Annotated in this window: 53 protein-coding genes (1 of these 53 cut by a window edge); 35 read left to right on the top strand and 18 right to left on the bottom strand. The window is 59.0% G+C overall.

The annotated features are described in order from the left end of the window. The first annotated feature begins 105 nt into the window (after positions 1-105). From hemJ to B8991_RS05230, 7 genes are all read left to right on the top strand, one after another. The gene (gene hemJ / locus B8991_RS05260; protein WP_084351013.1) at positions 106-555 is read left to right on the top strand and encodes a protoporphyrinogen oxidase HemJ; all 450 of its coding nucleotides are present in this window, start codon (positions 106-108) and stop codon (positions 553-555) included. Positions 556-675: 120 nt separating this feature from the next. Continuing rightward, positions 676-1,947 carry a transcription termination factor Rho gene (gene rho / locus B8991_RS05255; protein ID WP_084351011.1) on the top strand — a complete coding sequence of 424 codons (1,272 nt, stop codon included), beginning with the start codon at positions 676-678 and terminating at the stop codon, positions 1,945-1,947. Between the two features lie 23 nt (positions 1,948-1,970). After that, complete coding sequence (gene mnmE, locus B8991_RS05250; protein ID WP_084351009.1) at positions 1,971-3,248, top strand: tRNA uridine-5-carboxymethylaminomethyl(34) synthesis GTPase MnmE; 1,278 nt, start codon at positions 1,971-1,973, stop codon at positions 3,246-3,248. A 4-nt stretch (positions 3,249-3,252) separates the two neighbouring features. Beyond that, positions 3,253-5,127, top strand: a complete 1,875-nt coding sequence (gene mnmG, locus B8991_RS05245; RefSeq protein ID WP_084351007.1) for a tRNA uridine-5-carboxymethylaminomethyl(34) synthesis enzyme MnmG — start codon at positions 3,253-3,255, stop codon at positions 5,125-5,127. Between the two features lie 5 nt (positions 5,128-5,132). Next, positions 5,133-5,735: a 16S rRNA (guanine(527)-N(7))-methyltransferase RsmG gene (gene rsmG / locus B8991_RS05240; protein ID WP_084351178.1), complete on the top strand. Its 603-nt coding sequence runs from the start codon at positions 5,133-5,135 to the stop codon at positions 5,733-5,735. After that, complete coding sequence (locus tag B8991_RS05235) at positions 5,728-6,537, top strand: ParA family protein (protein WP_084351005.1); 810 nt, start codon at positions 5,728-5,730, stop codon at positions 6,535-6,537. The genes rsmG and B8991_RS05235 overlap by 8 nt, the downstream gene beginning before the upstream one ends. Positions 6,538-6,554: 17 nt before the next feature. Continuing rightward, positions 6,555-7,460: a ParB/RepB/Spo0J family partition protein gene (locus B8991_RS05230; protein WP_084351002.1), complete on the top strand. Its 906-nt coding sequence runs from the start codon at positions 6,555-6,557 to the stop codon at positions 7,458-7,460. Here the strand turns inward: B8991_RS05230 and hemW are convergent, their stop codons facing one another. Genes hemW through rph form a run of 3 tightly spaced genes read right to left on the bottom strand, consistent with a single transcriptional unit; the run spans position 7,461 to position 9,935 of the window. Beyond that, the gene (gene hemW, locus B8991_RS05225) at positions 7,461-8,621 is read right to left on the bottom strand and encodes a radical SAM family heme chaperone HemW (protein WP_235866545.1); all 1,161 of its coding nucleotides are present in this window, start codon (positions 8,619-8,621) and stop codon (positions 7,461-7,463) included. Beyond that, on the bottom strand, positions 8,614-9,225 hold the full coding sequence (gene rdgB, locus B8991_RS05220; RefSeq protein WP_084350998.1) for an RdgB/HAM1 family non-canonical purine NTP pyrophosphatase: 612 nt from the start codon (positions 9,223-9,225) through the stop codon (positions 8,614-8,616). Before rdgB ends, hemW begins: the two co-directional genes overlap by 8 nt. Beyond that, the gene (gene rph, locus B8991_RS05215; RefSeq protein ID WP_084350995.1) at positions 9,222-9,935 is read right to left on the bottom strand and encodes a ribonuclease PH; all 714 of its coding nucleotides are present in this window, start codon (positions 9,933-9,935) and stop codon (positions 9,222-9,224) included. Before rph ends, rdgB begins: the two co-directional genes overlap by 4 nt. Before the next feature lie 116 nt (positions 9,936-10,051). Here rph and hrcA point away from each other — a divergent pair, with 116 nt between their 5' ends. Beyond that, entirely contained in the window at positions 10,052-11,116 is a 1,065-nt protein-coding gene (hrcA, locus tag B8991_RS05210) for a heat-inducible transcriptional repressor HrcA (protein ID WP_084350993.1), read from the top strand. Between the two features lie 9 nt (positions 11,117-11,125). Further along, positions 11,126-11,683, top strand: coding sequence for a nucleotide exchange factor GrpE (locus B8991_RS05205; RefSeq protein WP_084350991.1), 558 nt, complete (start codon positions 11,126-11,128; stop codon positions 11,681-11,683). A 73-nt stretch (positions 11,684-11,756) separates the two neighbouring features. Here the strand turns inward: B8991_RS05205 and mutS are convergent, their stop codons facing one another. Beyond that, entirely contained in the window at positions 11,757-14,393 is a 2,637-nt protein-coding gene (gene mutS / locus B8991_RS05200; RefSeq protein WP_235866544.1) for a DNA mismatch repair protein MutS, read from the bottom strand. 132 nt (positions 14,394-14,525) lie between these two features. Between mutS and B8991_RS05195 the strand changes: the two genes are divergently transcribed. Both B8991_RS05195 and B8991_RS05190 read left to right on the top strand, forming a co-directional pair. Next, positions 14,526-16,781, top strand: coding sequence for an NADP-dependent malic enzyme (locus B8991_RS05195; RefSeq protein ID WP_084350989.1), 2,256 nt, complete (start codon positions 14,526-14,528; stop codon positions 16,779-16,781). A gap of 40 nt (positions 16,782-16,821) precedes the next feature. Continuing rightward, positions 16,822-17,697, top strand: coding sequence for a ribokinase (locus tag B8991_RS05190; protein ID WP_084350987.1), 876 nt, complete (start codon positions 16,822-16,824; stop codon positions 17,695-17,697). A gap of 3 nt (positions 17,698-17,700) precedes the next feature. On the opposite strand, the gene msrA is transcribed toward B8991_RS05190, so the two are convergent. Continuing rightward, on the bottom strand, positions 17,701-18,360 hold the full coding sequence (gene msrA, locus B8991_RS05185; RefSeq protein WP_084350985.1) for a peptide-methionine (S)-S-oxide reductase MsrA: 660 nt from the start codon (positions 18,358-18,360) through the stop codon (positions 17,701-17,703). A gap of 155 nt (positions 18,361-18,515) precedes the next feature. Between msrA and B8991_RS05180 the strand changes: the two genes are divergently transcribed. After that, positions 18,516-19,229 carry a sulfotransferase-like domain-containing protein gene (locus tag B8991_RS05180; protein ID WP_084350983.1) on the top strand — a complete coding sequence of 238 codons (714 nt, stop codon included), beginning with the start codon at positions 18,516-18,518 and terminating at the stop codon, positions 19,227-19,229. A 99-nt stretch (positions 19,230-19,328) separates the two neighbouring features. Then, on the top strand, positions 19,329-19,745 hold the full coding sequence (locus B8991_RS05175) for a DUF7282 domain-containing protein (RefSeq protein ID WP_084350981.1): 417 nt from the start codon (positions 19,329-19,331) through the stop codon (positions 19,743-19,745). Between the two features lie 100 nt (positions 19,746-19,845). Here the strand turns inward: B8991_RS05175 and B8991_RS05170 are convergent, their stop codons facing one another. Beyond that, positions 19,846-21,072 carry an argininosuccinate synthase gene (locus B8991_RS05170; RefSeq protein ID WP_084350979.1) on the bottom strand — a complete coding sequence of 409 codons (1,227 nt, stop codon included), beginning with the start codon at positions 21,070-21,072 and terminating at the stop codon, positions 19,846-19,848. A gap of 125 nt (positions 21,073-21,197) precedes the next feature. On the opposite strand from B8991_RS05170, the gene B8991_RS05165 reads away from it, so the two are divergent. Next, complete coding sequence (locus tag B8991_RS05165) at positions 21,198-21,950, top strand: hypothetical protein (protein ID WP_179141426.1); 753 nt, start codon at positions 21,198-21,200, stop codon at positions 21,948-21,950. A gap of 37 nt (positions 21,951-21,987) precedes the next feature. Beyond that, the gene (gene ilvA, locus B8991_RS05160) at positions 21,988-23,214 is read left to right on the top strand and encodes a threonine ammonia-lyase IlvA (RefSeq protein WP_084350975.1); all 1,227 of its coding nucleotides are present in this window, start codon (positions 21,988-21,990) and stop codon (positions 23,212-23,214) included. Between the two features lie 62 nt (positions 23,215-23,276). On the opposite strand, the gene B8991_RS05155 is transcribed toward ilvA, so the two are convergent. Next, the gene (locus B8991_RS05155) at positions 23,277-23,594 is read right to left on the bottom strand and encodes an Hpt domain-containing protein (protein WP_084350973.1); all 318 of its coding nucleotides are present in this window, start codon (positions 23,592-23,594) and stop codon (positions 23,277-23,279) included. Between the two features lie 125 nt (positions 23,595-23,719). Between B8991_RS05155 and B8991_RS05150 the strand changes: the two genes are divergently transcribed. Then, on the top strand, positions 23,720-25,033 hold the full coding sequence (locus B8991_RS05150) for a PP2C family protein-serine/threonine phosphatase (protein WP_235866543.1): 1,314 nt from the start codon (positions 23,720-23,722) through the stop codon (positions 25,031-25,033). On the opposite strand, the gene B8991_RS05145 is transcribed toward B8991_RS05150, so the two are convergent. After that, positions 25,019-25,462 (bottom strand): NUDIX hydrolase, encoded by a 444-nt coding sequence (locus B8991_RS05145; protein WP_084350971.1) that lies wholly within the window; start codon positions 25,460-25,462, stop codon positions 25,019-25,021. The genes B8991_RS05150 and B8991_RS05145 overlap by 15 nt on opposite strands. A 78-nt stretch (positions 25,463-25,540) precedes the next feature. Between B8991_RS05145 and hslO the strand changes: the two genes are divergently transcribed. The 7 genes from hslO (at position 25,541) to B8991_RS05110 (ending at position 33,902) form a co-directional block, all read left to right on the top strand. Beyond that, positions 25,541-26,536 carry an Hsp33 family molecular chaperone HslO gene (gene hslO, locus B8991_RS05140; RefSeq protein ID WP_084350969.1) on the top strand — a complete coding sequence of 332 codons (996 nt, stop codon included), beginning with the start codon at positions 25,541-25,543 and terminating at the stop codon, positions 26,534-26,536. After that, positions 26,526-27,125, top strand: coding sequence for a CoA pyrophosphatase (locus B8991_RS05135; RefSeq protein WP_412780459.1), 600 nt, complete (start codon positions 26,526-26,528; stop codon positions 27,123-27,125). Before hslO ends, B8991_RS05135 begins: the two co-directional genes overlap by 11 nt. Then, on the top strand, positions 27,122-28,276 hold the full coding sequence (locus tag B8991_RS05130; protein WP_084350964.1) for a CCA tRNA nucleotidyltransferase: 1,155 nt from the start codon (positions 27,122-27,124) through the stop codon (positions 28,274-28,276). Before B8991_RS05135 ends, B8991_RS05130 begins: the two co-directional genes overlap by 4 nt. Positions 28,277-28,356: 80 nt before the next feature. Next, positions 28,357-30,213 carry an ABC transporter ATP-binding protein gene (locus B8991_RS05125; RefSeq protein WP_084351172.1) on the top strand — a complete coding sequence of 619 codons (1,857 nt, stop codon included), beginning with the start codon at positions 28,357-28,359 and terminating at the stop codon, positions 30,211-30,213. Beyond that, complete coding sequence (locus B8991_RS05120; RefSeq protein ID WP_084350962.1) at positions 30,210-32,042, top strand: ABC transporter ATP-binding protein; 1,833 nt, start codon at positions 30,210-30,212, stop codon at positions 32,040-32,042. The genes B8991_RS05125 and B8991_RS05120 overlap by 4 nt, the downstream gene beginning before the upstream one ends. 37 nt (positions 32,043-32,079) lie before the next feature. After that, a complete protein-coding gene (locus B8991_RS05115) occupies positions 32,080-33,300 on the top strand; it encodes a class I SAM-dependent RNA methyltransferase (RefSeq protein ID WP_084350960.1) in 1,221 nt (406 codons plus the stop codon). Positions 33,301-33,407: 107 nt separating this feature from the next. Then, the gene (locus B8991_RS05110) at positions 33,408-33,902 is read left to right on the top strand and encodes a L,D-transpeptidase family protein (protein ID WP_084350959.1); all 495 of its coding nucleotides are present in this window, start codon (positions 33,408-33,410) and stop codon (positions 33,900-33,902) included. Positions 33,903-33,957: 55 nt separating this feature from the next. Here B8991_RS05110 and dalA read toward each other — a convergent pair whose 3' ends face one another. Further along, a complete protein-coding gene (dalA, locus tag B8991_RS05105) occupies positions 33,958-34,476 on the bottom strand; it encodes a divisome-associated lipoprotein DalA (RefSeq protein WP_084350957.1) in 519 nt (172 codons plus the stop codon). A 168-nt stretch (positions 34,477-34,644) separates the two neighbouring features. Between dalA and B8991_RS05100 the strand changes: the two genes are divergently transcribed. Beyond that, entirely contained in the window at positions 34,645-35,247 is a 603-nt protein-coding gene (locus tag B8991_RS05100) for a L,D-transpeptidase (protein ID WP_084350955.1), read from the top strand. A 148-nt stretch (positions 35,248-35,395) separates the two neighbouring features. Beyond that, the gene (locus B8991_RS05095) at positions 35,396-35,587 is read left to right on the top strand and encodes a ferrochelatase (protein ID WP_084350953.1); all 192 of its coding nucleotides are present in this window, start codon (positions 35,396-35,398) and stop codon (positions 35,585-35,587) included. A gap of 80 nt (positions 35,588-35,667) precedes the next feature. Here B8991_RS05095 and hemH read toward each other — a convergent pair whose 3' ends face one another. Next, positions 35,668-36,729, bottom strand: coding sequence for a ferrochelatase (gene hemH / locus B8991_RS05090; RefSeq protein ID WP_084351170.1), 1,062 nt, complete (start codon positions 36,727-36,729; stop codon positions 35,668-35,670). 55 nt (positions 36,730-36,784) lie between these two features. Then, positions 36,785-37,603, bottom strand: a complete 819-nt coding sequence (locus B8991_RS05085; protein WP_084350951.1) for a class I SAM-dependent methyltransferase — start codon at positions 37,601-37,603, stop codon at positions 36,785-36,787. Here B8991_RS05085 and B8991_RS05080 point away from each other — a divergent pair. The 4 genes from B8991_RS05080 to B8991_RS05065 are packed head-to-tail and all read left to right on the top strand — an operon-like array spanning position 37,602 to position 39,918. Further along, positions 37,602-38,351 carry a ComF family protein gene (locus tag B8991_RS05080; RefSeq protein WP_084350949.1) on the top strand — a complete coding sequence of 250 codons (750 nt, stop codon included), beginning with the start codon at positions 37,602-37,604 and terminating at the stop codon, positions 38,349-38,351. The genes B8991_RS05085 and B8991_RS05080 overlap by 2 nt on opposite strands. A gap of 36 nt (positions 38,352-38,387) precedes the next feature. Beyond that, the gene (gene grxC, locus B8991_RS05075; RefSeq protein ID WP_084350947.1) at positions 38,388-38,645 is read left to right on the top strand and encodes a glutaredoxin 3; all 258 of its coding nucleotides are present in this window, start codon (positions 38,388-38,390) and stop codon (positions 38,643-38,645) included. Then, entirely contained in the window at positions 38,645-39,475 is an 831-nt protein-coding gene (locus B8991_RS05070; protein WP_084350945.1) for a carbon-nitrogen hydrolase family protein, read from the top strand. Before grxC ends, B8991_RS05070 begins: the two co-directional genes overlap by 1 nt. Then, positions 39,475-39,918: a MarR family winged helix-turn-helix transcriptional regulator gene (locus tag B8991_RS05065; RefSeq protein ID WP_084350943.1), complete on the top strand. Its 444-nt coding sequence runs from the start codon at positions 39,475-39,477 to the stop codon at positions 39,916-39,918. The genes B8991_RS05070 and B8991_RS05065 overlap by 1 nt, the downstream gene beginning before the upstream one ends. A 111-nt stretch (positions 39,919-40,029) precedes the next feature. Here B8991_RS05065 and B8991_RS05060 read toward each other — a convergent pair whose 3' ends face one another. Then, entirely contained in the window at positions 40,030-41,520 is a 1,491-nt protein-coding gene (locus B8991_RS05060) for an inorganic phosphate transporter (RefSeq protein ID WP_084350941.1), read from the bottom strand. Between the two features lie 267 nt (positions 41,521-41,787). Between B8991_RS05060 and B8991_RS05055 the strand changes: the two genes are divergently transcribed. Further along, entirely contained in the window at positions 41,788-42,759 is a 972-nt protein-coding gene (locus B8991_RS05055; protein ID WP_143514491.1) for an alpha/beta hydrolase family protein, read from the top strand. Positions 42,760-42,884: 125 nt separating this feature from the next. On the opposite strand, the gene ubiG is transcribed toward B8991_RS05055, so the two are convergent. After that, on the bottom strand, positions 42,885-43,640 hold the full coding sequence (gene ubiG, locus B8991_RS05050; protein WP_084350937.1) for a bifunctional 2-polyprenyl-6-hydroxyphenol methylase/3-demethylubiquinol 3-O-methyltransferase UbiG: 756 nt from the start codon (positions 43,638-43,640) through the stop codon (positions 42,885-42,887). Positions 43,641-43,688: 48 nt separating this feature from the next. Here ubiG and pip point away from each other — a divergent pair, with 48 nt between their 5' ends. From pip to B8991_RS05025, 5 genes are all read left to right on the top strand, one after another. Continuing rightward, on the top strand, positions 43,689-44,660 hold the full coding sequence (gene pip, locus B8991_RS05045; protein ID WP_084351168.1) for a prolyl aminopeptidase: 972 nt from the start codon (positions 43,689-43,691) through the stop codon (positions 44,658-44,660). A gap of 93 nt (positions 44,661-44,753) precedes the next feature. Beyond that, positions 44,754-45,752, top strand: a complete 999-nt coding sequence (locus B8991_RS05040) for an ABC transporter permease (protein WP_084350935.1) — start codon at positions 44,754-44,756, stop codon at positions 45,750-45,752. Further along, positions 45,749-46,921 (top strand): ABC transporter permease, encoded by a 1,173-nt coding sequence (locus B8991_RS05035; protein ID WP_084350933.1) that lies wholly within the window; start codon positions 45,749-45,751, stop codon positions 46,919-46,921. Before B8991_RS05040 ends, B8991_RS05035 begins: the two co-directional genes overlap by 4 nt. 4 nt (positions 46,922-46,925) lie before the next feature. Further along, complete coding sequence (locus B8991_RS05030; RefSeq protein WP_084350931.1) at positions 46,926-48,575, top strand: ABC transporter ATP-binding protein; 1,650 nt, start codon at positions 46,926-46,928, stop codon at positions 48,573-48,575. An 82-nt stretch (positions 48,576-48,657) separates the two neighbouring features. After that, positions 48,658-50,202: an ABC transporter substrate-binding protein gene (locus tag B8991_RS05025; RefSeq protein WP_084350929.1), complete on the top strand. Its 1,545-nt coding sequence runs from the start codon at positions 48,658-48,660 to the stop codon at positions 50,200-50,202. A gap of 105 nt (positions 50,203-50,307) precedes the next feature. On the opposite strand, the gene hslU is transcribed toward B8991_RS05025, so the two are convergent. From hslU to addB, 5 genes are all read right to left on the bottom strand, one after another. Next, positions 50,308-51,615, bottom strand: coding sequence for an ATP-dependent protease ATPase subunit HslU (gene hslU, locus B8991_RS05020; RefSeq protein ID WP_084350927.1), 1,308 nt, complete (start codon positions 51,613-51,615; stop codon positions 50,308-50,310). 62 nt (positions 51,616-51,677) lie between these two features. Continuing rightward, entirely contained in the window at positions 51,678-52,247 is a 570-nt protein-coding gene (hslV, locus tag B8991_RS05015; RefSeq protein ID WP_084350925.1) for an ATP-dependent protease subunit HslV, read from the bottom strand. Positions 52,248-52,390: 143 nt separating this feature from the next. Further along, positions 52,391-52,711 (bottom strand): thioredoxin, encoded by a 321-nt coding sequence (gene trxA / locus B8991_RS05010; protein WP_084350923.1) that lies wholly within the window; start codon positions 52,709-52,711, stop codon positions 52,391-52,393. A gap of 71 nt (positions 52,712-52,782) precedes the next feature. Continuing rightward, a complete protein-coding gene (addA, locus tag B8991_RS05005) occupies positions 52,783-56,172 on the bottom strand; it encodes a double-strand break repair helicase AddA (RefSeq protein ID WP_084350921.1) in 3,390 nt (1,129 codons plus the stop codon). Continuing rightward, positions 56,169-57,386: the end of a double-strand break repair protein AddB gene (gene addB / locus B8991_RS05000; protein WP_084350919.1), read on the bottom strand. It continues 1,713 nt past the right edge of the window; only the last 1,218 of its 2,931 coding nucleotides appear in the window; its start codon lies off the right edge, out of view; the stop codon is at positions 56,169-56,171. Before addB ends, addA begins: the two co-directional genes overlap by 4 nt.

Genomic DNA, 57,386 nt, shown 5'->3' with positions numbered 1-57,386 from the left:
GGCACAGATCAATGATCCACAGCAAAACGTCACCCTACTTCTTAATCATCTTTTCTATATCTCTTTATTTAATTAAGAACTCTGCACCGTCCGAAGGAGTTTGTGATGTCTGATATGCTCAGCTTGGCCTACCCATGGATCAAGGCCATTCATATCATGGCTGTGATCTCCTGGATGGCTGGTCTGTTCTACCTGCCCAGGTTGTTCGTCTATCACGCCGAGCGGACCAAGACAGGTGACGCGACAGATGCTACCTTTCAGATCATGGAAGTGAAGCTACTTCGCGCGATCATGTTGCCGTCAATGATCACGACATGGCTTTTTGGACTTGCATTGGTTCTGACGCCTGGAATCGTTGACTGGACACAGGTTTGGCCGTGGAGCAAAGCGGCTGCTGTGCTTGGGATGACGTGGTTTCATCATTGGCTGGGCGTGCGCCGCAAAAACTTTGTGCGCGGCGAGAATGTTTTGTCCGGTCGGCAATTTCGATTGATGAACGAGGTTCCGACGCTTTTGATGGTCGTGATTGTGTTCTCCGTCGTAGTGAAATTCTGACGGGAATTGACTTCGATGTATAGTCTGCCTATGTAGCGTCAAACCGCCCCGTCCGGGGTGCGTATTCTCTGACACATTGCAGGATCGGTCGCTCGTTCGGGCGCGATCAAGGATATTCCCATGACTCAAGAATCACTGAACCTCGCGGATCTTAAAGCCAAGAGCCCCAAGGATCTTCTGGCGATGGCCGAGGAACTGGAGATCGAAAACGCCTCGACCATGCGGAAAGGTGAAATGATGTTCCAGATCCTGCGCGAGCGCGCGGATGAAGGGTGGGAAATCAGCGGTGATGGCGTCCTCGAAGTACTCCAGGACGGTTTTGGCTTCTTGCGCTCGCCGGAGGCGAACTATCTGCCGGGTCCGGACGACATCTATGTATCGCCAGATATGACCCGCAAGTTTTCTTTGCGTACGGGGGATACGATTGAAGGCACGATCAAGGCGCCCGAGGATTCCGAGCGTTACTTTGCGTTGATGGACGTCTTGAAAATAAACTTTCAAGATCCGGAGAAGGCGCGACATAAAATTGCGTTCGATAACCTCACACCGTTGTATCCTGATGAACGAATGAAGATGGAAGTTGAAGATCCGACCATCAAGGATAAATCTGCACGGATCATCGACCTTGTGGCGCCGATCGGAAAAGGACAGAGATCTCTCATTGTCGCGCCGCCGCGGACGGGTAAAACGGTTCTGTTGCAGAATATTGCCCGCTCGATCGAAGTGAATCATCCCGACGCTTACTTGATTGTTCTGCTGATCGACGAACGGCCCGAGGAAGTCACCGACATGCAGCGCTCGGTGAAAGGCGAGGTTATTTCTTCGACCTTTGATGAGCCTGCAACCCGGCACGTCGCTGTATCCGAAATGGTGATTGAAAAAGCCAAGCGTCTGGTCGAACATAAACGAGATGTTGTTATTCTTCTTGATTCGATCACGAGACTTGGTAGGGCATTCAACACCGTGGTGCCGTCATCTGGTAAAGTCCTGACGGGTGGTGTGGATGCAAACGCCTTGCAACGGCCTAAGCGTTTCTTTGGCGCCGCGCGTAATATTGAAGAGGGCGGCTCCTTGACGATTATCGCCACGGCCCTGATCGACACAGGAAGTCGAATGGACGAAGTGATTTTTGAGGAATTCAAAGGAACAGGGAATTCCGAGATTGTTCTTGATCGGAAAGTTGCTGACAAACGTGTTTTCCCATCTATGGATATCCTCAAGTCCGGAACCCGGAAAGAAGAGCTTCTGGTGGACAAGATTGATCTGCAAAAGACGTTTGTTCTTCGCCGTATCTTGAACCCGATGGGGACGACAGACGCCATTGAATTCCTGATTTCGAAGTTGAAGCAAACCAAGAGTAATTCAGAGTTCTTCGACTCCATGAACACCTGACGTGCCAGCTGAGAGGGTGTATCATGGATACGATTTACGCTCTGGCCTCGGCTCAGGGAAAAGCGGGCGTCGCAGTTGTAAGAATTTCTGGTCCAGACGCATTTGATGCTGCCACAATCCTTTGCGGTAGTTTACCAGCTCCACGACAGCACGCTGTTCGACGCATAAAGACCGCGTCCGGTGAATATCTCGACGAGGCGCTGGTTCTGGTGTTTCCTGATGGTGCCAGCTTTACTGGCGAATCTGTTGTTGAGCTTCATCTACATGGTAGTATTGCCGTGGTATCAGCGGTGTTGCGGGAACTGTCCGAACTTGGTGGGCTACGTTTGGCCGAACCAGGTGAGTTCACGCGCCGAGCGTTGGAAAACGGTCGCTTGGATCTAGCTCAGGTCGAAGGACTTGCAGATCTGATCGAAGCGGAAACCGAGGCGCAACGCGTACAGGCGTTGAGGTCACTCTCGGGGGATCTCGGGCAAGTAGTTGGGAACTGGAGAACAAAGCTTATCCGAGCTTCAGCACTACTCGAAGCTGTTATTGATTTTGCTGATGAAGACGTGCCCGAAGATGTTGGACCTGAAGTTCTAAGTTTAATAGCCGATATTACGCATTCACTTCAGATACAATTGGATGGCTTCAAATCAGCAGAACGCATTAGATCCGGTTTTGAGGTTGCGATTATTGGGGCGCCAAACGTCGGAAAATCGACGCTTCTGAATGCCCTTGCCGGTCGTGACGCTGCGATTACATCGGAAGTCGCAGGTACAACGCGTGATGTTATTGAAGTTAGGATGGAGCTCGACGGTCTGCCAGTGACGCTATTGGACACAGCTGGCTTGCGCGAAACTGATGACATTGTCGAAAGCTTGGGAATTGAGCGAGCAATTCAGAGGGCGAGCGCCGCAGATCTGCGCGTTCTTCTGTTCGAGGACAGTGAGCCTTCGGACATTGCCCTGAAAGACGATGATATTTCTGTGGCTTCTAAAGCTGATCACGATGGAGTTGGCGTTTCTGGTCTCACCGGGCGTGGCGTTGACGCTCTTATCAAACGAATAACATCTGTTTTGACGTTGCGCTCTAAGAGTGCTGGACTTGCGACGCGGGAACGACATCGCGTGGCAATGCGAGAAACGCTTTCGGCTTTGAATTATGCCGAAACTCTGGTTAGCCAAAATAGTGAGCAATATGATATTGCAGCAGAAGAACTTCGTGTAGCGATTCGACATCTCGAAAAACTTATAGGTCGCGTTGATGTCGAAATGTTGTTAGACGAAATTTTCTCAAGTTTCTGCCTTGGTAAGTAGCGGAGTGTTTCACGTGAAACATCGAACCTTTGATGTTGTTGTCATCGGCGGCGGGCATGCCGGTACAGAAGCCGCGCATGCGTCAGCCCGGATGGGCGCGAAAACAGCACTCGTCACGTTGAAACGTGAGGGAATCGGGGTGATGTCCTGTAATCCTGCGATTGGAGGGCTTGGAAAAGGCCATCTTGTTCGTGAGATTGATGCCTTTGATGGCGTCATGGGGCGTGTTGCCGATAAAGCGGGGATCCAATTTAGGCTGTTGAACAAACGTAAGGGACCGGCAGTTCAAGGCCCACGCGCACAAGCTGATCGTAAAGTCTACCGCCTTGCGATGCTTCAAGAAATGGAATTAGCCGAGAATCTTCAAATTATTGAAGGAGAGGCAACGGACTTTATCATGCGTTCCGGCGAAGTTCGCGGGGTCATTCTCGAGGACGGTTCGAAACTTTCCGCGGCGGCTGTTGTGCTTACCACCGGCACGTTTTTGCGTGGCGTCATCCATATAGGGGATATTTCGCATCCCGGCGGCAGGATGGGGGACAAGCCTTCTGTACGACTTGCTGAACGCATTGATGAGTTTAATTTGCGGTTGGGGAGGTTGAAGACCGGAACCCCGCCACGGCTGGATGCGCGGAGCATAAATTGGGATATTTTGGACGCGCAGCCTGGGGATGAAGACCCGACGCTCTTTTCGTTTATGTCTAAATCCGCTTCGTTGCGGCAAGTGACATGTGGCATTACGCATACGAACGCCGAAACTCATGAGATTATTCGAAATAACCTTGATAAATCTGCAATGTATGGTGGGCGGATTGATGGCGTTGGTCCTCGCTACTGCCCTTCAATCGAAGACAAGATTGTACGGTTTGCGGATAAAGAGTCTCATCAAATATTTCTTGAGCCAGAAGGCCTTGAGTCTAATACCATATATCCAAACGGTATATCGACATCTATGCCCCAGAAGGTACAGACGAGATATGTAAACTCCATTGTCGGGCTTGAAGCTGCGGAAATCGTACAACCAGGTTACGCCATAGAATATGATTATGTAGATCCTAGATCTCTAAGCTCTACATTGCAGGTGAAAGTTGTATCTGGCTTGTATTTGGCAGGTCAGATCAATGGGACAACGGGGTATGAGGAAGCTGCTGCCCAAGGATTGGTAGCCGGACTTAACGCCGCTGCCGCTTGTCAGGGTCAAGAACCGGTACACTTCAGCCGGTCTGATAGTTATATTGGGGTAATGATTGATGATTTGACGTCGAAGGGCGTTCAAGAGCCTTATCGCATGTTCACATCACGCGCAGAGTTTCGGCTTTCTTTGCGGGCGGACAATGCGGACCAAAGATTAACACCGAAGGCGATCGATCTTGGGTGTGTTTCCGAAAAGCGAAAGCAGTTGTTTGAAGTCAAGTTAGATCGGCTAACGTCCGCCCGGACATCGCTGTCGTCAAAAACTTTTACAACGCGTGATGTTGAAGCAGTTGGCGTCACCATCAACCATGATGGTGCGCGGAGATCGGGTTATGATCTGCTCGCATTTGCGAATATAGATTTCGGAACACTGATTAAACTTGCACCTGAATTTGCGGCAATTGATAGCGAATCTCGTGAACAGTTGGCGCGCGAGGCGCTATATGTGCACTACATTGAACGACAAAATCGAGATGTGGAGATGGTTCGGCGTGATGAAGCTCAAGTTATTCCCGAAGATTTTGTGTATGTAGGCGTTGATGGGCTTTCAAATGAACTGAAATCGAAACTGTCTGCGGCGCGGCCCAAAAATCTTTCTGAAGCTGCAAAGATCGAAAGCATGACGCCCGCCGCACTTGTTCTGCTTTTGGCGAAAATCCGGCAGTTGAAGCGGAGATCAGCTTGACTATGATGCGAAGCTTGAATGTTTCACGTGAAACATATGAAAAGCTGCAACGATATGTCGATCTCTTGTTAGCATGGACAGCAAAGATTAACCTGATTTCGAAAAAATCAGCATCGGATGTATGGCATCGTCACATCATTGATTCCATTCAGGTTTTCCAATCAATTGAACACCCTAGCAAAACTTGGCTTGATCTGGGTAGCGGAGGCGGCCTTCCTGGTCTTGTCGTGGCTATTCTTGCTACTGAAGCGTCGCCTGAAATGAAGACAGTGCTTGTCGAATCTGATCTAAGAAAGGCCGCATTTCTCAGAAATGTCATTCGAAAATTAGATCTGCATGCGACTGTAATGTCGGAGCGAATTGAAAATCTCGATCCTTTGAAGGCAAATGTCGTCAGCGCGAGGGCTCTTGCCGACCTGGATACGTTGCTGTCTTTCGCAAACTTGCATCTCGCATACGACGGAACGGCCATCTTTTCAAAAGGCGAAAAATGGCAAAAAGAGGTGGATAAGGCGCGCGAGTCATGGCGATTTGATCTGGATGTGATACAAAGCAAAACAGACCCTATGGCCGCTATACTAAAAATCGGAGGCATCTCTCGTGTCTGATCTTGCCAGACCCGCTGGTCCAAAAATCATAGCCGTCGCCAATCAGAAGGGCGGGGTAGGGAAGACCACCACCACGATCAATCTGGGTGCGGCTTTGGCAGAGCTTGGCTGTCGTGTGCTTGTAGTCGATCTCGACCCTCAGGGGAATGCGTCTACGGGGCTGGGAATAGAGCCCGAAGACCGTGGTCTCACCACCTACGAATTGCTGCTGGACGATACAGAGCTTCATGCCGTCGTTCAGAAAACCAGTGTCGAACGCTTGATGATCATACCTGCGACTGTAGATCTTAGCTCTGCTGATATCGAACTTATCGCTAACGAAAAGCGTAGCTATTTGCTGCATGACGCTCTTCGGCAAGCAGCGATGGACGATTTCGCGCTGGACTTTATCCTGATTGACTGTCCTCCGTCGTTGAATCTTCTTACCGTAAACGCGATGGTCGCATCGCATTCAGTCCTGGTGCCACTCCAAAGTGAATTTTTTGCGCTCGAAGGCCTAAGCCAATTAATGCTCACAATTCGTGAGGTCCGGCAGACGGCAAATCCACATTTGCGTATCGAGGGGGTGGTGATGACCATGTATGACGCACGAAATAACCTCTCTCAGCAGGTAGAAAGTGACGCGCGGGACAATCTTGGGGAACTGGTGTTCAATGCGGTTATTCCGCGGAATGTTAGGGTCAGCGAAGCACCATCCTATGCGCTGCCGGTCCTGCAATATGACGGAAGCTCAAAAGGTGCTGCGGCCTATCGAGAGCTTGCGCGGGAACTATTACAAAAAAACGCAAAGATGGCTGCTTAAGCTACCGGAGGAATGAGATGACAGAGAGTAAAGAGCGTCGTCGCGGATTGGGCCGTGGCCTGACCGCGTTGATGGCAGATGTGGATCCAACAGGAGAGCAGAGCGCGGATACATCGCCTAGGGCGGACCGCTCTATCCCGATAGAGCGGATTGTCCCAAATCCTGACCAGCCACGGCGACATTTTACGCCGGAGCAATTGGACGAGTTGGCGGCGTCCATACGAACGCGCGGCGTTATCCAGCCTTTGATCGTTCGTCCAAAGCCCGGAGAGAGTAATCTATACGAGATCGTTGCGGGGGAGCGGCGTTGGCGGGCTGCACAAATGGCCCAACTGCACGAATTGCCGGTATTGGTGCGTGAGTTTTCCGACATCGAGGTGTTGGAAGTCGCGATTATCGAGAACATTCAACGCGCGGATCTCAATGCGATCGAAGAAGCTGCGGGATATAGGCAGCTGATGGACCGTTTTGGCCATACTCAGGAAAAGATGGCGGAGGCCCTTGGTAAAAGCCGCAGTCATATCGCCAACCTTCTCAGACTGCTGAATTTGCCCGACGATGTGCAGAAGATGGTTGTGGGTGGCGATCTTTCCGCGGGACATGCAAGAGCGCTTATTACCTCCGATAAATCACTGGAGTTGGCCAAGCAGGCTGTTTCGGCTGGATGGTCGGTTCGAGATATTGAAAAAGCCGTCAAGAAAGCTGCACAGACTGATCCTGCGGCCACTTCGGGTGCAAAGCCGAAGGGAGGTCGGGCGGAAAAGGACGCGGATACAAAAGCCCTTGAAGGTGATATTTCTGCTGCTCTGGGAATGTCGGTGAGTGTGGATCACAAGGCCGGCGGGGAATCCGGACAATTGGTTATCCGCTACACGAATCTGGAGCAGTTGGACGATTTGTGCCGGATTTTAAGCGGCAATTGATCAGCCCAGGGGCATCAGCTCTTCAATAACGGCATTCAGGACGAGGCACCCCCGCGCGGTGGCCCGCAACTTATGACCCCGGCGTTCAACCATGCCGAGGTCAACTAGCCCGTCGATTTTAGCGTGATCAACAAACGATCCACCAAATCTAGCCAACCGAGCAATATCTATGCCTTCGGATATTCGTAGACCCAACAGAAGGTATTCTTGTGCCTGTTCGAGCGCAGGCAAAACTTCCTGCTCTTTTGTTCCGTTGTCTTGTTCCGCCGCCGAGAGCCACTTGTCTGGCATTGACCACGCAACTGTTGCGCGTCGGCGACCATCCAGCGTCACGCGGCCATGGGCTCCAGGGCCGATTCCAATATAGTCCCCGTATCTCCAGTAGATCAAATTGTGCCGTGATTCAGAACCTGGTCGTGCGTGGTTTGATACTTCGTAGGCGGACATGCCGTACTCGCCACAAACATCTTGAGTAATCTGGTACATATCCGCCGACAGGTCGTCATTGGGCAGCCCGCGCAGACCCCCTGCATTGAAGCGGTCGCCAAAAGCAGTCCCATTCTCGATGGTGAGTTGATAGAGCGACAAGTGGTCCACGCTCATATCCAGCGCTTCGCGTAATTCAGTCTTCCAAGCATTCAGCCCCTGATCTTGTCTTGCGTAGATCAGGTCAAAGCTAACGCGATCAAATTGATTTCGGGCGATATCGAAGGCCGCGCGGGCCTCTTTGACCGTGTGAATGCGGCCGAGCCGGCGCAGGTCCGTATCGTTCAGCGCCTGAATGCCCATCGAGACGCGGTTCACACCAGCCTGTGCATAGGCGCGAAAGTTCCCGGCATCGACAGAGCCGGGGTTCGCCTCCAGAGTAATTTCCGGATCATTCACCATCGGCCAGGTGGCGCGTACCCGGTCAAGGATTGCTGCGACGGTGTCCGGCGCCATCAGTGACGGTGTGCCGCCACCGAAGAACACCGTATTCAGGATGCGGCCTTGCGTCTGCGCACCGGCGCGGTCAATCTCTGACAGATAGGCGCGCGTCCAGCGCGCATGGTCGATCTGGCGCGAGACATGGCTGTTGAAGTCGCAATAGGGGCATTTGGCAGTGCAGAACGGCCAATGGATATAAAGGCCGAAGCCGCCGTTCTGCCAGTCTTCAGTCAAAGCAGGCCGTGACAAACTTCCGGAAGGCATCTGCACGATGGCTTATCCTGTTCTTTTCCCAGCGATCCATCTCGCCAAATGTTATGTCATAACCATCGGGCTGAAAAATCGGGTCATACCCATGGCCCTGATCCCCGCGCATCGGCCAGACGACCTGACCTAGCATTTCGCCGGGGAATACCTCGTCATGTCCGTCGGGCCAGGCAAGGACCAATGTGCAACAAAACCGAGCGGTGCGCGGGTAGGGCGCATTACGCGCCTCAAGCGCGTCGCGGGCCTTGGTCATGGCCATAACAAAGTCCCGCCCAGTCTCTGTTTCTGCCCAATCCGCAGTATAGACGCCGGGCGCGCCATCCAGTGCGTCAATCTCAATACCGCTGTCATCTGACAGGGCAGGCAGTCCGGTCGCCTTCGCGGCTGCGTGGGCTTTGATGCGGGCATTGCCTGCGAATGTCGTCTCAGTCTCTTCGGGTTCGGGCAGATCCATTTCGGCACCACCGACAACCTTGACGCCATAAGGCTCAAGAAGATTTTTGATCTCCTCAAGCTTGCCTGAGTTGTGGGTGGCGACCAGCAAAGTGTCGCCAGAGAATTTCCGTATCATGTGGTTGCGGCTTTTTGCGCTGCCATCAACTCTGCCGTGCCCTTTTCGGCAAGATCCATAAGTTGGTTCATCTGATCGCGCGAGAACGTGGCGCCTTCGGCTGACATCTGCACCTCGATGAGCCGACCATCGCCATGGATGATAAAGTTACCGTCCACGCCGGCCTCGCTATCCTCGGGGTAGTCCAGGTCAAGAACGGCCTGACCCGCATAGACGCCACATGAAACCGCCGCCACAGGATCAACCAGCGGGTCAGAGATGACGTCACCCGCTTTCATCAGCTTGTTGACAGCCAGACGCAGCGCAACCCAACCGCCAGTGATGGATGCGCAGCGGGTGCCGCCATCGGCCTGAATGACGTCGCAATCCACGGTGATCTGTCTTTCGCCCAGTGCGACGCGGTCCACGCCGGCGCGAAGGCTGCGTCCGATCAAACGCTGAATCTCGACCGTGCGGCCACCTTGCTTACCGGCAGTTGCTTCACGACGCATCCGCGTGTTGGTGGCGCGCGGCAGCATACCGTATTCGGCAGTGACCCAGCCCAACCCCGATCCTTTGATGAACGGCGGCACGCGGTCCTCGATGGTTGCGGTACACAACACATGGGTGTTGCCCATACGGATCAGGCAAGAACCCTCCGCGTGCATTGTGACGCCGGTTTCGATTGAAACTGCGCGCATTTCGCTTAGATCTCGTCCTGACGGTCGCATTCTGTATCCTTCCCAGATTTGCAGTCGGGATACAGGGCCAAAAGGGGCATGCGCAAGTCCGATTGACCTTTCCGCCCCAGCGTCTTTAATGGCCGTCCGCAGAATGGGTTCCGATCATGAATGACGGTCAGAAAATTCTAGGTGAGATGAACGACCGCTCGCGGGAGGTGTTCCGGCGGGTTGTCGAAGGCTATCTGGACAGCGGAGAGCCTGTCGGGTCGCGCACATTGACGCGCACGCTTAGCGAAAAGGTCAGCGCCGCCACAATCCGGAATGTCATGCAGGACCTCGAATTCCTTGGTCTTCTGGACAGTCCGCATGTCAGCGCCGGAAGAATCCCGACGCAGACGGGTCTCAGGATGTTCGTCGATGGTCTTCTGGAAGTCGGCGACCTTGGAGACGATGATCGTCAAAAGCTGGACGCCACACTCACCAGTAACACCGATGATGTATCAAACGCGCTGGACCGCGTCAGCGCGGCCCTGTCTGGCGTAACGCGCGGCGCGTCGCTTGTTTTGACACCAAAACATGAAGCTCCGATCAAGCATATCGAGTTTGTCAGCCTTGGGCATGACCGCGCTTTGGTCGTTCTGGTGTTCGGCGATGGCCATGTTGAGAACCGTCTGTTCAGCCCGCCGCCGGGTCAGACACCAAGTTCGATGCGTGAGGCGGCGAATTTTCTTAACGCGCTGATCGAAGGCAGAACGCTGTCTGATTTGCAGCGTGAAATGAAAACCGAAATTGATGCCCGCAGGCAAGAGATTGATTCCCTTGCACGCGAAATGGTCGACAGTGGTATCGCCGTCTGGACCGGTGAAGGCCATCACCATGAACGCTTGATCGTCCGCGGACGATCAAACCTGTTGGGTGCCGAGGCTGACGAGGCTGAACTTGATCGCATCCGATCGCTTTTCGATGACCTGGAACGCAAGCGTGACATCGCAGAATTTCTGGAATTGACCGAAGCAGGCGACGGGGTGCGTATTTTTATTGGCTCAGAGAACAAACTTTTCTCACTTTCGGGTTCCTCTCTGGTGGTCTCTCCATATATGAACTCGGATCGAAAGATAATTGGTGCGGTTGGCGTCATTGGACCCACGCGCCTGAACTATGGACGGATTGTCCCGATTGTGGACTACACGGCACAACTGGTCGGGAAGTTGATCTCGGACCGGAGCTAGAGGTGAAGAATGGCAGACCCGAAGGAAGAAGACTTCCTGGATGACATCGATTCGACTGAAGAAGAAGAATATGCAGATGTGATGGCGGAAGATGATGACGAGGCAATAGAGCTGGACGCATTGCGGGCCGAGCGCGATGAATTGCGCGATCGGTTCATGCGCGCGTTGGCCGATGCTGAAAATTCGCGCAAACGGTCCGAAAAGGACCGGCGCGAGGCAGAGCGATATGGCGGTTCGAAACTGGCCCGCGATTTGTTGCCGGTTTACGATAACCTTCAGCGGGCCCTGGGAACATCCGAAGACGCGGCCGAGAAAAACACCGCACTGATCGAAGGTGTTGAATTGACGCTCCGAGAACTTCGGAACGTGTTCAAGAAGCACGGAATAGAGGTTGTCTCGCCAGAGGTCGGCGAGAAATTCGATCCCAAACTGCATGAGGCGATGTTTGAAGCACCTCTGCCGGGCACAAAGTCCGGCGAGATCATTCAAGTCTCCGCAGAAGGGTTCCTTCTATACGATCGGCTCTTGCGGCCGGCCCAGGTCGGCGTGTCGTCCTTCGCTGGATAAAAAGAGTCATGTGATAAAAAATGCCCCCGGATTGCCGGGGGCATTTTTCGTTCGGTTGCACGACCGATATGATCTAGTCCCCCTCCAGAAGATCTCGAAGCTCGTAGAGAGCTTGCAGCGCATCTCGTGGGCTTAACTCGTCTGGCATGATCTCCGTCAAACGTGCCTCGACCGCAGAGGTTTTGGTAACTTGTCTGGGGGCGGGCGACGCGGCGGCAAATAGCGGAAGATCGTCGATCAACGCTTTGGGGGAACTGCGTTCCCGCTCGCCTTTTTCCAACGCATCAAGAACTGTCCGCGCCCGGTCGATCACTGCGCTCGGCAAGCCCGCAAGCTGCGCAACCTGCACGCCGTAAGATCTGTCAGCGGCGCCTTTGCGCACCTCGTGCAGGAAGATCACGTCGCCCTTCCATTCCCTAACGGCAACGGTCGTGTTTCCCACGCCGGGAAGTTTACCCGCCAATGCCGTAAGCTCGTGGTAATGCGTTGCGAACAGGGCACGCACCCGGTTCACGTCATGCAGGTATTCCAGCGTCGCCCAGGCAATGGACAGCCCGTCATAGGTTGCGGTCCCGCGCCCGATCTCGTCGAGGATCACCAGCGCCCGGTCGTCAGCCTGATTAAGGATCGCGGCCGTTTCGACCATCTCGACCATAAAGGTTGACCGTCCGCGGGCCAGATCATCCGACGCGCCCACGCGGCTGAAGATCTGGCTGACGATGCCGATATGCGCCCGTTCCGCCGGAACATAGCTGCCCATCTGAGCGATAAGCGCGATCAGTGCATTTTGTCTTAGATAGGTAGATTTACCCGCCATGTTGGGGCCGGTCAGCAATTGGATCGACGGCGCCTCTGCCTCTGCCAGAAGCGCGCAATCATTGGCGACGAATGTAGCGCCCTGCCGCGCAAGGGCTGCCTCTACCACCGGATGTCGGCCGCCTTCGATTTCAAACAGTCGCGAGTTGTCCACAGTTGGACGCGCCCAGTTCTGCGCGGATGCCAGATCGGCAAGTCCACAAGCCAGGTCGAACTCTGCCAACGCCCGCGCGGTTGCGCTGATCTGTGCGGCTTGTTCAAGAATTGCCTGTTTCAGCGTTTCATAGAGCCGCTTTTCAATCTCGATCGCCTGCCCGCCAGCGTTCAGAATGCGCGTTTCCAACTCATTCAATTCGACTGTGGTGAAACGCACCTGATTTGCCGTGGTCTGACGATGGATGAACTTATCCGACAGCGGGGCGGATAGCATCTTTTCCGCATGCGTCGCGGGTGTTTCAATGAAATAGCCAAGCACGTTGTTATGCTTGATCTTCAGCGCAGTAATGCCGGTCTGGGCCGCGTATTCCTGTTGCATGGCGGCAATCACGCTGCGCCCTTCGTCGCGCAGGGTGCGGGCCTCGTCCAACTCTGGCGCATAACCTTCTGCGATGAATCCGCCGTCGCGAGACAGCAGCGGAGGCTCTGCGATCAAGGCCTCATCAAGCAGTAGCAAAAGATCCTGATGGCCACCCAGATCACGCGCAGCATCGCTTAGAAGGTCAGGTAAACCGGTGGCCAAACTGCCTGCAATTGTGTCCGCTTGCGTAAGGCCGTTCCGAATTGCGGCCAGATCTCTTGGGCCACCACGATCCAGCGCAAGTCTTGATAGTGCACGGTCCAGATCCGGAACACTGCGAAGCGTATCCCGCAGGAACAGCCTCTGTTCGTCTGCATCGACTGCCCAATCAACAGCATCCAGCCGATTGTGGATCGACGTCAGATCGCGCGAGGGGCTGGAGATCCGCCGTTCCAGCAACCGCGCCCCCGCTGCGGTCACCGTGTGGTCCATCACCGACAGCAACGACCCGGCGCGTCCGCCAGACAGGGCATGTGTCAGTTCCAGATTGCGGCGCGTGGCGGCATCAATCTGCATGAGTCCCGACAAAGTCTCGCGTTGCGGTGGCCGGAGCAGCGGCAGCCGGCCCTTCTGGGTAATATCCAGATAATCGACCAGCGCCCCCATGGCAGACAGTTCCGCACGGTCGAAATTGCCATAGGATTCAAGTGTTTTCACACCGAACAGCGCGCAAAGACGGCTCTCGGCCCCGCCGCTGTCAAAACTGGCGCGCGAAAGCTCTGTCGCGGCAATCCCAAGATCTTCGTAGACCGACAGATCAGCGCCGTCGGCCACCAATACCTCCGACGGCAGCAGTCGCGCCACTTCGGGACCGATGCGGCTCTGTTCCAGCGGCATCACGTTAAACGCACCGGTGGAAATGTCGGCCCAGGCCAACGCCGCGCTGTCGCGGATGATCGCCACGGATGCGAGGTAATTGTGCCGCCGTGCTTCCAACAGGCTTTCTTCGGTCAGCGTTCCGGGCGTCACCAATCGCACGACATCGCGTTTGACCACCGATTTATAGCCGCGCTTCTTTGCCTCTGCCGGGCTTTCCATCTGCTCGCAGACCGCAACGCGAAACCCCTTGCGGATCAGGGTCAGCAAATAGCCTTCGGCCGCATGGACCGGCACGCCGCACATGGGAATGTCTTCACCCGCGTGCTTGCCGCGTTTGGTCAACGCAATGTCCAGCGCTTCGGCCGCCTGCTTGGCGTCCTCGAAAAACATCTCGTAAAAGTCGCCCATCCTGTAGAACAGCAGCGCATCGGGATATTGCGCCTTGATCTCCAGAAACTGTGCCATCATTGGCGTGACGGTGGCTTCGGCCGCATCCATGCGAACCCCCTTGATTTGAGACCGCGACCTTACAAAGCACGCCTTGCGGGTAAAAGCCGAAAACGAGGACAGTTGAGGCATGCTGCATGCTGCGTTAAGCACGAATAATCGTCCAGCAGGAGAGACAGGCGCATGGTCAAACAGAAATACACCCGCGAAGAGGCACTTGCGTTCCATCTGGAACCCACGCCCGGCAAGTTTGAGATCACCGCGACCGTGCCGATGACCACGCAACGCGACCTCAGCCTTGCCTATTCGCCGGGCGTCGCCGTTCCCTGTCTGGAAATCGCCGCCAATCCTGAAACGGCCTATGATTACACCAACAAGGGCAATCTGGTTGCCGTGATCTCGAACGGTACGGCGGTTCTGGGGCTGGGCAATCTTGGTGCGCTTGGCTCCAAGCCGGTGATGGAAGGCAAGGCGGTGCTGTTCAAGCGCTTCGCTGATGTCAATTCCATCGACATCGAGTTGGATACCGAAGACGCAGACGCGTTTTGCAATGCTGTTCGGCTGATGGGGCCGACATTTGGCGGCATCAACCTTGAGGACATAAAGGCGCCCGAATGTTTCATCATCGAGCAGCGCCTCAAGGAAGAAATGGACATCCCCGTCTTCCATGACGACCAACACGGGACTGCTGTGATCTGTGCGGCAGGCTTGATCAACGCGCTGCATATTTCCGGCAAGAAGATCGAAAACTGCAAGATCGTGCTGAACGGTGCCGGTGCGGCGGGAATCGCCTGCCTTGAGTTGGTCAAGTCGATGGGTGCCAAGCACGAAAACTGCATCATGTGCGACACCAAGGGCGTGATCTATCAGGGCCGCACCGAAGGCATGAACCAGTGGAAATCTGCTCATGCGGTCAAGACAGAAATGCGGTCTCTGGAAGAGGCAATGAAAGGCGCGGATGTGTTTCTCGGCGTCTCCGCCAAGGGTGCTGTGACGCAGGATATGCTGGCATCGATGGCCGATGATCCGGTGATTTTCGCGATGGCCAACCCCGACCCCGAGATCACGCCCGAAGAGGCGCATGAAGTGCGCGCCGATGCCATCGTCGCAACAGGCCGGTCGGACTATCCCAATCAGGTGAACAATGTTCTGGGCTTTCCGTATCTGTTTCGCGGGGCGCTGGATATCCATGCGCGTGCGATCAATGACGAGATGAAAATCGCCTGCGCCCAGGCCCTTGCCGATCTCGCGCGCGAAGATGTGCCTGACGAGGTCGCGATGGCCTATGGGCGCAACCTGTCTTTCGGGCGGGACTATATCATTCCGACGCCCTTTGATCCCCGGTTGATTCACCGGATTCCGCCCGCGGTGGCGCGTGCCGGAATGGACACCGGTGCCGCGCGGCGCCCCATCATCGACATGGATGCCTACGAGGCGTCGTTGAAGGCGCGGATGGATCCGACCTCGAATATTCTGCGGGGCATCAACGCCCGCGCCCGTGCCGCTCAGGCCCGTATGATCTTTGCCGAAGGGGATGATCCACGGGTGCTGCGTGCTGCGGTCATGTATCAACGCAATGGGCTGGGCAAGGCGCTGGTCGTCGGTCGGCAAGATGACGTCAGGACCAAGCTGGAAGCCGCCGGAATGGGCGACGCGGTCCGCGAGTTGGAAATCGTCAACGCGGCGAACACGCGCCACCTGCCAGCCTACAAAGAGTTTCTTTACGACAGGCTGCAACGTAAAGGCCATGATCGGCAGGACATACACCGCCTTGCCACGCGCGACCGGCATGTCTTTGCCGCGCTGATGTTGGCGCATGGCCACGGTGACGGGCTGATCACCGGCGCGACCCGCAAATCCGCGCATGTGATGGAATTGATCAACCACGTTTTTGACGCGGACGCACAGCACGGTGCGGTTGGCGTGACCGCGCTGCTTCACAAGGGTCGGATCGTGATGATCTCTGACACGTTGGTGCATGAATGGCCGGATGAAGAGGATCTTGCCACGATTGCAGAGCGCAGTGCCGATGTTGCACGGCATCTGGGGCTGGAACCACGTGTGGCTTTTGTCAGCTTCTCGACCTTTGGCTATCCGGTGTCCGAGCGTGCCGAAAAGATGCATAAGGCACCCAAAGTGCTTGACCGGCGCGGCGTCAGCTTTGAATACGAAGGCGAGATGACCGTGGATGTGGCGCTTAATACCCGGTCGCAAGAGAATTACCCGTTCTCGCGGCTGACCGGCCCTGCCAATATTTTGGTTGTTCCGGCGCGGCACTCGGCGTCGATCTCGACAAAACTGATGCAGGAAATGGCGGGTGCCACCGTCATCGGGCCAATTCTGGCAGGGATCGGTGAGTCGATTCAGATCTGCTCGTCTGTTTCAACGGCCAACGATATTCTGAACATGGCCGTGCTGGCCGCTTGCAAGGTCGGGTGATCGGCGGCACTCTACATAGCAAGCGACAAGGAGCGGGCCTGTGACGATCTTCAATTTAGGCTCTATCAACGCCGATATCGTCTATCGCGTACCGCATCTGCCCAGCCCCGGAGAGACGCTTTCCTGCGGTTCGATGAGTCGGGGTTTGGGGGGAAAGGGCACAAATATGTCGGTGGCGGCGGCGCGCGCGGCGGCCCATGTCGTGCATATCGGCGCTGTCGGTCAGGACGGTGTCTGGGCACGGGACCGCTTGCTGGAATACGGCGTCGATACGCGGGGCATTTCTGTTCTGGATCAGGACGCATCGGGCCATGCGATCATCTATGTCGATGATGATGGCGAGAACACGATCATACTCTACGCGGGCACGAACCGGCTGATTTCGACGCAGATGCTGGAGGATTCGCTGGTCCAAGCCGGCCCCGACGACACGCTGTTGATGCAGAATGAAACCAATGCCCAGGTAGAGGCCGCAAAACTTGCTGCGGCCAAGGGCATGAAGGTTGCCTATGCCGCCGCACCTTTTCAGGCCGAGGCGGTCGAGGCAGTGCTAAGCTTCTGTGATTTCCTCATTCTCAACGAGGTAGAGGCCGCCCAACTGCAAGAGGCCACCGGCCTTGCCCCTGAAAGCCTGCCCGTGAGGGACGTCATCGTCACCTTGGGGGCAAAGGGCAGCCGCTGGCATCAGACAGAAACCGGTGAGTGCCGGGACTTTCCCGCGCTGCCCGTCGATGTGGTCGACACGACAGGCGCAGGCGATACCTTTACGGGCTATGTTCTGGCGGGGCTGGATCGCGGTTTGCCGATGGCGCAGGCAATTTCTCAGGCGACCCGCGCCGCCGCGCTGCAAGTCACAAGGCTTGGCGCGGCGGATGTTATTCCCGACCTGAAAGACATTCAGGACGACATATCTTAGCGGCTACCCTGCAAACAGCGCGGCATTCCCCCAAAGCTGCTTGACCCGCTGATCGCGTCCGCAGGCATCGCGGTATCGCTTGTACGCCTTGGCCTGACTCAGCGGACCAAACCGGGTCAAGACAAGACTGGACCCCTTGTAATAGCCCTGATGATAATCCTCGGCCTTGTAGAACGGCTTTGCATTCAGGATCGGTGTTACGATCTTCTTGCCAAGGGCCGCCTGTGCGTCGGATTTGGCCTTTTTGGCAGCAGCGTTTTCGGCACTGTCAGAGACGAATATTGCCGTCCGGTAGCTCTCTCCCCGGTCACAGAACTGACCGCCTGCATCTGTCGGATCGACGCTGCGGAAGAACGCGGAAAGCAGGCTCTCCAGACTTACGCGGCCCGCGTCATAGGTGATCTGCACGGCCTCGTAATGGCCGGTACCGCCGCGTGTGACCTGTTTGTATGTCGGGTTTTTGACCGTACCGCCAGTATAGCCGGACACGGCGGAAATCACGCCGGGCACTTTTTCGAAATCAGCCTCGACGCACCAGAAGCAGCCGCCGGCGAGGGTTATTGTCTTGTTCGGGCCTGCCTGCGCCTCTTGGCTTTGCAGGGTCAGTCCCGCAATGATCAGCACGGACAGCAGCAAGGGCTTGAGTTTTACAAATAGGTTCATGGTAACATACCTCCGTTGCGCATAACCGTGCCAGCGAGAGGCCCCTCACGTCCAGTCACTGTCATGGCTTGTCACGCATTGGTGACGCGACTTTACTGGCTTGGCTTTGCGCCCGCCCGCATCTAGCGTGGCCGCAAACAGCCGGTGGAGGTGCTATGAAACTCGCAATGTGGTCGGGGCCGCGCAACCTGTCGACGGCGATGATGTATGCGTTCGGAAACCGTTCGGACTTTGCGGCGGTGGACGAGCCGTTTTATGCGGCCTATCTGGCGCAGACCGGTCTGGCCCATCCGATGCGCGAGGATATCATCGCGTCGCAATCTACAGATCCGGCGAATGTCGTGCATGGCTTGCTTGGGCCGAACCCGGACAATGCCCCTCACGTCTATCATAAGCAAATGGCCCAGCACATGATTGAAGGGGTGCCGCGTGACTGGCTGGGCAAGGTCGCCAACGTCTTTCTGATCCGCCATCCGGCACGCGTTGTTGCCAGTTTTGCCGCGAAATACGAAAATCCAACTCTGGATGACATCGGTTTTGTTCAGCAGGCAGACCTGTTCGACGAAATCACTGCCATTGGACATAAGCCGCTGGTCTTGGACAGTGCCGATATTCGGGACAATCCCGAAGGCATGTTGCGCAAGCTTTGTGCCGAGCTAGGGCTGAGCTTTGACCCCGCGATGCTGGAATGGCCAGCCGGGACAAAACCCTTTGACGGCGTCTGGGCGCCCGTTTGGTACGGCGCGGTACATGAGTCAGTCGGTTTCGCGGGGCCCGAAGGGCCACTTCCAGAGGTCACAGACAGCTTGGCCGCTTTGGTCGAGGCCGCCTTGCCTGCCTATGAAAAGATGCGCCGATACGCTTTGTAGGGATTTTTCTTCAGCGGCGTGAAACTAATTGCGTGTTCTGTCCGTGTCTAGGTCATACGCCGCCGCGCTTTGCGGCGAAAACCAGATACGGAGTTAAAAATGAACAAGTTTCTGACCCTCGCCCCTGCCGCTATGCTTGCCGCCAGCACAGCCTTTGCCGCGTCGCATTCCATGGCACCAATGGTTGAAGCGTCTGACCAAAGCGTTGCCAACGGCATCGTAAGCGCCGATATGGTTCAGGCCGCCGAAAATGGATGGCTGGTTGTTCACCGCACAGATGCAGAAATGAAGCCCGGTCCGGTTGTGGGCTATGCGCCCCTGCGTGGTGGCGAGAATGTCGATGTGGCCGCGATCCTGACAGAGGAAGTCAAGTCGGGCGAGATGTTGATGCTTATGGTCCACTCCGAAGCGGGCGGCATGTCGACCGGCGTTTTTGAATACACCTTGGGCGCGACGGAAGACGGACCGATCAAGCCGGACGGAAACTTGGTAATGACGGTCGTCACGGCCGAATAAGCTAAATCGCGTTGATAACGAGTACACTTGGTAACCAGTACAAACGAAGATGGCCGGCCCCGAAAGGGCCGGCCATGCTCGTTTCAACATGCGGGATTTGTTAGCCCTTAAGTCGCTTGTTCCGCGCCGCGAGCAGTTTCAGGCGCAGCGCATTCAGTTGAATGAACCCGGCCGCGTCCTTCTGGTCGTAGGCACCTGCGTCATCCTCGAACGTCACATGTGCCTCGGAATACAGCGAGTGATCGGACCAGCGGCCAACTGTGCGCGCAAGACCTTTGTACAGCTTCAGCCGCACGGTGCCGGTGACATGTTCCTGGCTCTTGTCGATCAGCGCTTGCAGCATTTCGCGTTCGGGCGAGAACCAGAAGCCGTTATAGATGATCTCGGCATAGCGCGGCATCAGCTCGTCTTTCAGATGCGCCGCGCCCCGGTCCAGCGTGATCTGCTCGATGCCGCGATGGGCCTCCAGCAGAATGGTGCCGCCGGGGGTTTCATAGATCCCGCGCGATTTCATGCCGACGAAACGACCCTCGACCAGATCAAGCCGACCGATACCATGCTTGCCGCCATATTCGTTCAGCTTGGTCAGGATGGTGGCAGGCGACATCGCTTCGCCATTGATCGCAACGGGATCGCCCTTTTCGAAGGTGATCTCGATAAATTCGGGCGTGTTGGGCGCATCCTCTGGATTGACGGTGCGTTGGTAGACATAATCGGGCGCGTCCTGCGCCGGGTCTTCCAGCACCTTGCCTTCGGACGAGGTGTGCAGCAGGTTCGCATCGACAGAGAAGGGCGCCTCGCCGCGCTTGTCCTTGGCGATCGGGATCTGGTTTTCCTCGGCAAAGGCCAGCAGCTTGGTGCGCGAGCTGAGATCCCATTCCCGCCAGGGTGCGATCACCTTGATGTCGGGGTTCAGCGCATAGGCGCAAAGTTCAAACCGGACCTGATCGTTGCCCTTGCCGGTCGCGCCATGGGCCACGGCATCGGCGCCGGTGGCTTCTGCAATCTCTACCAGACGCTTGGAAATCAGCGGCCGCGCAATCGACGTGCCCAGCAGGTACAGACCCTCATAAACCGCGTTGGCACGGAACATCGGGAAGACGAAATCGCGCACGAATTCCTCGCGCACATCTTCAATAAAGATGTTTTCGGGCTTGATGCCCATCATCTCGGCCTTCTTGCGGGCGGGTTCCAGTTCTTCGCCCTGACCCAGATCGGCGGTGAAGGTGACAACCTCGCAGCCATATTCGGTCTGCAACCATTTCAGGATGATCGAGGTATCGAGGCCACCGGAATAGGCCAGAACAACTTTCTTGGGCGCGGACATGGGCAGCACTTCCTTGTTCAGTATCGCGGGGCGGATAGCGGGTTTTGTTGCGCAGCACAAGATGGTGGCATTGGCGGCGGCGGGCTCGCGTGCTAGCACAAGCGCACATGGTGCAGGAGTTTTCGATGTTGGGTTGGCAGATTTTCGTCCATTCGGTTCGCTTGGTGTTCAACAACCTTGGCGCAGCGTTCCGAATTTCCATCGTTCTTTACCTCGTGTCGATCGCGGCCCAGGTGTATGGCTATCTCAATGCCGATATGGCCAGCGCGATCAACGACGGCACGTTCCCGGCCGGGACGGGGCAATATGCCGTGATGACGATGGTCCTCAACATGCTCGGCCTCGTGGCAAGTCTTTGGATCGCTGTCGCCTGGCATCGTTTTGTCCTGGCAGAGGACTATCCCGAGGGGTATCTGCCCCGGATGCATGGCGGCAAGATGCTTGGCTATTTCGGGCGTTCGATATTGATCGGGATCATCGTCGCCGTCGGGGTTCTCATTGCCTCGATGCCACTTGCCATGATCGGTGCCATCGCGCCGCCATTGACGGTGCTGATCGTTCCGGTGGCCATTGGTCTTGCTTCGGTCCTGTTTTTCCGTTTCGGGTCGATCCTGCCGGCCTGCGCAATCGGCAAAAACCTGACCCTGGGCGAGGCATGGGCGGCGACACGAGATCAGGCCTCGACCTTCGTGGTTCTGGGCGTTGTCGTTAGCGTCGCAACGCTGATCGTGGTGCTGCCAAGCCTGTTGAACAGTGATCCGGGATCCATCATCAACCTGATCTATATTCTGGTGGTGAACTGGTTTGTGACAATCATCGGTATCTCGCTGCTGACCACAGTCTACGGTCATTTCATCGAAGGCCGCAGCATCGACTAGGCTTGCCTCGTTTGCCATCATGGGACACTGATCGAAGATGACTGATTTCATCAAAAAGGCGCGTGACGCCACCAGCGCAATGCGCGATGTTTTTCCGCCAACCCCGTTGCTGCTGAACGCGCATCTGTCGGAAACCTACGGATGCGAAGTCTGGTTGAAACGCGAGGATCTGTCGCCTGTGCGCAGCTACAAGCTGCGCGGGGCGTTCAACGCGATGCGCAAGCAACCCGATGCGCCGGTTTTTGTCTGCGCCAGCGCCGGCAATCACGCGCAGGGTGTCGCGTTCATGTGTCGCCACTTTGGCAAGCGCGGTGTGATCTTCATGCCGGTGACGACGCCGCAACAGAAGATCCAGAAGACACGGATGTTCGGTGGCAATAACATCGAGATCCAGCTGACCGGCGATTACTTCGACGACACGCTTCGTGCTGCGCAGACCTATTGCACGGAGACCAACGGACATTTCCTGTCGCCATTTGACGATGAGGACGTGATCGAAGGTCAGGCCTCTGTCGCGGTAGAGATCGAGGAACAGTTAGGCGGCAAGCCCGATCATCTGATGCTGCCGGTTGGCGGCGGTGGTCTATCCTCCGGCGTGCTCAGCTATTTCGGGACGGATGTGCAATATACTTTTGTGGAGCCCGCAGGCGGGGCCTGTCTTCACGCGGCCTTGCAGATGGGTCAGCCGGTCAAGCTCGACTCCGTTAACACCTTTGCCGACGGGGCTGCTGTCGGGCAGATTGGCGAACGGACATTTGCCCGCCTCAAAGGTGTCGGTCTGGCCAACTCACTGACCATTCCGGAGGACCGGCTTTGCGTCACCATGTTGGAAATGCTGAACGTCGAGGGGATCGTTCTGGAACCCGCGGGCGCTTTGGCCGTCGATGCGCTGCGTGATCTGGGCCATGCAATCCGCGGGCGGCGCGTGGTGTGCGTCACTTCCGGCGGAAATTTCGATTTCGAGCGTCTGCCCGAGGTCAAAGAGCGGGCGCAGCGTTATCAGGGGCTGAAGAAATACTTCATCCTGCGAATGCCGCAGCGGCCCGGCGCGTTGAAAGAGTTTCTGAACTTCCTTGGTCCCGAAGATGACATTGCGCGGTTCGAGTATCTCAAGAAGTCTGCGCGGAACTTCGGCTCTGTTCTGATCGGCATCGAAACCCGCGACGCGTCGAGCTTTGGGGCTTTTCTTGCGAAGCTGGACGCCGCAGGCTTCACCTATACTGACATCACCAACGACGAGACATTGGCGCAATTCGTCATTTGACCCTGCGTTGAGCGGGCCGGATGGGAGGGCGAAGGCAGCAAGCGGGCAGAGGTCACAGCAGGTCAGGCCGTGATCTGTTGCAGAAAGGCGCTGCGCGAGGCGTCATATAGCTGTCTGATCGCATCGCGGTCTATCTCTTCCGGCCTGTCGGCGCGTGCTGCGGCTTCGCCTTCAAGACACCGGTTTGCAAAGGCCTGAAATCCAAGATTCAGCGCACTGCCCTTGAGCAGATGCAACATCGGCTCAAGCTGTGAGTTTTCGGCATTTGGCAAGGCTTCAAGCGTCTCCTCCACCTCTGCCAGAAACAGGTCAACCACCTCATCGAAATCGTCCGCGCCGATTTCGTCGCGAAGCTCTGATATGCGCTGCCAATCTATCATCGCGCCCTCCTTGCAGTACGGTATCGGTCAAATGCTAAGAAATTGTTGCCGGTTTTGGGGTTCGGGATTCATCATAGCTTAATCAGCACGGGCCTACACCAGACCGCATGAAACCGAAGCTAGACATGAAGGGCGTTCCTGTGACCATGGCGGTGGACGAATCATCGAACACGATGGCGGGCAGTGCGACGCTGCGTCTGGCTTTGGTCGTTGATGACAGCAGACTCCAGCGCAAAATCATCACCAGCCTGTTGCGAAAATGGGGGCTGGAGGTGATTGAGGCCGCCTCGGGCGACGAGGCAATCGCCCTCTGCGACAGCCACCAACCGGACCTTGTATTGTCCGACTGGATGATGCCCGGCATGGATGGGTTGGAATTTTGTCGTCGGTTCAGGCAGTTGGCGCGCGACAGCTATGGCTATTTCATCCTGCTGACCTCCAAGGGCGAAAAGGATGAAATCGCGCGGGGGCTGGATGCCGGTGCCGACGACTTTCTGACCAAGCCCGTGAATGCGGCAGAGCTTCGCGCCCGGATCACCGCCGGCGCGCGTATCCTGCAGATGGAACGCGAGTTGAACCAGAAAAACCGCGTGATCTCGGAAACGCTGGGGACTTTGCAGACCCTGTATGATGCCATCGACAAGGATCTGAAACAGGCCCGCAAGATCCAGGACTCTCTGATGCCCGAAACGGTCCGCGATTTCGGCGGTTCGCGCGTAAGCCTCCTGCTCAAGCCCTGTGGACATGTGGGCGGCGATCTTGTCGGCATGTTCAGCCCCGATGACATGCAGTTGGGATTCTACAGCATCGACGTGTCCGGTCACGGCATTACGTCTGCGATGATGACGGCGCGGGTGGCGGGCTATCTCAACAGTTCCTTTCCGGACCAGAACATCGCGATGGAGCGCGATACGGACGGCCGTCTCAAGCTGCGCCCGCCCGACGTTGTCGCCCGCATGCTGAACGACCGATTGAATGCCGATGCCGGGGTCGAGGAATATCTGACGCTTCTCTACGCCGTGGTCGATCTTCGCACAGGTGTCGCGAAACTTGTTCAGGCCGGACATCCGCACCCGTTGGTCATGCGGGCTGACGGCAGTGCCGAATTCATCGGATGCGGTGGTGTACCCGTGGGGCTCGTAAACGACGTGATATATGACCAATCCGAGATCCGACTCGCCGCCGGTGATCGGTTATTGCTCTATTCTGACGGATTTCCGGAATGCGTGATGAAAAACGGGTGGATGCTGGAGGATGACGGGCTGCACCGGCTGGCAATTTCGACGCCCCACACTGGCAGCGGTGCCGACTATTTGCAGGATATGTTCTCGCGGCTTGCCGAAGATATGGCAGCGCCGGGTCAGTTGACCGACGACGTGTCAGCCGCATTGCTTGAATTCGGATGTCCGGAGGTCAATCAGATCTCAGCACAATCCTAGCATCCGGCGAACAAAATGCCGATCTCCGGCATTTGCCAGCTCGACCATTGCATCGCGTGGTTTCATCCAACAGGCCGTGTGATCCGGCTCTACAGGGTCCCCGCAACTGCGAACCGGGGCCGCGAGATAGACGGTACAAATCTTCTCTGCCCAAATATCGTAGTCAGGCATGAAGGTGAAACGCCGGAATACTCCCAGCCTGCGGGGCCGTGCAATCGTCCAGCCGGTCTCTTCCCAAACCTCGCGATGCAGCGCGCGCAAGGGCGATTCGCCCGGATCAATGCCGCCACCGGGCAGCTGAAACTCTGGTTCCGGTTGTGATTGATGGGTCAATAACAAGCCGCGCTTGCCGGGCAGGATGGCGTAGACTCCGGGCCGGGCTACATAGTTTTTGCCGGGCAGGGGGCTGTTGCCAAACCGTCTTGTCATTTGCCGCCCCCTTGGCCGATTGCTTGCCGTCCCTATATTGTCGCTGTATGCCAACACGCCACGGCCAAGGAAACCCCCATGACACTCGGTTCTAAACTCGCCTGGGACGACACCGTCCTGCCCTTTCAACTTGACCGCTCGGATATTCGCGGCCGGGTCGCGCGGCTGGACGGCGTTCTGGACGGCATCCTGAAACAGCATGACTACCCGCCCCAGGTCGAGGCGCTGGTGGCGGAGATGGCGTTGTTGACCGCGCTGATCGGGCAGACGATCAAGCTGCGCTGGAAACTGTCCTTGCAGGTTCAGTCCAAAGGCCCGGTGCGCATGATCGCGACCGATTTCTACGGCCCCACGAAAGAAGGCGAACCTGCCAAGATCCGCGCCTATGCCAGCTATGATGCCGACCGTCTGACCGACGGGCCGCCGCGTGACAACGTGGGCGAAGGCTATTTCGCGATCATGATCGACCAGGGCAAGGGCATGACGCCATATCAGGGCATCACGCCGCTGACGGGTGCCACGCTTTCCAACTGCGCAGAGACGTATTTCGCCCAGTCAGAGCAGTTGCCGACCCGCTTCGCGCTCAGCTTCGGACGGTCCACCGAACCCGGCGTGCCGGAACATTGGCGCGCTGGCGGGATCATGTTGCAGACGATGCCCAAGGCGTCTCCCGCAGCGGGTGGCGAAGGTGGATCCGGCGAGGGTGGCCTGTTGGCGGCCGACGATATTCTGGATGACGACGCCAGCGAAAACTGGAACCGGGCCAATCTTCTGCTGGACACGGTCGAGGACATTGAACTGATCGGCCCCAGCCTGCCTGCGACCGATCTGCTGGTGCGGCTGTTCCACGAAGAAAACCCGCGCGTGTTCGATACACAGCCGGTCCGGTTCGGATGCACCTGCTCGGAGGATCGCGTGCGCCAAAGCCTGTCGATCTATTCCGCCAGGGATATCGAGAAGATGACCACCGATGAGGGGACGGTCACGGCGGACTGCCAGTTCTGTGGTGCGCATTATGTGCTCGACCCGTCGACTGTTGGTTTCGAAGCAAAGGGTGACGAGGGTGACAACTGACACCCTCAAACTGCTGCGTCGCGCGGTTGAACCATCGGGAGCCGCGTCATCGGATTTTGACCTCAATCCCGGCGTCGTTCTGCCTGAGGGTCGAAGGCTGCGGGCTGCCGGCGTGCTTGTTCCGGTGCTTGAGGGGCCGGACGGGCCGGAAATCATCCTCACAAAGCGGTCCTCGGCGCTGAAGCATCATCCGGGTCAGATTTCCTTTCCCGGTGGCAAGCAGGATGACACCGATGCCGATGTTGTCGCCGCCGCCCTGCGCGAAGCGCACGAAGAGATCGGGCTGCCAACCGAATTGGTTGATGTGGTCGGCACATTGCCCACGCATGAGACGGTCACGTCCTTCACCATTACGCCGGTCATCGGGATCATTTCCCAACCCTTCGATCTGATCCCGGAACCCGGCGAGGTCGCCGAAGTCTTTCGCGTGCCGTTGCACCACCTTTTGGTGCCGGAAAACTACACTATTCAGGGACGCCGCTGGCGCGGCCAGACGCGTCATTATTATATCGTGCCATTCGGACCCTATTACATCTGGGGAGCCACCGCGCGCATCCTTCGGGGTCTGGCAGAGCGGTTGTCGCGATGACCCGCGTGACCGGCACGTGGTTTCTTGCGCCCGAAACGCAGGCAGTCATGCAGATGCTGGAGGCCGGTGGCTATCTGGCCTATTTCGTAGGCGGCTGCGTACGCAATGATCTGCTGGGCGCGGCGGTCAGTGACATGGATATTTCAACCAATGCCCTGCCGCAGCAGGTCATGGCCCTGGCCGAAGGCGCTGGGCTGAAGACCGTTCCCACCGGCATCGAGCATGGCACGGTCACGGTCATCTCGAACGGTGCCCCGCATGAGATCACCACGTTTCGGGCCGATGTAGAAACAGATGGCCGCCGCGCCGTGGTCGCCTTTTCGGGCGATATTGCCGAAGACGCCGTGCGCCGCGACCTGACGATGAACGCGCTGTATGCGGACCGGACCGGAGAAGTCATTGATCCGCTGGGCGGCCTGCCGGATCTACGCGCGCGGCGCGTCCGGTTCATCCTGAATGCGACCGATCGGATCCGCGAGGATTATCTGCGGTCGCTGCGCTTCTTCCGCTTTGCAGCATGGTATGGCGACCCCGATCAGGGCTTTGATGCCGAGGCACTTTCGGCAATCGCGTCAAATCTCGACGGTCTGCAAACACTGTCTAAAGAGCGTGTCGGGTCGGAAATGCTCAAGTTGCTGGCGGCCCCGGACCCGGCCCCGGCGATTGCGGCCATGGAACACACCGGCGTTTTGCGGGTGATCATGCCCGGCGCGGTGTCAACGGCGCTGGCACCGCTTGTGCATCACGAAGGCAGTCTGAACATTCCAACCGATCCGCTGCGCCGCCTTGCCGCTTTGGGGTTTCGCGACGGCGAGTCCCTGCGCCTGTCAAAGGCACAACACAAGCAACTTGCGTTGCTGGGGGATCTGATCGGCAACATGGATAGCCCCGAGGCGCTGGGCTACCTTTATGGCACCGACACTGCCCTTTCGGTTCTGATCCTGCGGGCGGCGCTGTTCGACTCTGCCATTGACCCGCAATGGTTGCGCACCGTGCTCGATGCAGCCTCCCAAAAATTTCCCATTAAGGCCAAGGACTTGATGCCCGAATTGACCGGCCCTGCGCTGGGCGAAAAGCTGAAATCGCTTGAAATGAAATGGATCGCATCGGGCTTCACCCTTGACCGTGATGCGCTGCTTGGCGACACCTGACCCGCCACAGAACCCAAGGCATGGCCTTCGGGCGGAAAATCGGTGAAAGTGCGCCAACCCGATCAGATCAGAGCCCGCCCGTGTTTCGTTTTTTTGAACGCCTTGTAGATCCCTATTGCGACTATCCGCGTCAGGACAGGCCGCCCACGAAGCTGTGGCCGTTCCTGCGCGGCTATTCCGTGCCGTTCAAACGCGTCTTTGCACTGACCGCGCTGGCTTCGGTCGTCGTGGCCACGGTCGAAATCGCATTGATCTGGGCGATGGGCTGGATTGTCGATGTGCTGGGTGGCGACCCCGCGCAGGTCTGGGCGGACCATGGCACAAAGTTCATCCTGCTCGCGCTGTTCATCCTGTTCCTGCGGCCCGTGTTGCAGATGCTGGATGTGTTGTTGCTGAACAACGCGATCATGCCGAATTTCGGGACGTTGATCCGCTGGCGCGCGCATGGGCATGTGTTACGCCAGTCGGTCGGCTGGTTCGAAAATGACTTTGCCGGTCGCATCGCCAACAGGATCATGCAGACACCCCCGGCGGCGGGCGAGGCGGTGTTTCAGGTCTTTGACGCGATCACCTTTGCACTTGCCTATGTGGTCGGGGCGCTGGTCATGTTGGGGCAGGGCGATGTGCGCCTGATGATCCCGCTGGTGCTGTGGCTTGCGCTATATGCCGCGTTGATGCGGTGGACGATCAAGCGCGTCGGTCCGGCGTCAAAGGCAGCATCGGATGCGCGCAGCCTTGTCACAGGGCGCGTCGTGGACAGTTATTCGAACATCCATTCGGTCAAGATGTTTGCGCATCACGACCGCGAGCTGGAGTTTGCGCGCGAAGCAATTGAAAAAGCCCGCGAGACCTTTGCCGCCGAGATGCGGATCTTCACGATCATGGATGTGACGCTTGTGGCGCTGAACGGCCTGCTGATCGTCGGGGTCGTTGGCTGGGGTCTGCTGCTCTGGACGCAAGGGCAGGCATCGGTTGGGGTCGTGGCGGCCGCGACCGCGCTGACCTTGCGGCTGAACGCGATGACCGGCTGGATCATGTGGGCGCTGACCAGCCTGTTCCGGGAACTTGGCGTCGTGGCCGAAGGGATGGAGACGATTGCCCAGCCGCTCGATCTGGTGGATGACAAGGACGCGCCACCCCTTGTGCTGACCGATGGCGCGATCACGATCCAGGATCTGTCGCATCATTACGGCCGTGACACTGGCGGGTTGGACGGTGTCACGCTGAACATCCGGCCGGGTGAAAAGATCGGGCTGCTCGGTCGCTCGGGTGCCGGCAAATCCACCTTGGTCAAGCTGCTTTTGCGGTTTTACGACGTCGAACAGGGCCGCATCCTGATCGACGGGCAGGACATCTGTGCCGTGACGCAGGACAGTTTGCGCAGTCAGATCGGGATGGTTCAGCAGGACAGTGCCTTGCTGCATCGCTCGGTGCGCGACAATATCCTGTACGGGCGGCCCGACGCGAGTGAGGCAGAGATGATCGCCGCCGCGACGAAGGCCGAGGCGCATGACTTCATCCTGACCTTGCAGGATCCGCAGGGGCGCACGGGCTATGACGTGCAGGTTGGCGAACGCGGGGTGAAGCTGTCGGGCGGCCAGCGCCAGCGCGTCACATTGGCCCGCGTCATCCTGAAAGATGCGCCCATCCTGCTGCTGGACGAGGCGACAAGCGCACTCGATTCCGAGGTCGAGGCCGCGATCCAGAAAACGCTCTACGGCATGATGGAAGGCAAAACCGTGATCGCCATTGCGCACCGCTTGTCCACCATCGCCCATATGGACCGCATTCTGGTGCTGGATCAGGGCCGGATTGTCGAGGAAGGCACCCATGACGCGCTTTTGGCGCAAGGTGGGCTATATGCCGGGTTCTGGGCGCGCCAATCCGGCGGCTTCCTGACAACCGACGATGACGACGAAACCGAGGCCACCGCATGAGATTTGCCGACTGGATCGACCATTTCGCACCTGCCGAAGGCGCGCCGCCGCGGACTCTTCTGGCGTTCTTTCGCTGGGGCCTGCGCGGGACAGAGCGGGTCTTGGCCCTTGCTGGCGCGGTGTCGATCATCGCGGGGATAACCGAAGTGATCGCCGCGCTGCTTCTGGGCCGGGTGATCGACGCGGCGCTGTCCTCGGACGCGCAATCCGTCTTTGCCGACCAAAGCGGCATTCTCATATGGTCGCTCTTGTTCTTCATCCTGCTGCGCCCGGCGATTCTGGGGGTCGCGTCGGTCACGCAATCGGTCATGGTGCAGCCCAACGTGCTGAACCTGATCCTGTCGCGCCTGCACCGCTATACCCTTGGCCACGCTGTCACCTTCTTCGACAACGATTTTGCGGGCCGTATCGCGCAAAAGGAATGGCAAACCGCCCGCGCGATGAACGATTCCGTGGTCGAGATCCTGCATACCGTCCTCTTTGCGCTCGCCTCTGTCGTCGGCGCGGTGCTGATGCTGGGTACGGTCGATCTGCGCATCGCCGCCGGGCTGGTGGTGTGGATGGTGGGCTACGGCTTTCTGATCCGCCATTTCATGCCACGCATCCGCCAGCGGTCAAAGGCGCGCGCTGGGGCGCGGGCGATGACCACTGGGCAGATTGTCGATACCGTCACCAATATCAAGACCGTCAAGCTGTTCGCCCATGCCGATTACGAAGATCGCGCGGCGCTGGGCGCGATGCAGACCTATCGCGACCGTTCGGTGGAATTCGGCTACATTTCAGTGGCCTTCCGGTTCTGGCTGATGGCGCTTGCGGGCATTCTGCCGGTGCTTCTGGTCGGCGGCGCGCTGTTTTACTGGAACCTTGGCCTTGTGACCGCTGGCGACATCGCGGCAACCGGTGCTGTGGCGCTGCGGCTGGCGCAGATGACCGGTTGGGTCAGCTTCACGCTGATGGGCCTTTACGCAAATATCGGCGAGGTCGAGGACGGGATGCGCACGCTTACGCCGCCCCATACGCTGGTGGACAAGCCCGATGCGCAAGATCTGGTGGTGACAAACGCGCAGGTCGATTTCAAGGATGTCAGCTTTGCCTATGGGCGGCGCACCGGCGGGATCGAGAACGTGTCCCTGACCATTCAGCCGGACGAAAAGCTGGGCATTGTGGGCGCGTCCGGTGCCGGGAAATCGACCCTCGTGGCGCTGCTTCTGCGGCTCTATGACACCGAAGGCGGGGCCATCCAGATCGACGGGCAGGACATTGGCGGCGTGACGCAAGAATCCTTGCGGCGGATGATCGGCATGGTCACGCAGGAAACCGCGATGTTCAACCGCTCGGCGCTGGACAACATCCGCTATGGCAGGCCAGAGGCCACAAAGGACGAGGTGATCGCCGCCGCCAAACAGGCCGAGGCGCATGAGTTCATCCTGAAGATGCAGGACCATATGGGCCGCGAAGGCTACGGCGCGCATCTGGGCGAGCGTGGCGTCAAACTGTCCGGCGGCCAGCGTCAACGGATCGCCCTGGCCCGCGCTATCCTGAAGGACGCGCCGATCCTTGTGCTGGACGAGGCGACAAGCGCGCTTGATTCCGAGGTCGAAGCCTCGATTCAGGGCGCGCTGGACCGGGTGATGCAGGGCAAGACCGTGCTGGCCATCGCGCACCGCCTGTCCACGATCTCCAGCATGGACCGGATTATCGTCATGGATGACGGTCGCATCGTCGAGAGCGGCACGCATACGCAGCTTCTGGCGCGGGGTGGGCTTTATGCGCGCTACTGGGACCGGCAGTCGGGCGGCTTTATCGGATCGCAGGATGCCGCCGAATAGGCTGGATCGCGGCGCAGACAAGCGTTAGGGCGTGCCTATGACGACAGTGACCATAGAACGGCTGGGACATCACGGCGACGGCATTGCAGCCGGCCCGATTTATGTCCCACGCACCTTGCCCGGCGAAGTGGTCGAGGGCGATGTTGTGGGCGATGCCATGCCGCAGCCCAGGATCGTGACGTCCTCGCCTGACCGGGTAAAAGCGCCTTGTCGACATGCTGCCGCCTGTGGCGGGTGCCAGTTGCAGCATGTGTCAAACAGGTTTGTCACCGATTGGAAGCTGGGCATCGTGACACACGCGCTGGCTGCGCATGGGTTGGAGGTTCAGCCGCGCCGGATCCTGACCTCACCGCCCTCGACTCGCCGTCGTGCCGGGTTTTCCGCACGCCGCACCAAGAAGGGGGCGATGGCCGGGTTTCACAAGCGCGGCGCCGATGTGATCGTCGAGGTGCCGGATTGCCTATTGGTCGATCCCGCCATTGCCGCCGCCCTGCCGATGGTCGAGGCGCTGGCGATTGCCGGCACCAGCCGCAAGGCAGAGCTTTCGGTTATGGTCACCACCTCGCTTGGCGGGCTGGATGTCGCCGTGACGGGCGGCAAAGAGGCCGATCCGCAGCTGCAAATGCAGCTTGCCGCGATCGCGGAAAAATTCGATCTGGCGCGCCTGACCTGGGACGCCGATCTTGCCCTGACCCGGCGCATGCCCGAGCAACAGTTCGGCCCTGCACGGGTGACGCCCCCCGCCGGTGCGTTCCTGCAAGCAACTCCCGAAGGCGAATCGGCGCTTTTGGCTGCCGTGACAGAAGCCGTCGGAGGTGCTGCCCGCATCGTGGACCTGTTTGCCGGATGCGGCACGTTTGCCTTGCCGCTTGCTCGGGCGGCGGCGGTGCATGCGGTCGAAGGGGATGCGGCGATGGTGCGCGCGCTGGATGCCGGGTGGCGCAAGGCACCGCTGCTGCACGCCGTCACCCATACCACGCGCGACCTGTTCCGCGCGCCGCTGGACGTCTCTGACCTGAAGGGCTTTGACGCGGCCGTGATCGACCCGCCCCGTGCCGGCTCGCAGGCGCAGATCGCCGAGCTTGCCAAAAGCGGCATTCCGGTCATCGCACATGTGTCGTGCAATCCGGTGACATTCGCGCGGGATGCGAAGATGTTGGTCGATGCCGGATACCGGATCGACTGGATTGACGTGGTCGATCAGTTCCGCTGGTCGACGCATGTCGAACTGGTCGCGGGCTTCACGTTGAACGCCTAAGGCGGATCGCCGCCACAATCCGTGGTTTGAGTTGATAATCCCCCTACCTCCGACGCCCGAAAAAATGTACCCTGTCACCCGAGGCAAATACAAAAACAGGCAGAAAAATGCGAGTATTCAGGTTTCTTGCAGTCGTCATGCTGATGATCGGCGTGTCGGGCTGCGCGAGCAAGTTCAAGACATATAATGGCCCCGAAGTGACTCAGGTGGTCGTCAACAAGGGCGAGCGGCGGATGTATCTGCTGCACAATACCGAAGTGCTGGAGGCCTACAATATCGGGCTTGGCTTTGCGCCATCCGGCGACAAGAAGATCAGCGGCGATGGCCGCACGCCCGAGGGCAACTACCTGATAGACCGGCGCAATCCGAACAGCGAGTTCCACCTGTCCATCGGAATCGATTATCCCAATGAGGCCGATCTCGCCGAGGCGATCGCACTGGGCAAACCGCCCGGTGGCGACATCTTCATTCACGGCAGACCCAAGAAATACCGTGATGGAAAACGCGACTGGACGGCAGGCTGCATCGCCGTGACGGACCGCGAGATCGAACAGATCTACGCCATGGTGAAAAACGGGACACCGATTTCAATCCAGCCCTAGGCGTGGGCGCAAGGCCCCGGATCAAGTCCGGGGCAGTTTGTGTGGCGGGTCGGGCCTAGTTGCCCATCACCATGGTCCACCAGATCTTGCCATTGTTTTCCTGGTGCCAGGAAAAGCCCATGTTGCGGGCCTCGGCGCCGACGATCACGTTGCGCGTGGCGGGTGTTTCCATCCAGGCGGCCAGGGTTTCCAGCTCTGTCTCGTAGGTTTCCGAGATATTCTCGCCCACCAATTCACCCGAATAGCCGGCGCGGCGGACTCGATCCAGCGGCGAAGATCCGTCGGATCCGAAATGCCACGGACGGTTCTGCGCCGCCATATCGCGGGAATGCGTGGCCGCCGCTGCGGTAAGCTGCGCATTCAGTTGGACCGGGGACACACCTGTGGCCTGACGCAGCGCATTGACCGAGTCGAGCATTCTGAACTGGATGCGCGACTCAGAGCCTGCGCTGATTCGGTAGACCTTTGGCGCAGGCCTGCCATCTGCCAGAACCGGGGTTGAGACCACGGGTGCAGGGGCACATGCTGCAAGCACCAGCAGGGTCGAAATGGTCAAGAATATGGCACGCATCATGTGTCTGTCATCCGTTCATTGCACTGCTTCAGCCATAGCGGTGCTTACGTTGCTATTCAAACCCACATCCGCGTGAGTAGGCCCAATGACGCCGGTTTGAATTGCGACTGAGGCATTCCGGCAATAAATATGTTACCATAATGTCTGTTTTCCTTATGGAGTTCCAAGATGACAAAGCCGATACCTCGGATTTTTGACCGCCGCGGCTTTCTGGCTGCTGGCGCTGCGTTCGCTGCGACGCCGGCCTTGGCACAGAATGTCAACGGTGCCGACACGGTCGAGATAGAGCGTGAACTGTCGCAGGTTGTCCGCCGCAATATCTCCAGCTTTCGGGCGCTGGACTGGCAACCCTATTTCAGTTCGCTGAACAATGGCGCGGTTCTCGTGGACATCACTTCGCGGGCCCTGCACTATTGGTCAGAGGATGGAGCGACCTACAAGCTGTACCCGTCCTCCGTGCCTTTGACAGAGGATCTGACGCGTCGTGGCCGCACCAGCGTGATCCGCAAGGTCGAAGGCCCCAGCTGGGCACCGACGCCTGCGATGAAAAAGCGCAATCCGGAATGGCCGGACTTTGTTGGCCCCGGCCCGGACAACCCGCTTGGCACGCATGCGCTGTATCTCAGCTGGCAGTATTACCGCATCCACGGCACCCATGACACACGCAAGATCGGCCGTCGTTCTTCCAATGGTTGCATCGGCTTGTACAACGAGCACATCCAAGAGCTGTTCAGGCTGACGAAGGTCGGAACGCAAGTGTTGCTAATTTGACGACATTGGACAGGGGCTGCTTCGAAAGCGTCAAGGTTGCGTTTGCATTAGGCGAAAATAGCTGCTTAGAAAGAGTTACGAGGTAAGTCTTGGGTGCTTGCTGTTAGCCCTGCGTGGGAAACTACAAGCGTATTACTGGAGGTATACAATGAAGAAACTCGCACTCGCCGCTGTCCTGACAGCCGCCGCTTCGACCGCAATGGCCGGTTCGTATGCAAAAGACGACGTAGTAATGGAGCCGGTTGTGGTTGTTGAAGAAGCAGCGACAAGCTCTTCTTCCGCTGGCCTGATCATTCCGCTGGTACTGCTGGCAGTTATCGCAGCAGCCGCGTCCAACTAATTCCCCTACGGGATTAGAGAATTCGAAAAGGGCGGTGCGAAAGCGCCGCCCTTTTTACATGCGCATTTGTCTGGCCGGGGTCAGACCCAGCCCTGAAGATTCTGATCAATCACGCCTGCCAGCGCTGTCACATGCGCCGGGTCGTCGTTCAGGCAGGGGATATAGGTGAACTGCTCGCCACCCGCCTCTTCAAAGCTTTCGCGGATCTCTTCGTTGATCTCTTCCAGCGTCTCGATGCAATCAGCGGAAAACGCGGGCGCGATCACCGCGATCTTCTTCTTGCCTTCTTCCTTTGCAAGCCGGGCCACCTCTTCCACCGTATAGGGTTTCAGCCATTCCTCGGGGCCAAAGACCGACTGGAACGTGGTGCGAATCTCTGTATCGGCCCAGCCCAGCCGTTCCTTCAGCAGTCGAGTCGTTTTCTGGCATTGGCAGTGATACGGATCGCCCTGCATCAGATAGCGTTGCGGCATACCGTGATAGGAACAGACCAGAATATCGGGCTTCTCGCTCAGCGCCGCATAGCCACGCTCCACCGATTGCGCCAGCGCCTCGATATACAGGGGCTGGTCGAAATAAGGGTCCGCGACGCGGGCGGTGGGCTGCCAGGTTTCCTTCATCAACGCGCGGAAGAACTGATCGTTCGCGGTGGCAGAGGTGGCACCGGCGTAATGCGGATAGAGCGGGAAAAACAGGATCTTGCGACACCCGGCCTCGACCATCGCGCGGACCTTTGATTCGGTGGACGGGTTGCCATAGCGCATGCAGAAATCGACCATCACCTGATCGCCATGCCGCGCCTGCACCTCTGCCGCGATCGCCGCGGTCTGGTCGCGTGTGATCGTCATCAGCGGGCTTTCGTCCCGTTCGGTATTCCAGATCGACCGATAGGCCGCACCGGAACTGAAGGGCCGTTTGGTCAGGATGATAAGCTGCAACAGCGGCTGCCACTTCCAGCGCGGATAGTCGATGACCCGCTTGTCGGACAGGAACTCGTTCAGATAGCGCCGCATCGACCAGTAATCATGCCCGTCAGGCGTGCCCAGATTGGCCAGCAGCACGCCGATTTTCGGTTTGGCGACAACCGGATGGTCATCAGGTGCATTTGCGGGACGGCTGGCAGAGTGAGTAGCATCAAGCATGGGCGGGCATCCGTTCAGTATGTTCAGGTCCGACATATCGTGAATGTCGCATTGGTCAATCTTTCAGCGGCGTTTCGTCGGTGCCAAGCGCGTCGGCAAGACGATGCGCCGCAGATCCGGGGCGCAAAGGCTTGGGCTGGCTGTCATGGGCCGCCCATCCGGTCAGGAAGATCATCTCGAATGTCGCGGGAATGCGGCCGTCTGGGGCACCCCAGGTTTCGACATAGATCCGCGCGGCCTCTGCGATCACGTCGCGCCGGGTGAATCCGCGCAGGCGGCCATTCAATGCGTTGCCCTCGCCCATCGCCCGCAGGTCCTGCATCAGATGCAGCGGCGTGGCATAGCTGACCGTCAGGGGCAGGCTGTCCGCGACCGGCAGCGCAAACCCCGCCCGCTGCAACAGCGCCCCCAGATCGCGGATCTCGGCCATCGGTGCGACACGCGGCGACAGCCCGCCGGTGACAGTGCTTTCCGCCTGTGCAAGCGCGCTGCGCAACTGGTGCAGGGTTTGCCCGCCAAACGCCACAGACAGGTGCAGCCCGTCCGGGCGCAACGCATGGCGACACTGGATCAACTGCCCCACCGGATCATTCGCCCAATGCAGCGCAAGCGCATGGATCACCAGATCATGCGCGCCCTCGTCCAGCGCCAGCACATCCGTATCGGCCACGATTTTCACGCCCGGCAGGACATCTTGCCAGATTTCGGGGAAAGGCGTGACAATGGCGGGATTGGTAAACTGCCTGTTAACCATCGAGAGACGATCCTCGACCTCATCCCGCGCCGACTGGTGCAGGAACAGGGCAGGCGCACGGGTCGCACGGGCGCGGTTGCGGGCAAGCGCCGCAAGATCGGTCAGGGGCACGGCAGTCATGGGGCAGAGACATAAGGTGGCTTGGGCAGGTTTGCAAACGGCACTCCAGCTGATCTATCCGCCGCGATGCCTGACCTGCGGCGGCATGGTCGAAAGCGATTTCGGCCTTTGCGGCCCTTGCTGGCGCGACACGCCGTTTATCGGCGGTCTGATCTGTGATCTCTGCGGCACACCGCTGCCGGGCGTGGATGACGGTGTGGCGGTGCATTGCGATGATTGCATGACCACCGAACGGCCGTGGCAACAGGGGCGCGCCGCGTTGCTGTATCGCGATGCCGGCCGCAGGCTGGTGCTGTCGCTCAAACATGGGGACCGGCATGATGTGGTCCGCCCCGCCGCAAAGTGGATGGCGCAGGCCGTCAGGCCCTTGCTGCGCGAGGACACGCTGATCGCTCCGGTGCCGCTGCATTGGTCGCGCATGGCGCGGCGGCGCTTCAACCAATCGGCCCTGCTGGCCACCGCCTTGGCCCGTGAAACGGGGCGCAAGACCTGCCCGGATCTGTTGCTGCGCACAACCCGGACCCGCTCGCTGGAGGGGCTGACCCGCGATGCACGCTTTGCCATGCTGACCGGCAGCATCCGCGCCCACCCCCAGCACGGCGCGTCGATCGAGGGGCGCTCGGTCCTGTTGGTCGATGACGTGATGACCTCCGGCGCGACTTTGGCGGCGGCGGCAGAGGCCTGCCACGCGTCGCGGGCGCGTGAAGTTTGTGTCATCGCACTGGCACGCGTTGCAAACCAGCCTTAAATCCCTGACAAACACGCCTGTCAGAAGGGACCAGACATGCAAGACGTTGAAATCTACACCTCGCCGCTTTGCGGCTTTTGTCACGCGGCCAAGCGGTTGCTGAACCAGAAAAATGTCAACTTCACCGAGATTGACGTGTTGGCCAACCCCGACCGCAAGCCGGAAATGATCCAGCGCGCCAGTGGCGGACGTACCGTGCCGCAGATCTTTGTCGGCGAAACCCATGTCGGCGGCTGTGACGAGCTCTATGCGTTGGAGCGTGCCGGCAAGCTGGACCCGCTTTTGGCCAGCTGATGCGCACCGCCCTGCTGCAACTGACCTCGTCGGACGATCCGGCGCAGAACCTGGGCCTTGTCCGGGGCCTTCTGCACGAGGCAGCCGCAGCAGGGGCAGGCTTCGCCCTGACGCCCGAAGTCACCAATTGCGTCTCGATGAGCAGGCCGCATCAGGCGCAGGTGCTGCGCAATGAGGCACAGGACGAAACCCTCTCGGGCCTGCGCGACACCGCGGCAAAGCTTGGCATCTGGCTGCTGATCGGCTCGCTTGCCGTCAAGTCCGATCCGCCGGAAGACCGCTTTGCCAACCGGTCCTTCCTGATCGCACCAGATGGCGAAATCCGCGCCCGCTATGACAAGATCCACATGTTCGACGTGGACGTGTCAGAGACGGAAAGTTACCGCGAATCCTCTGGCTACGCGCCCGGAACCCGCGCCGTCGTGGCGCAGACGCCCTTCGGCACGCTTGGTCTCAGCATCTGCTACGACATCCGCTTCCCGCATCTTTACCGCGCCTTGGCGCAGGCTGGCGCGCAAATCCTGACAGTGCCCTCGGCCTTTTCGCCTGTCACAGGTGCGGCGCATTGGGAAAGCCTGCTGCGCGCCCGCGCGATTGAAACCGGCGCCTGGGTCCTGGCCCCTGCGCAAACCGGCACGCATCCCGCCAGCACCGGCAAATGCCGCAGCACATACGGGCATTCGATGGTGATTTCGCCTTGGGGAGAGGTTATCGCAGATGCGGGCACCGAACCGGGGCTGACCCTTGTCGATCTTGACCTGAACGCAGTAAGCAAAGCGCGGGCGCGGATTCCGTCCCTGACCCATACGCGCAGCTTTGAAAGCCCCTGATGTCGGATTCGATCAACGCCACCGCCGCCTTGCTGTTCAGTGAATTGCTGACCGCCGATCAGCTTTTGCGCAACCGGTTGAACAAGGTGCTGCCGAACAAGATGGAGATTTCGCATTTCTCGGTGTTGAACCACCTTGCGCGATCATCTGACGAACGCACCCCGGCCCAGCTCGCCCGCGCGTTTCACCTGACACGCGGCGCGATGACGAACACGCTGACCAAGCTGGAGAATGCCGGCTACGTCCATATCCGTCCCGATTGGGAGGATGCCCGCCGCAAGATGGTTGCGATCAGCCCCGCAGGCCTCGCCGCGCGCAACGCCGCCGTTGCTGCCATCACGCCGATGATCGCCGACCTTGTTGCCGACCTCGGCGATACCCGCGTCAAATCCGTCCTGCCCGTCCTGCGCGAGTTGCGGCTGAAGCTGGAAACCGATCCTTAGCACAGGCCAAGGACGGCAGTTCGACACAAAGCAGCCATCCCGCCACGCGACACATGGCTGCTGACCCGCCCGTCGATGAAACGGACACGGCTTGGCCGGATTCGGATCGCGTCAGGACGCCCCCATGACCAGCGTGATCAGGAACAGGATCGTTCCCGACAATATCGCGGCGGCTGGAACAGTGATGACCCAGGCCGCAATGATCGTCATGAAATGGGACCTGCGCACCAGCTTTCGGCGCCGCCGTTCGGCGGCCGGGTATGTGGGGCGGTCGGGCATGGTCAGGCGTGCCTTTTTTATGCGCCTTTCCGTATCCCATTCCCTGAAAAACCCGACGCCGAACACGCCGCCCACCGCGATATGGGTAGAACTGACCGGAATCCCCAGCCAGCTTGCCAAAATGACCGTGATGGCCGCGGACAGGGCGACGCAATAGGCCCGCATCGGGTTCAGCTTCGTGATCTGGCTGCCAACCATCCGGATCAGCTTTGGCCCGAACAGAAGCAGCCCGAAGGAAATGCCGAACGCCCCCAGCACCATGACCCAGAACGGAATGCTGACGGCATCGGTGAAGTTGCCCGATTGCGAGGCTTGCACGATCGCGGCAAGGGGGCCAACGGCGTTGGCCACATCATTCGCACCATGCGCAAAACTTAGCAGCGCGGCCGACACGACCAGCGGGATGCCGAACAGGGTCTTCAGCGATTTGTTGCGGTTCTCAAGCCCTTCCGATTTTCGCCGGATCACCGGGATCATGATGATCCAGGACAGGACGCCCGCCACCGCACCGATCAGCAAGGTCGTTGTCAGATCAAACTGGATAACCTTCTTGAAGCCCTTCAATGCCAGATAGGCGGAAAAGGCACCGGCCATGATGCCCACAAGAACCGGCACCCATTTGCGCGCGGCCGCGATCTTGTCGTTCTGATAGATGATCTTGGATTTGATGAACCAGAGGAACAGCGCCGCGATTGCCCCACCGAGAATCGGGGAAATCACCCAGCTGGCCGCGATCTTGCTCATCGTGGACCAGTTCACCGCACCGAACCCGGCGGCGACGATGCCCGCGCCCATGACACCGCCCACGACCGAATGGGTCGTGGATACCGGCGCGCCGACCCATGTCGCCAGATTGACCCAAAGTGCGGCGGACAAAAGCGCGGCCATCATTGCCCAGATGAACATTTCCGCCGTGGCCATGCTTTCGGGTGCGATGATCCCCTTGGCAATGGTCGAGACGACATCCCCACCTGCAAGCAACGCGCCCGCGCTTTCGAAGACGACAGCGATGGCAATGGCACCGCCCATGCTCAGCGCGTTGGCCCCGACCGCCGGGCCCATGTTGTTGGCAACATCATTCGCGCCGATATTCAGCGCCATATAGGCCCCAAGACAGGCGGCCACGATCACGATCAGGGAGTTGTTGGTTTGTCCGAAGAAAAGCGCGGCGGTCAAACCCGCCAACACAACGAACACAAGCGAGACGGCAGGCCCCACCATGGGGCGCCCGACATAGGTGGTTGCGATCTCCAGACTGGAGAACCGCGCCAGATCGCGATCCAGAGTCTCAAGGTGGCGGGGATCGCCGTGCTCTTGTGTCATGTTGTTCCCTCGGGATATTTGTCCTTCTCTAGACTCCAACAGCGGGAAAGATCAATCGGGGCTTTGCTTTGGGTTGGGGATCACGCCCCGTCATCTGCCAGAGGGACGCCCGTCGCAATGCTGCCCGACCCGTCGCGAGGCGGACGGGGCAAAGCGATTCACAGCGATGATCACAGAAGCGAGGGGTCGGCCAAGCAGACCTTGCTGTCATTGCCATAAAGGCGTGATACAGCGGCTTACAATGCAATCCGCACATGGAACCATGAAATGAGACTCGGTCTTTCCTTAGCTTTGTTCCTGGCCGCAGCGCCCTGTCTGGCACAGCCTGCGGCGGGTGTTGCGCATCTTTCCGAAACGACGGTAGCGGAACGCCCCCTGTCCCTGTCGATCTGGTATCCCTCGGAGGGTGAAGCATCGGAAACCGTTGGCGGAAATCCAGTATTTGAAGGGGTTCCAGCCGCCCCGGATGCCCGGTTTCCGGAAGGTGCGTTCCCACTGGTGGTGGTGTCACACGGCGGCTTGCGGTCCGCTGCTGATTCCGGTGCCTGGCTCAGTTCCGCCATAACGCGAGCAGGTTATGTCGTGGTAGAGGTCAACGCACCGCGTCCGGAAAATGCAGCCGCCGCATTGGACGAGATCTGGCGCAGGCCGCAGGACATCCGCCGCGTGATTGATCTGATGCTGACGGACAAGGCCTGGGGTCAGCGGGTCGATGATCGCAGCATTTCAGTTGCAGGATTCGCGCTTGGCGCGACCGCCGCATTTTCCGTCGCCGGGGCAGAACTCGACGTTGCGCGTTACATGGGGTCCTGCGCCGCCGATAGTGAAATGGAAAATCCTGATTGTGGCTGGTATGCCAAGCAAGGCGTTGATCCGTCGCAAACCAGTCAGGAAAGCTTGGCGCAGTTGGTCAAAGATCCGCGCGTTAAGGCGGTGATCGGCGTGAACCCGGAATATCTGACCGCGCTTGGCGCGGTCCCGGCGGAGGTCAGCGCGCTGCGGATTTCTCTTGGTGATCCTGATGACGCATCCGACAACGACCAACTTGCAAAAGACGTTGTCATACCCAACGCGTCCGTGTTCGATGCGTTCGCGGTCTGCACCGACGCCGGCCCGGATATTCTCCAAGAGGAGGCGGGCGATCCATCCCTTTGCGGCGCTTCATCGGAAGCGCGCCGGGCCATCCAACAGAAAGTGTCCGACGCGCTCATATCCTTCCTCGCGGGTGTGAACGACTAAGCGCATCCAGCCATTCAGTCTTGGGGCCGGGCACCGAATGACGAACAGGAATCCCCGCAAGGTGCCCCCATCTTGGCCCCAAGGGGCTTATGTACACAATTGCAGCACAAAAGCCCCAAAAGGCCTCAAACGGACGGCCCCGGTTTCAGGCTGGCGGTGACGTAATTCACGCTCAGGTCGCGGTCGGACAGGCGCCATTGCCAGGTGATCGGGTTGAAGACGAAGCCCTTGCGATCCACCGGATCAAGCCCTGCCTTGCGCATCAGGTCGAACAGCTCTTCCGGGGTGATGAACTTGGCCCATTCATGCGTCCCTTTCGGCAGCCAGCGCATCACATATTCCGCACCGACAATCGCCATGGCAAAGCTTTTGGGGTTGCGATTGATTGTCGAGCAGATGTGTAACCCTTTGGGTTTCAACAAGTCTTTGCAGGCGGTCAGATAAGCAAGCGGGTCGGCGACGTGTTCTACCACTTCCATGTTCAGCACTACGTCGAACTGTTCTTCGGCCGCTGCCATCGCCTCGGCTGTGGTGTGGCGATAGTCGATCTCCAGTCCCGATTGCTGCGCGTGAACCTGCGCGACGGGGATGTTACCTTCTGCCGCATCGGCACCGACCACCGTTGCGCCCAGTCGTGCCATCGGTTCGCACAAAAGCCCGCCGCCACAGCCGATGTCCAGAATACGCAGGCCTTTGAAAGGCCGCAAGGCATTGAGATCACGATCAAATTCTTCCGAGATCTGGCTGGTGATGTAATCCAGCCTGCACGGATTGAGCATGTGCAGCGGCTTGAATTTGCCGTTCGGATCCCACCATTCGGCGGCCATCGCTTCGAATTTGGCAATTTCCGACGGGTCGACCGTGGTCTGAGTTGCCTGCATCGCGAAGTTCCTGTGTTTTTTGTCTGCTTGTCCATATATAGATCGGTCATGGACAAATTCTCGGGCCAAAAGCGCGCAGTGCAGCATCTTTATCCACCCCTCGATCCGTTCGACCAACGCATGATGGAGGTCGGAGGCGGACACACGATCTATGTCGAGCAATGCGGCAATCCGGACGGGATTCCGGTGATCGTGCTGCATGGCGGCCCCGGCGGCGGGTGCAGCCCGACGATGCGGCGCTATTTCGATCCCAAGGTGTATCGTGCCGTGCTTTTCGATCAGCGCGGATGTGGCCGGTCACGGCCTCATGCCAGCGTCATCAACAACACGACATGGGATCTGGTTGCCGATATTGAACAGATCCGCGAGGATTTGGGGGTCGAGAAGTTCATCGTCTTCGGCGGCAGCTGGGGCGCGACGCTGGCGCTGATCTATGCCGAGACGCATCCCGAGCATGTCAGCAATCTGGTGCTGCGCGGCGTGTTCATGATGACCCAGGCGGAATTGGACTGGTTCTATGGTGGCGGGGCCGGGCTGTTCTGGCCCGAACCTTGGGCGCGCTTCTCTGACCTGATCCCGGAAGATGAGCGGCACGACATGATCGGTGCCTATCACAAGCGGCTGTTTTCGAATGATCTGCGGATCGAGACGCAATATGCAAAGGCTTGGTCTGCTTGGGAAAATGCGCTTGCCTCGGTCTATTCAAGCGGATCGGGCGGCGATGCGCCGGGGGATTACGCGCGGGCCTTTGCGCGGTTGGAAAACCACTATTTTACCAATGCGGGCTTTCTGGATTTTGACGGTCAGATCCTCGCCCATGTTGACCGGATCGCGCATATTCCCGGCGTGATCGTGCAGGGCCGCTACGATATGATCTGCCCGCCGGAACGTGCCTGGCAACTCGCGAATGCGTGGCCAAATGCGGAACTGCGCATGATCCGGAATGCCGGGCACGCGCTGTCCGAACCCGGCATCAGCGCAGAGCTGGTCAAAATCATGGATCAACTGACCGGCCGCTAAAACCGGACGCAGCGTTCTTCGTCACAGGGGTTTACTTAGATCCGTCAGCGGTTACGCTTCACGCCATCAGCAGAAACAACTGAAAGAGGTCAGGTGTCATCAGTCTTTCGCATCATCTTGCAGCGCATTGCGCTGGGTGTGTTGACCCTGTTCATCGTATCAATTGTTATCTTCACGGCGGTAAACATGCTGCCCGGCGATTTTGCGCAGGCGATTCTGGGGCAGGCCGCCACACCAGAGGCGATCGCCGCGATCCGGCAGGACCTTGGATTGGATCAACCCCCGGTAAGCCGTTATTTCACTTGGCTTGCGGGCGCGGTGCAGGGGGATCTGGGGTCTTCGTTCGCGCAGGCAAACTTTGCCAGCTTCGTCGGCGCAGAGAGTGGCGGAACCGAAGTCACGGTCGCCACGCAGATCGCGCCACGATTTGCCAACACGATGTTCCTCGCGGGCGTCACGGCCTGCATTGCTGTGCCATTCTCGATCTTTCTGGGCGTTCTGGCAGCACTCTATCGCAATTCGGCGTTCGACAAGGCGGCAAATGTCTTCACGCTCAGTTCGATCTCCAGCCCGGAGTTTTTTCTGGCTTATGTGCTGATCCTGTTTCTTGCGGTGCTCAATCCGGTGCTGCCGTCGCTGTCGAATATCTATGACGGCATGGGCTTTGGCGAACGTCTGCAAAAGACGCTGTTGCCCGCGTTGACGCTGACGCTGGTGGTCACGGCGCATATGATGCGTATGACCCGCGCGGCAATCATCAACCTGCTCGCCTCGCCCTATATCGAGATGGCGCGGCTGAAGGGCATCTCGCCCCTGCGGGTGATCGTCAAGCACGCCCTGCCCAACGCGCTGGCGCCGATCATCAACGTGGTCGCGCTGAACCTTGCCTATCTCATCACCGGGGTGGTCGTGGTCGAGGTTGTCTTTGTCTATCCCGGCATCGGGCAGTTGTTCGTGGACGGCGTCAAGAACCGTGACATCCCGCTGGTACAGGCCTGCTGCCTGATTTTCGCGGCGGCCTATATCCTGCTGAATCTGACGGCGGATATCATGTCTTTGCTGTCCAATCCGCGCCTGAGGCATCCCAAATGAGCATGATACTCTGGATCCTGCTGATGGTGCTGGCGCTTGGTCTTGCCGGATGGGCGTTCCGTCTGGCGGGACAGAACATCACCGGCAATAGCCCGTATTTCCGCGACATGCCGTATGGTGTCGCCTTTGGATATGCTCTGGCGGCCGGGGCGTTGCTTGGCGGGCTTTGGCTGTGGTTTCAGCCCGGCGCGGTGTTCTTTCGCTGGGCGTTTCAGGGCGTCGTAATCTTCGCAATCGTCGCCTGGCTTTTCCGCCTTCTGGGCCGTGCGGTGGGGACGGCCGGCACCCGCAAGCTGTTCCGCGAGATGCCTTTGACTGCCAGCTTCGGAATCCTGATCATCCTGATTTACGCAGTCCTTGCGATTTTTGCCGGGGCCATTGCGCCGCATGGGCAGGAAGAGGTCTTCGCCCGCGTCAACATCCTGCCCGGTGGCAACCCGGAAACCGGAGGCGATCCGGCCTTTCCGCTTGGCACCGACCAGATCGGGCGCGACCTTCTGTCCCGTCTGATCTACGGCGCACAAAATACCGTGGGCATTGCGTTCGTCACGACCTGTCTGGCGTTTCTGCTTGGCGGCTCATTGGGATTTCTTGCCGCGACCTTGCAAGGCTGGCTGGATCAGGTGCTCAGCCGGGCGGTGGATGTGCTGATGGCGATCCCGTCGTTGATTTTCGCGCTTCTGTTGATGACCATCGCCAGTGCCTGGGCGGGGTCCGAGAAATGGCTGCTGACCGTCTACATGATCCTCATTATCGCGGTGATCGATTCCACCCGTGTGTTTCGTCTTGCCCGCGCCGTCGGGTTGAACATCGTGGTGATGGATTACATCGAGGCGGCGAAGCTGCGCGGCGAGGGGCTGCCCTACCTGATCTTCAAGGAGATCCTGCCAAACGCCTACGCGCCCTTGTTGGCAGAGTTCGGGCTGCGGTTCTGTTTCGTGTTCCTGACCATCGCATCGCTCAGCTTTCTGGGCGTCGGTATCCAGCCGCCTTTGGCCGATTGGGGCACGATGGTGCGTGATCTGTCGCAATTCATCAATTTCGCCGCCTTCTCGCCGCTGACCGCTGCTCTGCCGCTTTTGGCAGCGGGTGCCATCGCGCTGCTGACGGTTGCAGTGAATTTTGTGGTGGACTGGATGCTGCACCGGACCTCGGGGCTGAAGGATTGAACCGATGAGTGATCTTCTGTTGAAAATCCGGGGCCTGAAGATCGAAGGCCGGTCGGACGAGACGTGGCTGCCGATCATCAACGGTGTGGATCTGGATCTGCACAAGGGTGAGGTTTTGGGTCTGATCGGTGAAAGCGGGGCGGGTAAATCCACCATCGGGCTGGCCGGGATGGGCTTTACCCGCGACGGCGTGCGCATTTCCGATGGTTCGGTGGAGTTTGACGGCATTGATCTGGTCAACGCCTCGGCCGAGACCAAGCGCAAACTGTTGGGCACCCGCATCGCCTATGTCGCGCAATCCGCCGCCGCCAGCTTTAACCCGGCGCATAAACTGATCGACCAGCATACTGAGGCACCGGTCCAGCATGGCGTCATGTCGCGCAGCGAAAGCGCCGCCGACGCGGTGGAGCTGTATCGTCGCTTGCGTCTGCCCAACCCCGAAGAGATCGGTTTTCGCTACCCGCATCAGGTGTCCGGCGGACAGTTGCAACGCGCGATGACGGCAATGGCGATGTCCTGCCGCCCGGATCTGATCATCTTCGACGAGCCGACGACGGCGCTGGACGTGACAACTCAGATCGAGGTGCTGGCCGCGATCCGTGATATTGTCGAGCAATTCGATACCGCCGCGATCTACATCACCCATGATCTGGCGGTGGTGGCGCAGATGGCCGACCGCATCAAGGTATTGTTGAAGGGGGATGAGGTCGAAGAGGCCGAAACCCGCGAGATGCTGTCTCACCCGAAAGAAGACTATACCAAAAGCCTTTGGGCAGTGCGCGAATTCAAGCGCCCGCAAAAGCGCGTGGTGGCTTCCGGCGCGGTGCCGGTTGTTTCTGTCCGCAAGGTGACCGCCGCTTACGGGCCGGTAAAGGTGCTGCGGAACGTCAGTTTCGACATCCATGAAGGGCGTACCGTGGCAGTTGTGGGCGAAAGCGGCTCTGGCAAGTCCACGGCTGCGCGCTGCATCACCGGGCTACTGCCGCCGTTGGTCGGGTCGATCATGGTCGACGGGGTTGAGATGCCCGCCGATTACCGTAAGCGCAGCAAAGACCAGCTGCGACAGGTGCAGATGATCTACCAGATGGCGGACACCGCGCTAAATCCCCGCAAGACGATTGGCGAGATCATCGGCCGGCCCGTGCAATTCTACATGGGCCTGCGCGGGCGTGACCGCCGCCGCCGGGTTGAGCAGTTGCTGGATGAAATCGAGCTGCCCGCCGATCAGTATTTCGACCGCCTGCCGTCAGAGCTTTCGGGCGGTCAGAAGCAGCGCATTGGCATTGCCCGCGCTTTGGCAGCCGAGCCGCGTTTCATCATTTGCGACGAGGTCACCAGCGCGCTGGATCAATTGGTCGCCGAAGGTATCCTCAAACTGCTGGCGCGCCTTCAGGACGAGTTGAAACTCAGCTATATGTTCATAACCCATGATCTTGCGACGGTGCGATCCATCGCCGATGAGGTTGTTGTGATGAAAGAGGGGCAGGTGATCGAACAGGGGCCAAAGGACGAGATGTTCCGCCCGCCCCATCACGCCTATACCGATCTGCTGCTCAGTTCCGTGCCGGAAATGGATCCGGATTGGCTGACAAACCTGCTTGCGGAACGCGGAGTTGATAACATCGGCGACGCCGCAGTTGATAAGATGGGATGAGAATCGTCAACGCTTCGGTAAGGGGCGGGGTCCAGGATTTGCGGAAGATCCGCGATAAAGAAAAGTACAGGGAGACGAAAAAATGGTACAGATTAGCAGACGAAGCCTGCTGAAAACCGGTGCAGCCGCGAGCGTTCTTGCAGCGACGGGCCTGCCTTTGCGCGCCGAGGCCAAGCGTGGGGGAACGCTGCGTCTGGGACTTGCGGGTGCCAATACATCCGACACCTGGGACGGCCGGACGCATTCAGATACCTACATGATCATGTGTGCCTACGGTGCCGTGTTTGATTGCATGACTGAAGTGTCGGCCAGCGGTGAATTGATCGGCGAATTGGCCGAAAGCTGGGAAGCGTCGGCAGATGCGAAAACCTGGACGTTCAAGCTGCGTCAGGGCGTGACGTTCCACAACGGCAAGGCCTTTGGTGCAGATGACGTGATTGAATCGCTGAACATGCACACGGCAGAAGGGTCGAAATCAGCGGCCAAGCCGATTGTGTCGGCGATTTCGGAAATCAAGAAGGTCAGCGATCACGAGGTTGTCTTTACGCTTGAATCGGGCAATGCTGACTTCCCGTTCCTCTTGGCGGATTACCACCTGCTGATGTACCCGGCGGGCCAGATCGACGAAGCCATTGCCAAAGGCATCGGGACCGGCATGTATAAGGTCGAAGCGTTCGATCCCGGTGTGCGGACATTGCTGAGCCGCGTTGACAGCCATTACAAGGACGGCAAGGCGGGGTGGTTCGACCAGATCGAAGTTATTGCGATCAACGATGCGTCGGCCCGAATGAACGCGCTGATGACGGGTCAGGTCGATGCCGTCAACCGTGTCGATTACAAGACCGAAGCGCTGCTGAAGGCAAATCCCAACGTCAACATCTTCGAGGTGACGGGCAACCGGCACTTCACCTTCCCGATGCTGACGGCGCTGGATCCGTTCAGCAATCTCAAGGTGCGTCAGGCGCTGAAACACGCGATCAACCGCGACGAGATGGTCCAGAAAATCCTGTTGGGTCACGGGTCTGTTGCGAATGACCACCCAATCGGTCCCGCGAACCAGTATTATGCAGCCGATCTGCCGCAGAACAGCTATGATCCGGACAAGGCGAAGGCGCTGTTGAAAGAGGCGGGTCTTGAGGGGCTGAGCGTTGACTTGTCGGCCTCCAGCGCGGCATTTGCCGGTGCGGTTGACGCTGCACAGCTTTATCAGGCGTCAGCCAAGGCGGCGGGCGTGAACATCAACGTGGTTCAGGAACCAGCGGATGGGTACTGGTCCAATGTCTGGCTGAAAAAACCGTGGTGCGCGTCCTATTGGTCGGGTCGTGCGACTGAGGACTGGATGTTCTCGTCGGCCTATGCGTCCGGCGCGCCGTGGAACGACACCGGCTGGGAAAATGCCCGTTTTCAGGAATTGCTTCTGTCCGCACGGGCAGAGTTGGACAGCAGCAAGCGTCGCGACATGTATACCGAGATGCAGATGCTGTGTTCGACGAATGGCGGCTCGGTGATCCCGATGTATGCCAACTATGTTGACGCACATTCCACCAAGCTGGCGAATTCGGGAACGATCGGCAATTCTTTCCAGATGGACGGCAGCCGCTTTATCGAACGGTGGTGGTTCGCGTAATCCTCGTCATATCCAAACGACAGAAGCCCCGCAATTTGCGGGGCTTTTTATTGGCGGTAGCGCGGAAATGGTCGCGCCCACAGGTCAGTCAAGCTTATCCGAAGGTCACAGGACGTAGCGGCTGAGATCGGTGGATTTTGTCAACTCACCCAGATGCTTGTCCACAAACTCCGCGTCAACGGTGACATCACTTCCGGATTGATCGGGGGCGTCGAAACTCAGGTCTTCGAAAACGCGCTCCATCACGGTGTAAAGACGCCGCGCCCCGATATTTTCAACCGATTGGTTCACGTCGGCGGCGATCTTTGCCAAGGCCGCGATGCCGTCCTCGGTAAAGGTCACCTCGACCTTTTCGGTGGCCATCAGGGCGGTGTATTGCAGCGTCAGCGCATTGTCCGTCTCTGTGAGGATCCGCACGAAATCCGCCTCTGTCAGCGCGCGCAGGTTCACGCGGATCGGCAAGCGGCCCTGAAGTTCCGGCAAGAGGTCCGAAGGCTTGGCAATGTGAAACGCGCCGCTGGCGATAAACAGGATATGGTCGGTCTTCACCGGGCCATGTTTGGTGCTGACGGTGGTGCCCTCGATCAGCGGGAGCAAATCGCGCTGCACGCCTTCGCGGCTGACATCGCCGCCGCGCGCATCGCTGCGGGCACATACCTTGTCGATTTCGTCGAGGAAAACGATACCGTTCTGTTCCACCGCCTCAATCGCCGCGGCCTTTACGGTTTCGTCGTCCAAAAGCTTGTCCGCCTCTTCCGAGATCAGCGCTTCGTAGCTTTCGGCCACGGTCATGCGTTTGCGTGTCGTGCGGCCCTGAAATGCCTTTCCGAAAAGGTCGCCCAAGTTCATCATGCCCATATTGGCGCCCGGCTGTCCGGGAATATCGAATGTCGGCATCGGGTTGGAGGTGTCGGCCAGATCGAGTTCAATCTCTGTGCTGTCCAGCTCGCCTGATTTCAGCTTCTTGCGGAACATCTCGCGCGTACCTTCGCGGGCATCCTCACCGGCGATGGCAGTGATCACGCGTTCCTCTGCCGCATGATGCGCGGCGGATTTCACGTCTTCGCGCATGTATTCGCGGGTCATTGCGATGGCAGCATCGACAAGGTCACGCACGATCTGTTCTACATCGCGACCAACATAGCCGACTTCGGTGAATTTCGTGGCTTCCACCTTGATGAACGGCGCGCGGGCAAGCTTGGCCAGACGGCGGCTGATCTCGGTCTTGCCGACACCTGTCGGGCCGATCATCAGGATGTTCTTGGGGTAAACCTCGTCGCGCAGGTCATCTGCCAACTGCTTGCGGCGCCAGCGGTTGCGAAGGGCAACGGCGACAGCGCGCTTGGCATCGTTCTGGCCGATAATGAACCGGTCAAGCTCTGATACGATCTCGCGGGGGGTCAGGTCAGTCATAGCGGGTCCTTATGCAACGGTCACGTCGGGCGCACATCTTGAGGCAAAAGTTGGCAAGCCACTCAGGAAGCGTCTTTGCCGTCGATGGTTTCGACCGTGAGATTTCCATTGGTGTAGACGCAAATATCCGCAGCGATGGCCATCGCACGGCGCGCGACGCTTTCGGCGTCCAGTTCGGTATCCATCAGTGCCCGGCCGGCGGCGAGTGCGTAGTTGCCGCCAGAGCCGATCGCGGTGACGTCATGTTCGGGTTCCAGCACGTCGCCCGCGCCAGTGATCACATACAGATCCGTCCCGTCGGTGACGATCAGCATCGCTTCGAGTTTTTGCAGGTATTTGTCGGTGCGCCAGTCCTTGGCAAGTTCGACACTGGCGCGCTGAAGCTGACCGGGGGTTGCCTCAAGTTTGGTTTCCAGCCGTTCCAACAACGTAAAGGCGTCGGCGGTGGAGCCGGCAAACCCTGCAACAACATCGTAGCCGCCTGGCGAAATCCGGCGCACCTTGCGGGCGGTGCCCTTGATCACTGTCTGGCCCAGGCTGACCTGTCCGTCGCCTGCAATCACCACGCGGCCGCCTTTGCGCACACCGATAATTGTGGTGCCGTGCCAACCGGGAAAGTCGTTTTCTGCCATGTGGTGCCTCCGTTTCCTTCCCGGCGTATATGGCGGGCGGGGTGACAGGGTGCAAGGGCAGGCGCGTTTGCGCAGCTTGCAACCCCCAGCAAAAAGGGCACCGCGAGGGGTGCCCTTTCGATGTCTGTGGGTCGGACCGGCGCTTAGATCGATTCCTTGATCCAGCTTTCCAGCGCAGCTTTTGGAGCAGCCCCGGCACGGTTGGACACCACCTGACCGTCCTTGAAAATGAACAGCGCTGGAATGCCGCGCACGCCCATTGCCGCTGCGGAATTAGGGTTCTGGTCAACATCGACCTTGGCCACCTTGATCTGTCCATCCATCTCGGCGGACAGCTCTTCAAGGGCTGGGCCGATCTGCTTGCAAGGACCGCACCATTCGGCCCAGAAATCCACCACAACGGGGATGTCGGAATTTTTTACTTCGGCGTCGAACGTGTCGTCGGTCACTGCCACGGTAGCCATTGGGGTTCTCCTAAAGAGATTCGAGGGGTTTTCATCTTGGGCATGAAACCTAGGAAGCCCGGCGCATGACGTCAAGATGTGGCGGTCATGGACAGGGCAACACTCACCATATCGTTAGGTAAGGGCATGTATCGCGGCACCGCAGTCCATAAGATACCGGTTTCAATCTGGTGGTTCGGGTAGATCTCTTCAAGGGCAGCGGCATAGGCGCCCATCTGCCGCAGCAGGCCATCGGGGCAGTTTTCCGGGCTGTCGGGAACGGTGCGGTTTGATTTGAAATCCACGGCGGTGATCTTTTGCGGGGTGATAATCAGCCTGTCGATGACCCCGTGGATGCGCCGACCGCCAAGCGCGTGCAGGGTCGCGGTGATTGGCACTTCGGCCAATGTGCCCTCGCCGAAAAGATGCGCCAGTTCGGGTGCGTCCAGCAGGTATAGCGCCTCTTTCACCAACTGAGCGCGATGTTCGGGCAACAGGATTTCACCGGCGCGCGCCAGCAGCCTGTCGGCTCGGGCGGCACGAAGATCGCTGGTCACAATTGGCAAATGTTCCAGCAACAGATGCAAGGCGGACCCCAGCGTCTTGGCCGTTTCCTCGTCCAGCCCAGCCTCACCGGGCAGGGCCTTGGCACCCCCCAGATCAGATGGGCTAAGGGTTTCTGCGGGGGGGATGACAAGCGGGGCCGGCTGGGACATGAACGGAGGCAAAGCTGCCGTTTCACTGACCGAGGGCTCTGGCGAAATCTGCGGGGGGCTTTCCCAATCGCCGGTCTGCATGCGCAATCCCGGTCCGGAGCCCAGTTCGCCAAAATCGAACCCGTGTGGTTCGGCGCCTGCATTCTCCATGCCGACGCGCACCCGGTCGTGCCACGCTTCGCCGTCCTTGCCCAGCTCGCCGGCCGCGGCGACGATCAGCCACTTTTCGGCGCGGGTCATGGCGACGTAGAGCAACCGGTCGCGTTCGTTGCGTTGGGCGGCGCGCTCTGCCTCCTGCGCTTCGGACTGCACGGAGGGGCTTTGCGCCGCAGTTGCAGGCCAGATCACCGTGTCTGCGCATTTCAAAAGACCGCGGGATGCCCGCTGGATCCGCTGACCGCTATCGGGCAGCATCACGATTGGGGCCTCCAGCCCTTTTGCGCCATGCACGGTCATCACCCGGATGCGTTTTCCTGCGCTATCGGCCTGCCGCTTTATGACGAAGTCGTCGGTCTGCATCCATTGCAGGAACCCGGTGAGACTGGGGATATCCGATTGCTCATAGCCAAGCGCCTGGGACAGCAGCGCGTTGATCCCGTCCTCGGCCTCTTCCCCCAGCCGGGCCAACAGTTTGCGGCGGCCGTCATGCCGGGTGAGGATACGCTCGATAAGGTCGTAGGGCCGCAGAAAATCGGTCTTGCCCATCAGGTCGTTCAGGACGGCCCAGACATTGGGGAATTCGTCACGACGCTTGCGCAATGCAGCCCACAGAAACGGGCCGTCGCGACGATGGGCCAGATCAAAGACCTGCTGTTCCGTCCAGCCGAACAGAGGGGATTTCAACGCTTCCGCGAGCGACAGGCTGTCCTCGGGCGTTGCCAGAACCTTGAGCACGGCCGCCAGATCGCGCACCGCCAATTCCGCCCCGACCTTGAGCCTGTCGGCACCGGCAATCGGCAACCCACCGGCCTTGCAGGCGCGGATGATCTCCTGAAACAACGGCCCGCGCCGCTGCACGAGGATCAGAAAATCACCGGCATGAATCTGGCGCGTCTGATATTGCCCGGTATTGCCGATCTCTTGCGCGATGGGCTGGCCGATCTGGTCGTGGATGAACCCGGCGATGCGCCCTGCCAGCGTTACGGTGTGGTGCCGCGTGTCGGGTCGGTCCAGCGGTTCGTACCAAGGGGTTTCGTCTTTCTCACTGTTGCGTTCGACCACCGGCCACAGATCGACGCGCCCCGGCATGTCGGATTTGAAGGCCCGGTGCGCGGCCTCTTCGCCAAAGCCCGCGTCGTTGCGCCCCTCGAATGTCTTGTCCACAAGTTGCAGCACCGGCGTGGCAGAGCGGAACGAGTATTGCAGCGTCAGGCTTTGCAGCGGCGTGGGCGAGGCGGCCAGCCGTTGTTCGAACTCGTCCCGCATCCGGTCGAATTCACGCGGGTCAGCGCCCTGGAACGAATAGATGGATTGCTTGCGGTCCCCAACCACGAAAACGGTGCGGATGTGATCCGACCGCGCGCTGACGCCTGCGGTGAATTCCTGCGCCAACCGTTCAATGATCTGCCATTGCACCGGGCTGGTGTCCTGCGCCTCATCGACAAGGATATGGTCTATGCCGCCGTCCAGCTTGTACAGCACCCAAGCCGCTACTTTGGGGTCGTTCAAAAGGGCGCGGGCCTTGAAGATCAGATCATCGAAGTCGAGCCAGCCCTTGCGTTGCTTCGCGGCGTCGAATTTGGGCAGGAACAGTGCCGCGAACCGGTGCAGCGCGTGCGTTTTCTCTGCTGCGAGCAGGGCAAGACGTTCTTCGCGGGCGCTTTCGACCCGGCGCATCAAATCCTCCAGCCGGGGCATTAGGTGGGGAATGGATTTTTGCAGCCCCTTGGTCGGAAAGGTGCCGATCTTCGCCGTGAAGGGGTCTTTCGCGCCAGCGCCTGTTAAAAACACGCCTTCCATCACCGGTAATGCATCGAAATCCGGAAGGCCGATCCCGCCCAGCGGCCCGACAGCCCGAAGATCCATCGCACTGCTGGAGCGGAGCGCAGACACCAGTTCCGCCAGCAATTCCGCCTCGCCGCCAAGGAAAACCGTTTGGGCGATACTGGCGCGCGACGTGTCGGGATCAAGGCCGTAAAGCGCCTTTATCTCGGGTTCGGCAAGGGGGCGCGACAGGGCGGTGCGGTGCTGCAAAATGTCCTTTGTCAGGCTTTCCAGATCGTCATCGGAGGAAAAGTGCCAGGCGGCGGCGGTGACTTCGGCAGGATGGGAAAGCGCCAGCGCATCGACCACTTCGGCCTGAAGCAAGATGGCGGCGCGGTCCTCCATTTCCTTGAATTGCGGGCTGATGCCCGCCTCCAGCGGGAACCGGCGCAAAAGCGCCGCGCAGAAGGAATGAATGGTCTGGATGCGCAGGCCGCCCGGCGTTTCGATCGCGCGGGCAAACAGGGTGCGCGCCTGTTGCAGAAACTCTTCGTCCAGCGCGGATTCGACACCAAGCTGATCCAGTTCTGAGCTGAGCGCCGCATCATCCAGCATCGCCCATTCACCCAGCCGCCGAAACAGCCGGTTCTGCATCTCGCTTGCGGCCGCTTTGGTGTAGGTCAGGCACAGAATATGCGAGGGCGACACCTTGTTCAGCAGCAGCCGTGCCACACGGTCGGTCAGCACACGGGTCTTGCCTGACCCTGCATTGGCTGACAGCCACGTTGATTCCGAAGGGTGCGCGGCGCGTACCTGCGCCTCTGTGGCGTCGTCGCGGATCATTCCAGCACCTCTTGGGTGGCATCGTCCGCGCCGTCCCATTCGCCGAACCGCGAAAGCTGATCATAGTCGGAAACGTGCTTGTCCTCCTGCATCGCGCGGCGGGCGGTAAACCCCTGATCGGCCTGTTGATAGGCGGCAATAAGCGCGGTGAACTCGTCCCAAACCTTTTCGGGCGGTTCCTTGCCCAGCGGAGCGGGAACCTCTTTGGGCGGGGCGGTCAGCCCGATATAGAGCGCCTGCGCGACCTCTGCGGGTGCCAGACCGTCGAACGCGCCCTGTGTGGCCATCGCCGCCTCCAGCAGCAGTTGCTTGTCGAATTTCGCCTGCTCGGATGGGCTGGGCGGCGTGCCAGTCTTATAATCGAAGATATGCAACCTGCCCTCGCTGTCGCGGTCGATGCGGTCGGCCATGGCCGTCAGGGTGAAACCCAGCATCGGGATCTCTGCGCGCCCTCGTGTCTCATGCACGACGGGCGTTGCGGCAGTTTGCCTTTGTGCCTCGTTCGCGACAAAACCACCTGCGGCCTTGTCAAGCCGCGCCTGCCAGATCCGTCTGGTCGAGGGCCACGGCACATCGCTGTCCAGCCGTTCCCGCGCAATGGCGGACAGGTGTTGGGGGGTCAGCAGCGACGGGTTCGCGGTGACGTCGCGCACGAAGTGTTCGATCACGCTATGCAGCAGGATGCCCCGCAGCAAAGCATCCGGCGCGCGTTGCAACGGATCAAGCGGTCGCAGCCGCAAGACATGACGGGCGTAGATCGCATAGGGATCGCGGATAAGCCGTTTGATCTCGGTGACGGACAGTTGTTTCGGACGCGCCTCTACCGGAGGACAGGGGGAGGGGCGCAGGGCCGGAGCAACGGGTTCCGTCGCCTCCAATGCGCGCGCATGGGCCAACCAGTCTGCGCCGCGAGCCTGCATCTGGCGCAGCGCTTTTGGCCCGTTGCGACCCGGCAGGCCGTTCATCAGGTTGGTCAGTCGGTTCAGCCATCGTCCGGCCACCGTTTCGGCGTCATCCGATCGCAAGGAGCGGGTCATCCAGACCTCGGGCGCGGCAACAGCCTGCTGGAAATCATGCGCCGCAAGGCCGATCCGCCGCTCAGGCAGCAACAGTCCCGCATCATGCCGCATCTTGCGGTTCAGCCAAGGATCAGCGCCGGGCAGTTCCGGCCAACTGCCTTCGTTCAGCCCGCCAAGGATCATCAGGTCCGTGCC

This window comes from Primorskyibacter flagellatus (genome assembly GCF_900176485.1).
Lineage (GTDB): Bacteria > Pseudomonadota > Alphaproteobacteria > Rhodobacterales > Rhodobacteraceae > Primorskyibacter > Primorskyibacter flagellatus.
This window is presented reverse-complemented; position numbering and strand designations above follow the sequence as displayed.

Excerpts from the sequence above, each read along its gene's own strand:
- hemJ (WP_084351013.1), top strand. The coding sequence starts at position 106 with ATGTCTGATATGCTCAGCTTGGCCTACCCATGGATCAAGGCCATTCAT.
- rho (WP_084351011.1), top strand. The coding sequence starts at position 676 with ATGACTCAAGAATCACTGAACCTCGCGGATCTTAAAGCCAAGAGCCCC.
- mnmE (WP_084351009.1), top strand. The coding sequence starts at position 1,971 with ATGGATACGATTTACGCTCTGGCCTCGGCTCAGGGAAAAGCGGGCGTC.
- rsmG (WP_084351178.1), top strand. The coding sequence starts at position 5,133 with ATGCGAAGCTTGAATGTTTCACGTGAAACATATGAAAAGCTGCAACGA.
- B8991_RS05230 (WP_084351002.1), top strand. The coding sequence starts at position 6,555 with ATGACAGAGAGTAAAGAGCGTCGTCGCGGATTGGGCCGTGGCCTGACC.
- rdgB (WP_084350998.1), bottom strand. The coding sequence starts at position 9,225 with ATGATACGGAAATTCTCTGGCGACACTTTGCTGGTCGCCACCCACAAC.
- rph (WP_084350995.1), bottom strand. The coding sequence starts at position 9,935 with ATGCGACCGTCAGGACGAGATCTAAGCGAAATGCGCGCAGTTTCAATC.
- hrcA (WP_084350993.1), top strand. The coding sequence starts at position 10,052 with ATGAATGACGGTCAGAAAATTCTAGGTGAGATGAACGACCGCTCGCGG.
- B8991_RS05205 (WP_084350991.1), top strand. The coding sequence starts at position 11,126 with ATGGCAGACCCGAAGGAAGAAGACTTCCTGGATGACATCGATTCGACT.
- mutS (WP_235866544.1), bottom strand. The coding sequence starts at position 14,393 with ATGGATGCGGCCGAAGCCACCGTCACGCCAATGATGGCACAGTTTCTG.
- B8991_RS05195 (WP_084350989.1), top strand. The coding sequence starts at position 14,526 with ATGGTCAAACAGAAATACACCCGCGAAGAGGCACTTGCGTTCCATCTG.
- msrA (WP_084350985.1), bottom strand. The coding sequence starts at position 18,360 with ATGAACCTATTTGTAAAACTCAAGCCCTTGCTGCTGTCCGTGCTGATC.
- B8991_RS05180 (WP_084350983.1), top strand. The coding sequence starts at position 18,516 with ATGAAACTCGCAATGTGGTCGGGGCCGCGCAACCTGTCGACGGCGATG.
- B8991_RS05175 (WP_084350981.1), top strand. The coding sequence starts at position 19,329 with ATGAACAAGTTTCTGACCCTCGCCCCTGCCGCTATGCTTGCCGCCAGC.
- B8991_RS05170 (WP_084350979.1), bottom strand. The coding sequence starts at position 21,072 with ATGTCCGCGCCCAAGAAAGTTGTTCTGGCCTATTCCGGTGGCCTCGAT.
- B8991_RS05165 (WP_179141426.1), top strand. The coding sequence starts at position 21,198 with ATGTTGGGTTGGCAGATTTTCGTCCATTCGGTTCGCTTGGTGTTCAAC.
- ilvA (WP_084350975.1), top strand. The coding sequence starts at position 21,988 with ATGACTGATTTCATCAAAAAGGCGCGTGACGCCACCAGCGCAATGCGC.
- B8991_RS05155 (WP_084350973.1), bottom strand. The coding sequence starts at position 23,594 with ATGATAGATTGGCAGCGCATATCAGAGCTTCGCGACGAAATCGGCGCG.
- B8991_RS05150 (WP_235866543.1), top strand. The coding sequence starts at position 23,720 with ATGAAGGGCGTTCCTGTGACCATGGCGGTGGACGAATCATCGAACACG.
- B8991_RS05145 (WP_084350971.1), bottom strand. The coding sequence starts at position 25,462 with ATGACAAGACGGTTTGGCAACAGCCCCCTGCCCGGCAAAAACTATGTA.
- hslO (WP_084350969.1), top strand. The coding sequence starts at position 25,541 with ATGACACTCGGTTCTAAACTCGCCTGGGACGACACCGTCCTGCCCTTT.
- B8991_RS05130 (WP_084350964.1), top strand. The coding sequence starts at position 27,122 with ATGACCCGCGTGACCGGCACGTGGTTTCTTGCGCCCGAAACGCAGGCA.
- B8991_RS05120 (WP_084350962.1), top strand. The coding sequence starts at position 30,210 with ATGAGATTTGCCGACTGGATCGACCATTTCGCACCTGCCGAAGGCGCG.
- B8991_RS05115 (WP_084350960.1), top strand. The coding sequence starts at position 32,080 with ATGACGACAGTGACCATAGAACGGCTGGGACATCACGGCGACGGCATT.
- B8991_RS05110 (WP_084350959.1), top strand. The coding sequence starts at position 33,408 with ATGCGAGTATTCAGGTTTCTTGCAGTCGTCATGCTGATGATCGGCGTG.
- dalA (WP_084350957.1), bottom strand. The coding sequence starts at position 34,476 with ATGATGCGTGCCATATTCTTGACCATTTCGACCCTGCTGGTGCTTGCA.
- B8991_RS05100 (WP_084350955.1), top strand. The coding sequence starts at position 34,645 with ATGACAAAGCCGATACCTCGGATTTTTGACCGCCGCGGCTTTCTGGCT.
- B8991_RS05095 (WP_084350953.1), top strand. The coding sequence starts at position 35,396 with ATGAAGAAACTCGCACTCGCCGCTGTCCTGACAGCCGCCGCTTCGACC.
- hemH (WP_084351170.1), bottom strand. The coding sequence starts at position 36,729 with ATGCTTGATGCTACTCACTCTGCCAGCCGTCCCGCAAATGCACCTGAT.
- B8991_RS05080 (WP_084350949.1), top strand. The coding sequence starts at position 37,602 with ATGGGGCAGAGACATAAGGTGGCTTGGGCAGGTTTGCAAACGGCACTC.
- B8991_RS05085 (WP_084350951.1), bottom strand. The coding sequence starts at position 37,603 with ATGACTGCCGTGCCCCTGACCGATCTTGCGGCGCTTGCCCGCAACCGC.
- grxC (WP_084350947.1), top strand. The coding sequence starts at position 38,388 with ATGCAAGACGTTGAAATCTACACCTCGCCGCTTTGCGGCTTTTGTCAC.
- B8991_RS05070 (WP_084350945.1), top strand. The coding sequence starts at position 38,645 with ATGCGCACCGCCCTGCTGCAACTGACCTCGTCGGACGATCCGGCGCAG.
- B8991_RS05065 (WP_084350943.1), top strand. The coding sequence starts at position 39,475 with ATGTCGGATTCGATCAACGCCACCGCCGCCTTGCTGTTCAGTGAATTG.
- B8991_RS05060 (WP_084350941.1), bottom strand. The coding sequence starts at position 41,520 with ATGACACAAGAGCACGGCGATCCCCGCCACCTTGAGACTCTGGATCGC.
- B8991_RS05055 (WP_143514491.1), top strand. The coding sequence starts at position 41,788 with ATGAGACTCGGTCTTTCCTTAGCTTTGTTCCTGGCCGCAGCGCCCTGT.
- ubiG (WP_084350937.1), bottom strand. The coding sequence starts at position 43,640 with ATGCAGGCAACTCAGACCACGGTCGACCCGTCGGAAATTGCCAAATTC.
- pip (WP_084351168.1), top strand. The coding sequence starts at position 43,689 with ATGGACAAATTCTCGGGCCAAAAGCGCGCAGTGCAGCATCTTTATCCA.
- B8991_RS05035 (WP_084350933.1), top strand. The coding sequence starts at position 45,749 with ATGAGCATGATACTCTGGATCCTGCTGATGGTGCTGGCGCTTGGTCTT.
- B8991_RS05030 (WP_084350931.1), top strand. The coding sequence starts at position 46,926 with ATGAGTGATCTTCTGTTGAAAATCCGGGGCCTGAAGATCGAAGGCCGG.
- B8991_RS05025 (WP_084350929.1), top strand. The coding sequence starts at position 48,658 with ATGGTACAGATTAGCAGACGAAGCCTGCTGAAAACCGGTGCAGCCGCG.
- hslU (WP_084350927.1), bottom strand. The coding sequence starts at position 51,615 with ATGACTGACCTGACCCCCCGCGAGATCGTATCAGAGCTTGACCGGTTC.
- hslV (WP_084350925.1), bottom strand. The coding sequence starts at position 52,247 with ATGGCAGAAAACGACTTTCCCGGTTGGCACGGCACCACAATTATCGGT.
- trxA (WP_084350923.1), bottom strand. The coding sequence starts at position 52,711 with ATGGCTACCGTGGCAGTGACCGACGACACGTTCGACGCCGAAGTAAAA.
- addA (WP_084350921.1), bottom strand. The coding sequence starts at position 56,172 with ATGATCCGCGACGACGCCACAGAGGCGCAGGTACGCGCCGCGCACCCT.